This window comes from Paraglaciecola sp. G1-13 (assembly GCF_055809255.1).
Genome location: NZ_CM147903.1, coordinates 1,267,347 through 1,325,017, shown reverse-complemented (window position 1 = coordinate 1,325,017; position 57,671 = coordinate 1,267,347). Strand labels below are relative to the sequence as shown.

49 protein-coding genes and 1 pseudogene (1 of these 50 only partly in view) are annotated in these 57,671 nt (G+C 45.4%); 22 read left to right on the top strand and 28 right to left on the bottom strand.

What is annotated here, in order from left to right:
• The 5 genes from AC0L6N_RS05570 to AC0L6N_RS05550 form a co-directional block, all read left to right on the top strand.
• A protein-coding gene (locus AC0L6N_RS05570) for a FecR family protein (RefSeq protein ID WP_473479675.1) crosses the window boundary here: on the top strand, window positions 1-737 show its 3' portion. The gene continues 268 nt to the left of window position 1, outside the view; 737 of the gene's 1,005 nt are visible here — the last part of the coding sequence; its start codon lies off the left edge, out of view; the stop codon is at window positions 735-737.
• A gap of 86 nt (window positions 738-823) precedes the next feature.
• Window positions 824-4,000 carry a TonB-dependent receptor gene (locus AC0L6N_RS05565; RefSeq protein WP_473479672.1) on the top strand — a complete coding sequence of 1,059 codons (3,177 nt, stop codon included), beginning with the start codon at window positions 824-826 and terminating at the stop codon, window positions 3,998-4,000.
• A gap of 76 nt (window positions 4,001-4,076) precedes the next feature.
• Entirely contained in the window at window positions 4,077-5,243 is a 1,167-nt protein-coding gene (locus AC0L6N_RS05560; RefSeq protein ID WP_473481260.1) for a M14 family metallopeptidase, read from the top strand.
• Window positions 5,227-6,774: an amidohydrolase gene (locus tag AC0L6N_RS05555; protein WP_473479669.1), complete on the top strand. Its 1,548-nt coding sequence runs from the start codon at window positions 5,227-5,229 to the stop codon at window positions 6,772-6,774. The genes AC0L6N_RS05560 and AC0L6N_RS05555 overlap by 17 nt, the downstream gene beginning before the upstream one ends.
• A gap of 174 nt (window positions 6,775-6,948) precedes the next feature.
• On the top strand, window positions 6,949-7,413 hold the full coding sequence (locus AC0L6N_RS05550) for a GNAT family N-acetyltransferase (RefSeq protein WP_473479667.1): 465 nt from the start codon (window positions 6,949-6,951) through the stop codon (window positions 7,411-7,413).
• A gap of 432 nt (window positions 7,414-7,845) precedes the next feature.
• Here the strand turns inward: AC0L6N_RS05550 and AC0L6N_RS05545 are convergent, their stop codons facing one another.
• A complete protein-coding gene (locus AC0L6N_RS05545; protein WP_473479664.1) occupies window positions 7,846-8,742 on the bottom strand; it encodes a LysR family transcriptional regulator in 897 nt (298 codons plus the stop codon).
• 119 nt (window positions 8,743-8,861) lie between these two features.
• Between AC0L6N_RS05545 and AC0L6N_RS05540 the strand changes: the two genes are divergently transcribed.
• Together AC0L6N_RS05540 and AC0L6N_RS05535 are read left to right on the top strand one after the other, a co-directional pair.
• Window positions 8,862-9,176, top strand: coding sequence for a hypothetical protein (locus tag AC0L6N_RS05540; RefSeq protein WP_011574353.1), 315 nt, complete (start codon window positions 8,862-8,864; stop codon window positions 9,174-9,176).
• Window positions 9,173-9,556, top strand: coding sequence for a YybH family protein (locus AC0L6N_RS05535; protein ID WP_473479661.1), 384 nt, complete (start codon window positions 9,173-9,175; stop codon window positions 9,554-9,556). The genes AC0L6N_RS05540 and AC0L6N_RS05535 overlap by 4 nt, the downstream gene beginning before the upstream one ends.
• Before the next feature lie 264 nt (window positions 9,557-9,820).
• Here the strand turns inward: AC0L6N_RS05535 and AC0L6N_RS05530 are convergent, their stop codons facing one another.
• Genes AC0L6N_RS05530 through AC0L6N_RS05515 form a run of 4 tightly spaced genes read right to left on the bottom strand, consistent with a single transcriptional unit; the run spans window position 9,821 to window position 15,418 of the window.
• The gene (locus tag AC0L6N_RS05530; protein WP_473479659.1) at window positions 9,821-11,167 is read right to left on the bottom strand and encodes an amidase; all 1,347 of its coding nucleotides are present in this window, start codon (window positions 11,165-11,167) and stop codon (window positions 9,821-9,823) included.
• Complete coding sequence (locus AC0L6N_RS05525; RefSeq protein WP_473479657.1) at window positions 11,167-12,642, bottom strand: phenylacetate--CoA ligase family protein; 1,476 nt, start codon at window positions 12,640-12,642, stop codon at window positions 11,167-11,169. Before AC0L6N_RS05525 ends, AC0L6N_RS05530 begins: the two co-directional genes overlap by 1 nt.
• 4 nt (window positions 12,643-12,646) lie before the next feature.
• A complete protein-coding gene (locus AC0L6N_RS05520; RefSeq protein ID WP_473479655.1) occupies window positions 12,647-14,065 on the bottom strand; it encodes an MmgE/PrpD family protein in 1,419 nt (472 codons plus the stop codon).
• A gap of 3 nt (window positions 14,066-14,068) precedes the next feature.
• Entirely contained in the window at window positions 14,069-15,418 is a 1,350-nt protein-coding gene (locus tag AC0L6N_RS05515; protein WP_473479654.1) for an MmgE/PrpD family protein, read from the bottom strand.
• 92 nt (window positions 15,419-15,510) lie between these two features.
• On the opposite strand from AC0L6N_RS05515, the gene AC0L6N_RS05510 reads away from it, so the two are divergent.
• The 3 genes from AC0L6N_RS05510 (at window position 15,511) to AC0L6N_RS05500 (ending at window position 17,931) form a co-directional block, all read left to right on the top strand.
• Window positions 15,511-16,266 carry a GntR family transcriptional regulator gene (locus AC0L6N_RS05510; protein ID WP_473479651.1) on the top strand — a complete coding sequence of 252 codons (756 nt, stop codon included), beginning with the start codon at window positions 15,511-15,513 and terminating at the stop codon, window positions 16,264-16,266.
• A gap of 11 nt (window positions 16,267-16,277) precedes the next feature.
• On the top strand, window positions 16,278-16,583 hold the full coding sequence (locus AC0L6N_RS05505; protein ID WP_473479648.1) for a YciI family protein: 306 nt from the start codon (window positions 16,278-16,280) through the stop codon (window positions 16,581-16,583).
• Between the two features lie 82 nt (window positions 16,584-16,665).
• Window positions 16,666-17,931: an MFS transporter gene (locus tag AC0L6N_RS05500; RefSeq protein ID WP_473479645.1), complete on the top strand. Its 1,266-nt coding sequence runs from the start codon at window positions 16,666-16,668 to the stop codon at window positions 17,929-17,931.
• Between the two features lie 337 nt (window positions 17,932-18,268).
• On the opposite strand, the gene AC0L6N_RS05495 is transcribed toward AC0L6N_RS05500, so the two are convergent.
• The 3 genes from AC0L6N_RS05495 to AC0L6N_RS05485 are packed head-to-tail and all read right to left on the bottom strand — an operon-like array spanning window position 18,269 to window position 21,041.
• Complete coding sequence (locus tag AC0L6N_RS05495; protein ID WP_473479643.1) at window positions 18,269-19,687, bottom strand: aldehyde dehydrogenase family protein; 1,419 nt, start codon at window positions 19,685-19,687, stop codon at window positions 18,269-18,271.
• Window positions 19,680-20,735 (bottom strand): nitrilase-related carbon-nitrogen hydrolase, encoded by a 1,056-nt coding sequence (locus AC0L6N_RS05490; protein WP_473479640.1) that lies wholly within the window; start codon window positions 20,733-20,735, stop codon window positions 19,680-19,682. The genes AC0L6N_RS05495 and AC0L6N_RS05490 overlap by 8 nt, the downstream gene beginning before the upstream one ends.
• Window positions 20,736-20,738: 3 nt before the next feature.
• Entirely contained in the window at window positions 20,739-21,041 is a 303-nt protein-coding gene (locus AC0L6N_RS05485) for a DUF1330 domain-containing protein (RefSeq protein WP_473479637.1), read from the bottom strand.
• A 273-nt stretch (window positions 21,042-21,314) separates the two neighbouring features.
• Between AC0L6N_RS05485 and AC0L6N_RS05480 the strand changes: the two genes are divergently transcribed.
• Complete coding sequence (locus AC0L6N_RS05480; protein WP_473479635.1) at window positions 21,315-23,582, top strand: tetratricopeptide repeat protein; 2,268 nt, start codon at window positions 21,315-21,317, stop codon at window positions 23,580-23,582.
• A 77-nt stretch (window positions 23,583-23,659) separates the two neighbouring features.
• Here the strand turns inward: AC0L6N_RS05480 and AC0L6N_RS05475 are convergent, their stop codons facing one another.
• From AC0L6N_RS05475 to AC0L6N_RS05465, 3 genes are all read right to left on the bottom strand, one after another.
• Complete coding sequence (locus tag AC0L6N_RS05475; RefSeq protein ID WP_473479631.1) at window positions 23,660-24,271, bottom strand: PEP-CTERM sorting domain-containing protein; 612 nt, start codon at window positions 24,269-24,271, stop codon at window positions 23,660-23,662.
• Between the two features lie 117 nt (window positions 24,272-24,388).
• A complete protein-coding gene (locus AC0L6N_RS05470) occupies window positions 24,389-28,519 on the bottom strand; it encodes a PKD domain-containing protein (protein ID WP_473479628.1) in 4,131 nt (1,376 codons plus the stop codon).
• A 669-nt stretch (window positions 28,520-29,188) separates the two neighbouring features.
• Window positions 29,189-29,350 (bottom strand): hypothetical protein, encoded by a 162-nt coding sequence (locus tag AC0L6N_RS05465; protein WP_473479626.1) that lies wholly within the window; start codon window positions 29,348-29,350, stop codon window positions 29,189-29,191.
• A gap of 252 nt (window positions 29,351-29,602) precedes the next feature.
• Between AC0L6N_RS05465 and AC0L6N_RS05460 the strand changes: the two genes are divergently transcribed.
• Together AC0L6N_RS05460 and AC0L6N_RS05455 are read left to right on the top strand one after the other, a co-directional pair.
• The gene (locus AC0L6N_RS05460; RefSeq protein WP_011574338.1) at window positions 29,603-30,151 is read left to right on the top strand and encodes a hypothetical protein; all 549 of its coding nucleotides are present in this window, start codon (window positions 29,603-29,605) and stop codon (window positions 30,149-30,151) included.
• Window positions 30,152-30,689: 538 nt separating this feature from the next.
• Window positions 30,690-31,646 carry an IS110 family RNA-guided transposase gene (locus AC0L6N_RS05455; protein ID WP_473479623.1) on the top strand — a complete coding sequence of 319 codons (957 nt, stop codon included), beginning with the start codon at window positions 30,690-30,692 and terminating at the stop codon, window positions 31,644-31,646.
• A gap of 33 nt (window positions 31,647-31,679) precedes the next feature.
• Here the strand turns inward: AC0L6N_RS05455 and AC0L6N_RS05450 are convergent, their stop codons facing one another.
• Both AC0L6N_RS05450 and AC0L6N_RS05445 read right to left on the bottom strand, forming a co-directional pair.
• Window positions 31,680-32,045 (bottom strand): cupin domain-containing protein, encoded by a 366-nt coding sequence (locus tag AC0L6N_RS05450; RefSeq protein ID WP_473479620.1) that lies wholly within the window; start codon window positions 32,043-32,045, stop codon window positions 31,680-31,682.
• A 127-nt stretch (window positions 32,046-32,172) separates the two neighbouring features.
• Window positions 32,173-32,451 carry a hypothetical protein gene (locus AC0L6N_RS05445; RefSeq protein ID WP_473479618.1) on the bottom strand — a complete coding sequence of 93 codons (279 nt, stop codon included), beginning with the start codon at window positions 32,449-32,451 and terminating at the stop codon, window positions 32,173-32,175.
• A gap of 178 nt (window positions 32,452-32,629) precedes the next feature.
• Here AC0L6N_RS05445 and AC0L6N_RS05440 point away from each other — a divergent pair, with 178 nt between their 5' ends.
• Window positions 32,630-33,838, top strand: a complete 1,209-nt coding sequence (locus AC0L6N_RS05440; RefSeq protein ID WP_473479616.1) for an IS4-like element ISPat1 family transposase — start codon at window positions 32,630-32,632, stop codon at window positions 33,836-33,838.
• Window positions 33,839-33,955: 117 nt separating this feature from the next.
• Here the strand turns inward: AC0L6N_RS05440 and AC0L6N_RS05435 are convergent, their stop codons facing one another.
• The 6 genes from AC0L6N_RS05435 to AC0L6N_RS05410 all read right to left on the bottom strand — a co-directional run bounded on the left by AC0L6N_RS05435 (window position 33,956) and on the right by AC0L6N_RS05410 (window position 38,704).
• Window positions 33,956-34,411 (bottom strand): hypothetical protein, encoded by a 456-nt coding sequence (locus AC0L6N_RS05435; protein ID WP_473479613.1) that lies wholly within the window; start codon window positions 34,409-34,411, stop codon window positions 33,956-33,958.
• A 91-nt stretch (window positions 34,412-34,502) separates the two neighbouring features.
• The gene (locus tag AC0L6N_RS05430; RefSeq protein WP_473479611.1) at window positions 34,503-35,120 is read right to left on the bottom strand and encodes a hypothetical protein; all 618 of its coding nucleotides are present in this window, start codon (window positions 35,118-35,120) and stop codon (window positions 34,503-34,505) included.
• A gap of 127 nt (window positions 35,121-35,247) precedes the next feature.
• A complete protein-coding gene (locus AC0L6N_RS05425) occupies window positions 35,248-35,940 on the bottom strand; it encodes a hypothetical protein (protein ID WP_473479609.1) in 693 nt (230 codons plus the stop codon).
• 125 nt (window positions 35,941-36,065) lie between these two features.
• Complete coding sequence (locus tag AC0L6N_RS05420; protein WP_473479606.1) at window positions 36,066-37,130, bottom strand: hypothetical protein; 1,065 nt, start codon at window positions 37,128-37,130, stop codon at window positions 36,066-36,068.
• 105 nt (window positions 37,131-37,235) lie between these two features.
• Window positions 37,236-37,664, bottom strand: coding sequence for a hypothetical protein (locus AC0L6N_RS05415; protein ID WP_473479603.1), 429 nt, complete (start codon window positions 37,662-37,664; stop codon window positions 37,236-37,238).
• A gap of 125 nt (window positions 37,665-37,789) precedes the next feature.
• A complete protein-coding gene (locus AC0L6N_RS05410) occupies window positions 37,790-38,704 on the bottom strand; it encodes a hypothetical protein (protein ID WP_473479600.1) in 915 nt (304 codons plus the stop codon).
• 245 nt (window positions 38,705-38,949) lie between these two features.
• Here AC0L6N_RS05410 and AC0L6N_RS05405 point away from each other — a divergent pair.
• Window positions 38,950-39,921 (top strand): annotated as a pseudogene (locus AC0L6N_RS05405) (integron integrase).
• Between the two features lie 167 nt (window positions 39,922-40,088).
• Here the strand turns inward: AC0L6N_RS05405 and AC0L6N_RS05400 are convergent.
• Entirely contained in the window at window positions 40,089-41,018 is a 930-nt protein-coding gene (locus AC0L6N_RS05400; RefSeq protein WP_473479598.1) for a hypothetical protein, read from the bottom strand.
• A gap of 35 nt (window positions 41,019-41,053) precedes the next feature.
• Window positions 41,054-41,491, bottom strand: coding sequence for a potassium channel family protein (locus AC0L6N_RS05395; protein WP_473479595.1), 438 nt, complete (start codon window positions 41,489-41,491; stop codon window positions 41,054-41,056).
• Between the two features lie 252 nt (window positions 41,492-41,743).
• Here AC0L6N_RS05395 and AC0L6N_RS05390 point away from each other — a divergent pair, with 252 nt between their 5' ends.
• Window positions 41,744-42,304: a lysozyme gene (locus AC0L6N_RS05390; RefSeq protein WP_473479592.1), complete on the top strand. Its 561-nt coding sequence runs from the start codon at window positions 41,744-41,746 to the stop codon at window positions 42,302-42,304.
• A gap of 144 nt (window positions 42,305-42,448) precedes the next feature.
• Here AC0L6N_RS05390 and AC0L6N_RS05385 read toward each other — a convergent pair whose 3' ends face one another.
• The 6 genes from AC0L6N_RS05385 to AC0L6N_RS05360 form a co-directional block, all read right to left on the bottom strand.
• On the bottom strand, window positions 42,449-43,183 hold the full coding sequence (locus tag AC0L6N_RS05385) for a HugZ family pyridoxamine 5'-phosphate oxidase (RefSeq protein WP_473479589.1): 735 nt from the start codon (window positions 43,181-43,183) through the stop codon (window positions 42,449-42,451).
• A gap of 33 nt (window positions 43,184-43,216) precedes the next feature.
• Window positions 43,217-44,053 (bottom strand): ABC transporter ATP-binding protein, encoded by an 837-nt coding sequence (locus tag AC0L6N_RS05380; RefSeq protein WP_473479586.1) that lies wholly within the window; start codon window positions 44,051-44,053, stop codon window positions 43,217-43,219.
• A gap of 5 nt (window positions 44,054-44,058) precedes the next feature.
• On the bottom strand, window positions 44,059-45,087 hold the full coding sequence (locus AC0L6N_RS05375) for a FecCD family ABC transporter permease (RefSeq protein ID WP_081429969.1): 1,029 nt from the start codon (window positions 45,085-45,087) through the stop codon (window positions 44,059-44,061).
• A gap of 89 nt (window positions 45,088-45,176) precedes the next feature.
• Window positions 45,177-46,109 carry a heme/hemin ABC transporter substrate-binding protein gene (locus AC0L6N_RS05370; protein WP_473479583.1) on the bottom strand — a complete coding sequence of 311 codons (933 nt, stop codon included), beginning with the start codon at window positions 46,107-46,109 and terminating at the stop codon, window positions 45,177-45,179.
• A gap of 159 nt (window positions 46,110-46,268) precedes the next feature.
• Entirely contained in the window at window positions 46,269-47,393 is a 1,125-nt protein-coding gene (locus AC0L6N_RS05365) for an HmuY family protein (protein ID WP_473479580.1), read from the bottom strand.
• Between the two features lie 28 nt (window positions 47,394-47,421).
• Window positions 47,422-49,455, bottom strand: a complete 2,034-nt coding sequence (locus AC0L6N_RS05360) for a TonB-dependent receptor plug domain-containing protein (protein WP_473481258.1) — start codon at window positions 49,453-49,455, stop codon at window positions 47,422-47,424.
• A 365-nt stretch (window positions 49,456-49,820) separates the two neighbouring features.
• Here AC0L6N_RS05360 and AC0L6N_RS05355 point away from each other — a divergent pair, with 365 nt between their 5' ends.
• From AC0L6N_RS05355 to yiaY, 5 genes are all read left to right on the top strand, one after another.
• Complete coding sequence (locus tag AC0L6N_RS05355; protein ID WP_473479577.1) at window positions 49,821-50,993, top strand: aminotransferase class I/II-fold pyridoxal phosphate-dependent enzyme; 1,173 nt, start codon at window positions 49,821-49,823, stop codon at window positions 50,991-50,993.
• A gap of 134 nt (window positions 50,994-51,127) precedes the next feature.
• Window positions 51,128-51,634, top strand: coding sequence for a DUF6515 family protein (locus AC0L6N_RS05350; RefSeq protein WP_473479574.1), 507 nt, complete (start codon window positions 51,128-51,130; stop codon window positions 51,632-51,634).
• A gap of 184 nt (window positions 51,635-51,818) precedes the next feature.
• Window positions 51,819-52,466, top strand: coding sequence for a LysE family translocator (locus tag AC0L6N_RS05345; protein WP_473479572.1), 648 nt, complete (start codon window positions 51,819-51,821; stop codon window positions 52,464-52,466).
• 60 nt (window positions 52,467-52,526) lie between these two features.
• Window positions 52,527-53,462, top strand: a complete 936-nt coding sequence (locus tag AC0L6N_RS05340) for a hypothetical protein (protein WP_473479569.1) — start codon at window positions 52,527-52,529, stop codon at window positions 53,460-53,462.
• A gap of 305 nt (window positions 53,463-53,767) precedes the next feature.
• Window positions 53,768-54,916, top strand: coding sequence for an L-threonine dehydrogenase (gene yiaY, locus AC0L6N_RS05335; RefSeq protein ID WP_011574320.1), 1,149 nt, complete (start codon window positions 53,768-53,770; stop codon window positions 54,914-54,916).
• Window positions 54,917-55,301: 385 nt separating this feature from the next.
• Here the strand turns inward: yiaY and AC0L6N_RS05330 are convergent, their stop codons facing one another.
• Window positions 55,302-55,763, bottom strand: a complete 462-nt coding sequence (locus tag AC0L6N_RS05330; protein WP_473479567.1) for an Lrp/AsnC family transcriptional regulator — start codon at window positions 55,761-55,763, stop codon at window positions 55,302-55,304.
• A 156-nt stretch (window positions 55,764-55,919) separates the two neighbouring features.
• Between AC0L6N_RS05330 and leuA the strand changes: the two genes are divergently transcribed.
• The gene (gene leuA / locus AC0L6N_RS05325; protein WP_473479564.1) at window positions 55,920-57,647 is read left to right on the top strand and encodes a 2-isopropylmalate synthase; all 1,728 of its coding nucleotides are present in this window, start codon (window positions 55,920-55,922) and stop codon (window positions 57,645-57,647) included.
• The last annotated feature ends 24 nt before the right edge of the window (window positions 57,648-57,671 follow it).

The window sequence follows — 57,671 nt, the reverse complement described above, 5'->3', positions numbered from 1 at the left end:
GTACTGTGCTAGTGATGTGGTATCTCACGCTCCCCGGCCCCGCCCCTTTGTATCAAGCGGCCACCCCTAAGCCGAACACCTACCACACAGCCATAGGTGAAATAAGCACGGTCGGCTTGCCCGATGGCAGTGCCGTAACACTCAACACCGACAGTGCGATCAGAATAGATTTTACGGGACAGCAGCGCCGAGTATGGTTAGAGCGCGGCGAAGCATTTTTTGATGTAGCGAAAGACGAAAGTCGGATCTTTAGTATTAACACCGGCGAGAAAACCATTCGTGTCATTGGTACAAAATTTAATGTGCGAAAGTCTGATGCAACGCTAAAAGTATCGGTAACAGAAGGTTTAGTCGCAATACAGCCCTCGGCGTTGCCCTCGAGTGAGCATATAGATTTTGAAGAAGCGGAAACCCTACTCCCCGCGGGCTCAGTCGGCGCTTTCAACGGCACCAGTGAAGTGATTACCCATGTGACCTCCAAGGAAGTGCTGGCCAACCAACAATGGCGACAAGGGATATTTCGTTTCAACAATGAGCCGCTGGCGAACGTTATCACTGAATTTAACCGTTATCGCTTGAAGAAAATCACTCTTCAAAATCGAGATCTTGGCAAACTAAAAATAAGTGGGGTATTTAAGTTAAAAGACGGAAACAGTATTTTGTCCGCCCTTGAAGCCGCGCTACCTGTTGAGATTGACCGTTACCCTGACTATATAGAATTGAGCGCAAGAAACTAATTTTCACTTTTTGTGGAGGATTATTTAGTGCCTTGCGTATACCTCTAATAGGAACAGTCATTTCTAATAATAATAGAGGCACACATATGAAATCACATCAGTCGTTTAAACTCAGCTCCCTTGCTTGCAGCATTATGCTCATGCTGCAAACAGGGAACAGTTTTGCAGCTCAAACACCGCAACAGAACATAGACATACCCGCACAAAAACTCGATGCTGCATTGCTCGAACTCGCCGAAGAAAGTGAAACGCAAATTTTGTTTTCTTCTGCCATTACCCCAGATATTACCACTCGTGGCATATCAGCCACGTTATCAGTAGACGACGCCTTACGTATTTTACTTGAAAACACCTCGTTAGAGTTCGTTAAGCGCTCTGCGGATACGTTTATCATTCGCGAAAAAAATAAGAGCACCTCATCAAGCTCCAATACATCAGAGACTATTGAGCCTGTTGAGCCTGTTGAGGCAGTAAAAAGCGCTGCAGGTACACCAGCAAAAAAGGCTGATGGCGAAGCCAGTGTTGAGCGCATCAAAGTTGTGGGCTCAAATATTCGCGTCAACCAAGACTCTGGCGCATTGCCTATTAGCACATTCAGTGCCGAAGACTTCGAAGATTTAGGCATTACTAGCGGTGCAGATTTGCTGGCTGAATTGCCCCAGCAGGGCGAAGTCAGCTTCAACAGTGAGCGCGTGGTGGGCGGTGTAAACGATGCCCGTGGCGATGTGTCCTCGGTCAATCTGCGCGGTATCGGTACAGGGTATAGCTTAACGCTGCTTAACGGACGGCGCTTAGTATTGCACCCTGGTACCCAGGCAGAAGACTTAGTGCCCGTGACCACGGTCAACTCAAATGCCCTACCGGTACGGGGCCTTAAACGCGTCGAAGTATTACGCGACGGTGCCGCTGCAATATACGGTACAGATGCCATAGCGGGCGTTATTAATTATGTTCTTAAAGACAAAAACACCGGTGGCGACTTGCAGTTCCAATACGGTAAAAATGATGGCACTGACAAAGACACCTTCAGTTTATCTGGCTCTGGCGGTTGGTTTTTTAACAATGAACAAACCCACCTGACACTCAGTGCCAGCGTGTATGAGCAAGATATGCTCATGGCATCTGAGCGAGAATATGCAGCCAGTTCAGATACCCGTAATTATCCAGGTTTGAACCCTGAATTTGTCGGCAACACTTCATTAGATGGTCGCACTACCTCAACGCCTTGGGCAGAGTTAAGCTCAGGCAGCTTAGGCACATTTCACATTCAGCCAGATACATTCGATGGTTGTGAGGTTGCCCTTGGCAATGGCATATGCGCAGACGGTGGCAGCTTAGATCGTGAGTTGCGTTACGATTCAAACTCAGAACGTTCATTAAGCTCAGAAGTAAGCCGCGTAAATTTATACGCATTGCTGACCCATGACCTGACTGATGAAATTGAATTATATGGCGAAGCTCTGTATTACCGAGCAGAAGCTGACCGCCTACGCGAACAAAGCGGAAACTTAACCGCTCAGCGTTTTACTGTCGCCAGTGATGCATTTTATAATCCATTCGGCGAAGACGTAACAGTTAGACGCTATCGCCCTATTGATACAGGCCCACGTGCAATTAATGTTGAAGATTACTCCTACCGCTTTTTGACTGGTCTGCGAGGTTACTATCAAGATTGGGACTGGGACACGGCGCTGCTTTATTCAAAAGCGCATACCCTAGACTCTGCAAATCGGGTGAATACTACTTTGTTTCAGCAAGCAGTGAACAGCACAGAACAAAGCACAGCCTATAACTTGTTCAACGGTGGCAGCTTAACTTCGCCAAACAGTGGCGATGACACAGGTAACGACCAAGACGTTATCGACGGCTTTATGTTCAATATCGAGCGCGAATCCCAAACCGAGCTCGCCCTGTATGACTTTAAAATATCCCGCCCTGACATTTTCGAGTTACCCGCCGGGGACGTGGGCATGGCAGTGGGTATTGAATACCGCTATGAAAGTTTCTCTGATGCCCGAAGTGATGCGTTAAATGGCACTGATAGTTTTATTGATGTGGTCACCGGCAATCCATCGGCGCTTGCCAGTACAGTGCTGGGCAGCAGCCCAACGCCAGACTCTTCAGGTAGTCGCAATGTGTTTTCCACTTACGTGGAATTTGCCGTGCCTTTGTTATCTGATTTACCTCTGGTAAAAAACTTAAACATGCAATTGGCTGCTCGCTATGAGCGTTTTTCAGATGTAGGGGATATTACCAAACCCAAAATATCTCTCGCTTGGCAAGTCAACGACATGGTTCAGCTTCGTGCAGCTTATGCCGAAGGCTTTAAAGCACCAGGATTACCGCAAACCACCGCGGTTGATGTGTCACGCTCAAACACCCGCTCTGATCCCATATCAGGCATTCGCCAAGGCACACTTGAAATTCGTAACGGTAGCGATGATTTAAAACCTGAAACTAGCACCAACACCTTTGCAGGCATTGTGTTTACCCCTATGAAAAACCTGACGTTAACCGCTGATTGGTGGCACATAAAGCAAAAAGACGTGGTGGGAATTCTAAGCAGTCAAACGCAGATTTTGTACGATACGTTACTACGTGCCGATGGTGGCAGCAATGCCAACGTTATTCGTGATGAAAACAATGAAATCTTGTATGTGACGAACGACTACACCAACCTTTTGCCTCGTGAAATTAAAGGCGTCGACTACAGCATCTTTTACAAAATGAATACTGAAGTAGGCGATTTCACCTTCACCGCTAATGCGGCGAATTTAACCCAATTTGACCAGGGCTTGGACTCCATCACTCAGCAGGTAGTCACTGCCCAAGAAAGCGGTAATGAAGCGGTACTATTTAATGGTGAAGCTGTTGGTATTCCGGGTGCCGCTGGTGATTTGCTTACTAAAAATGGTCGCCCCGAATGGCGCAGCAACATCGGCATTAAGTGGCAAAAAGACAGCTGGGGTGCTGGGGTTAAATACAAATACATCAGCGAGCTAGAAAACGTCTTTTTATCTTATTTTGATGATGCGGGTGATTTGATTTATCAACAAATCGACGATTGGTCTACGGTTGATGCCTACGCTTCCTACTCCTTCAAAGAGCAAAACAGTTTACTAGAGAACACCAAGCTAACCTTAGGTGCACGTAATATTGGTGATAAAGAACCACCTTTCACCTCTGGCACATTTGGCTACGAAAGCAGTGTTCACTCTTCATCAGGCCGCTACTTGTACATGACTCTGAACAAGAAGTTTTAGCCCTTTAGCAACACAGCCAATCGCGGATACGCTGATTGGCTTTTTTATGACCCATAAAGAATGGAATGCCATCACCATGCTTAGATATTTTTTCCCCTTAGTATTACTCGCCACGTTTTCAGCATTTAGTCAGGCCAAAGACTGCCAATTTGACGATGTCACCTTTCATAGCGACTTTAGCACTGCCCGTTTGAGTACCTGCGAACGGTTGGCTAAACATGAATACCATATTGGGATTTTGCCAGAAAATGAGCCGGTTAATCCTAGCCCTTGGTTTGGTTTTAAAGTTCAGTCAGAACAAAATGCCCAGATAACGCTTAAACTGACGTTCAATGGCAACAACCCCCGCTATTTACCAAAACTCAGTACGGATGGCACTCAGTGGCAAAACATTCCGTTTAACACCAAAGGCAAAGAAATGTGGATCAGCCTGAACACAGGCAAAGAGCCAATTTGGATTTCAGCCCAAGAAGCCATTGATAATCAAGAGTATGACGACTGGCTAGCCAGTCTCAAAAAACAGCAACCCTCCCTTGAGGTTGAAACGTTAGGGCTATCAGAAAAGGGCCGGCCAATCAAAGCGTTGATTAAACAGTCGCCGAAGAATAACGAATGGCTAGTGATCATAGGACGCCAACACCCGCCAGAAGTGACAGGGGCCATGGCGCTATTTGCTTTCAGTGAAGCCCTATTACTGGATGAGGCACTAAGTACCCCGTTCTTTGAACGCTTTAACGTTCTGATGGTGCCAGATTTGAACCCAGACGGCGTTGAAACCGGTAACTGGCGACACAATGCCAATGGCATTGACCTTAACCGGGACTGGAAAAACTTCGCTCAGGCAGAAACGCGGCTGGTACGAGACAAAATGACCAGCATAGTGCAAGGCGGCGGTAAAATTGTATTTGCGGTAGATTTTCACTCAACCTTTCATGATGTTTTTTACACCATGCCAGATGATCATGATTTAGCACCTATCCCTTTGATGGCCGGCTGGTTATCCGATTTAGATGCCGAGACAGGTTGGGTTTTCAAAACCGTGAATAAGTCAGCCTCATCACCGGATCGCGGAATATTCAAGCAGTACATCGCCGATCACTATAAAGTACACGGGGTCACCTACGAAGTGGGTGATAACACCAATCGCCAACTTATTCCTTATGTTGCAAAGCAAGCTGCCAAAGCCTTGGTAGAAAACCTGTTAGACGTTGAACCAGAAGCATTTTATGTTGATAAAAAATAACTGGCTAGCAGCGCTATTACGCGCGTACTCAAAGCGTTTTTATTCAGTAAGCAACGTTTTGCTGCTCGCCACGAGTTATATCTACTCAAGCGCAACCTTGGCCGCAGTTAACCCGTTAGACCCGAACGGCGATGCTGCGACGTTTGTTGAACAGCAGATTAACCAACAGCAAGCAATGAGCAACACACTCGCTGACAATATGTGGCAGTGGGCCGAAACTCGGTTTCACGAGCAAAAAAGCAGTCAAGCCATGCAAGATATCCTCATTGAGCATGGCTTTGAAGTCGATGTTGGCGTAGCAGGTATGCCCACTGCATTTGTCGCTCGTTATCGCTCAGATAGCGCGTCGAAGCATCAACGCTCAGCAAGCCAAGGGCCAGTGATTGCTATTTTAGCAGAAATGGACGCCCTGCCCGGCTTATCTCAAGGAGCGGTTCCTCACCAAGCCCCCATTGCAGGTAAAGCCGCAGGCCACGCGTGTGGTCATCATTTATTCGGCGCAGGCTCGCTGGCCGCTGCAATAGCGGTTAAAAACTGGCTGGTTCTGAACAAGATAAGCGGCGAAATTCGTTTGTACGGCACACCAGCGGAAGAAGGTGGCTCAGGCAAGGTGTATATGGTGCGAGAGGGTTTGTTCAATGATGTCGATAGCGTATTGCATTGGCACCCTGGTGGCCAAAACACGACTCAGCCCATGACAACACTGGCCAACAAAACGGCTAAATTTCGCTTTCATGGCATTGCCTCGCATGCCGCTGCAGCGCCGGAGCGAGGCCGTTCAGCACTCGATGCCGTAGAAGCCATGAATTACATGGTAAATATGATGCGTGAACATGTGCCCTCAAACACGCGCATTCACTATGTCATCACCAGCGGCGGCGAAGCCCCCAACATAGTGCCTGAATTTGCTGAAGTCTATTACTACCTGCGCACCCCATCAGCCGGCGAGCTACCCGAGTTATGGCAACGCTTAGAGCAAACCGCACAAGCGGCCGCGCTGGGTACACAAACGAAGGTCGATTGGGAAATTATGTCAGGCGTGTGGAGTACCTTGCCAAATGCCACGCTCGCGAAAGTGACATTTGATGCTATGCAGCGTTTTGGTGGTATTACATACTCTCCTAAAGAACAAGCATTTGCTGAAGAGTTGCGCCCAACACTCAGTAAACGTGCATTGAACCAAGTCGGCAACGAGCAAATCATTCAACCCTATACAGATGATATCTATCACGCTACCGCATCTACCGATGTGGGGGATATTAGCTGGAACGTGCCCACGGCAGGCTTTGTAGCCGCCACTTGGGTACCAGGTACAGCGCCTCACACCTGGCAAGCGGTTGCTGCTGGCGGCATGAGTATTGGTCATAAAGGCATGCACCTAGCCAGCAAGACGCTCGCGCTAAGTGCAATACGCTTATTTCAACAACCCGCGCTGATAGAAAAAGCAAAAGCAGAGTGGAAAACACGAGTAGGAAATGTGCGGTACCAATCTCAGATTGGCGAGCGCGCACCGGCAATCACGCCGAAATAAAGCAAGCACTGAGTACCCTTTAGCAATATGCTAGCGGCTAGGCTGACCGGGTACCATTTAAGTGTTGCCTAGGCCAGCCAAATCATGAGTGCTATTAGGCGTGGGTCAACAAACACTAAGGAAACAATATAAAGAGAGCATCAAGAATATATAACTAATTTATAAAGAGAATGTATGAAATTAGCCGAAGTGAGTGACGTACACCTAGTTCAATTGATGAGCTGGTTTGACAACGAGGCGCAACTAACGATGTGGTCGGGACCGAACTTCCGTTATCCGTTTACCGAATCCACCTTCAAAAAAGACTTGAAGTTGTCAACGCTCTCATCTTATTCATTGTTATCACCACAAGGAGAGTTGCTGGCATTTGGTCAATATTACTTGCGTGAAAAAAGGTGCCACTTAGGACGATTAGTCGTTAATCCCGTAAAAAGAGGACAAGGCATTGTGGCTACGCTTATTGCGAAATTAACGGTAAAAGGAAAAGAGCATCTACAGGTAAACACCTGCTCACTGTTTGTTTTTGAAGACAATTCCAACGCGATCCATGCTTATCAAAGGTTAGGCTTTAAACAAAGCGAATACCCAACTGATATGCCCCTAATAGACTGCATTTATATGGTTAGCGATTTAAGCTAATGCTGTTCTAATCCCCTCTTTAGAAAAACAGTTCTACTACGCAGCAGGCGCGGAGCAAATGATGAATACCTTCAAGCGCCACACTCATCATCAACGGCTGCGAGGAAGGACCAAAGCGAAAGCGTCGTTAAAGCGCGCCTAAAACAATTTCAAACAGTACATACCATGCATACCCTGTAGCCACTCCCCTGCCTAAAAGTTGACCTTACGCTGCGTATTCTCCGTCAACACTCAATATTCCAGTAATCATTCTCAATCGTTAGGGTTAGCAATAAATCACCTTTAGTTGAGGAAAATTATCCCTATGAGTAAGAGAGTTTTGATACGACCTTTAATGTGGATGTCTTTTTAAGTTTTGTCTTTTTAAGTTTTCACTTGCTTAAAATCAGATTCATTTTTGTCACTACAAATCAATGTTCAAAAAACACACATTCAGGACATGGTTTTAGCAATATCAATAAACGCACGAAGTCTCGCTGGCATATGGCGTTTAGTTAAATAATTGATGGTGTATCGAGGTAGCGGCCGGACATATTCATCAAAAAGTGTCACTAACTCCCCAGAGATGATAAATGGTTCCGCAGGTTTTCTGTAAACATACGCCAAACCAAGTCCCGTTTTTGCAAAGTTAATCATTGAAACCAAGTCATTCACTATCATTCTAGGTTTTGGCTCTACCAAATAAGGAGTGCCCTTCCCATCAACAAACTCCCAAGAAGCAAGCTTATCTGTTGAGCCAAACGCAAAACGGATGCCTTCATGTTTAGTAAGCTCGATTGGCTTATTAGGCAGCCCATGTTTTTCCAAATAAGCAGGAGAAGCGACGAGTGCCATGTCTAGTTTTGGTCCTATTTCTACTGCATGAGTTTCTTTTTCAAGCAGAGTTTGAGAGCGTATCGTAGCGTCAATGCCTGATGTCACTAAATCAACTTTGCTATCATCATACATTATCGCAACAGCCACAGCAGGATACGCTTTTCCGTATTTAGCAATCACCTCATCGAGGAAAAACGGCGAGCTGCTTCGCGGGGCTGACAGGCGTAACGTGCCTGAAATAATATTTTCATCATCGCTTAAATCAACCAAAACACTTTCTAAATTTTTTAATGCTGGCAGTGACCTTTCAAAGAGCTTTTCCCCTGCGCTGGTGAGCGCAATTTTACGTGTGGTTCTATCGATTAAGCGGACGCCAAGTTTTCCTTCAAGTCGTTGTATGATTTCACTCACCGAGCCGGCAGCAAGATTCAGGTTTGCAGCAGCTGCGCGAAAACCATTAGCTTTAGCTACTTCAACGAATATCGAAATGTCATTTAGGTTTGCACCTCTCATTGTTCATTAATCCTAACAGTCTGTTACTTATTTAACGATTTAAATAAACAATAAGGCGCCTTATATTTAAAAGCAAGCGCTATTCAATAGCGCTTTTAACTAATTACAAAGAGGATGTCATGACAGAAGTTACAGAAATATTTGTTTTAAAAATGAAAGACGCAGGCCGTGCAAATGATATTCGAGAAAAAGCTCGGGAAGACTTTTTGAGTGTCGAAGGTGTTGATTCGTGGAAAACCTACGTCACCATCAACCCCGATCGCCCAACACTATTTGCAGAAATTTACACCTTCGCTGATGAAAAAATCGCGAAAAAGGTGACACCACAATTTGCCAAACGTGAGCTAACCAAAGCATTTCTAGGTGAAATTGAAGAAATTCTTGTTGGACAGTATTTCACTGAGCACCAGCCCCTCACAGGAGAAAACAAATGAGTGATATTAATAATATCAAAAAAGTCATAAGCACTTGGAATAATGGCCTAGGCTGCGGCGACATCGAGCGTATGATTGCGACCTGTGATCCAAAGGTCATAACGGTTAATAATCGCCAGTCTGCCACTGTCGGCTCTCAAGCGATAAGAGATAAATATGTGCCGCGTATCGAAATGGCCGATATAACGTCTGGTTACGATATTGAGCAGCTAGAAGTTTTTGGTGATGTAGCCGTTGTTGTTGGCCGTTTTTATGGTGAGGTGAAAAACAAAGTCACAGGAGAAATTGGAAAACCTGAAGGGCGCTTAGTCCTAGTTTATCGTCGCACGGAAGATGGCTCATGGAAAATGATACTCGACATGGATAATAACTACGCCTAGACGTTAGTTGCTGATTAATGGAAAAGGGCTATGCATATAGTTTTACGTGCATCCCCTATTTCCGAAAAGCGTGGCAATCACCACAATAGGTTTGCCGCCTAAATGTCAAAATTTCGCATCAGAAAAAAAAGCATTCAATGCCTTTAAGTAGCGCTTTGCCACTTGTTAGATTTAATCTATTGAAGCATGAAGCATTCGCTTAATCGTTGATTACCCTTTTTTCCTGATGGTCATTTACCTGAGCGTTTTTCACCTATCTTACGGTTAGTCCACGCTAGGCAAGGTATAGCGAAATTGCGTGTGCTCTTGCCAACGCTCTGCTAACTGCAATAGTTGATTATCACTGCCCAAAGGACCGACAATTTGCATTCCAGCGGGTAACGGATTATCACTGAGCATGGGTAAAGACACCGCCGGCAAGCCCGCTTGATTGGCAAAACTGGTTAAGTCGGCTTGATTGGCTGGCACGGGCTCTTCAAACGCAAATGCCCGTTGTAAAACAGTAGGCATCAATATCGCGCAGCCTTGTTTGAACAATTGACGCGCAAATACTTTAGCGTTATCCAGAACCCGTTCAGACTGCATCATATCCATAGGAGATTTTCGTTCGATATACGACAGCATGCCGCGCATATATTCTGAGAACTGTTGCTGGTTGTTGGCCCAATCCTCTTGGTGTTCAATACGCATATCGGCTTCGCACAGCAGCAAACCCGCTCTTCGGGCTGCACCAAAGTCGTATCCTGAAAAATCAAAATACTGAATACTAAACCCTAAGTCTGTGAACGCCGTTAAATTAGTGGCAAAGTCAGCAGTGATGTCTGATGCAACGCCTAATTGTTCTAAGTTCTCAGGTACCAGTAATACTTTATTGTCAGTGTACGACAGGCGATTAAATGCGCTGAAATCAATAGAGGAAGCACAGCCTTCATCGAAGGCTTTCATCACACTGAGCGCTAAGGTTAAATCTTTTGCTGAGCGGGCTAGCGGGCCGATATTGTCCATTACTCGGCTGCACGTCACAGTGCCGTGATTACTCACCGCTCCGCGACTGGGTTTGAAACCAAAAATACCGCAATATGCCGCAGGGATACGCACCGAGCCCATGGTATCAGTACCCAGTGACAATCCCACCATACCAGAGGCCACCGCAGCGGCTGAACCGCCAGATGAACCGCCCGGGGTATAGCCATGCTTATGGGGGTTGTGGCAATCTCCAAAATGCTCGTTTTGATTGGTGGCGCCAAGCGCGCCCTCGTGCATATTAAGCTTGCCCATCACCTGAACGCCGGTTTGCTTTAAACGGCTGACCACAAACGCATCTTGTTTAGCTTGGCGCCCGACTCGCGTCGCCATGCCTGCTGTGGTAGCAAAACCTTGCACATCAATATTGTCTTTCACGCCAATACAAATTCCTTGGAATAAGGACTTATCAAAAGAAGAGTTTTGCTCAACATTCGGCATGGCGTAGCTGATAAAGGCATTTATCGACGGATTGACACGTTCGATGAAGCTATGTTGCTCGGTTGCTAACTCTTGAGCCGAGATTTGTTTATCTTTGATGAGCGCAATATGCGTACTCACGTCTTGGCTGAGCAGTGCGATATCCATTACTTAAACCTGCTGTCGATTAAACGTATAGGTTTCTGCCTTATGTCTACTTGAGTTAATGGGGTCAGCTCGCCTTCCCCTACCAAAGCCACCTTCACTTCAATGCCTATTTTGCGCTTCAGCACATCAGCATAGGCAGGCAACAAGGCATCTCGCTCACCAAGGGGAGTAGACACTTCAGCGGTCACAATCATCTCGTCACGTCCGCTCGCATCGCGAACAGCCTCGCAAATGAACTCCCCCAGAAACTCAACTCGCTCGTCAAGCATTGGTCCAACGCCTTGAGGGTAGATATTAATACCGCGCAGCTTGACCATATTGTCAGAGCGTCCCATAAAACCTTTGATGCGCTTAAACGGCAGATTAAGGCTGTTTTCACCTACCACTTCTTGGGTGATGTCGTGGGTGTTAAAGCGGATAATTGGATACACATCGTCTTTATAAAGGCACGTTACCACCATGTTTCCGGTTTCACCGGGCGCTACCGGCTCGTTGCTATCGGTATCAAGCAATTCTAAATACTGGGCATCTTCCCACACGTACATGCCGCAGTGATCAGGTCCCTCTGCGGCAATAGTGCCGGTATCACCAACTCCATACCAATCGAATAGCTCAGGGTTACCCCAGGTTTTAGCAATACTTTCGCGGCTTTCCATGCCTAAATGGCCAATGATCATATCGATTTTAATGTCTTTACCAGGAATTAAGCCTTCTTCTTTAGCCACATCAGCTAGGCGCTTAATATAATCAACAAACCCAACCAGTACGTTTACGCCAAAGGTTTTCATTAAATTAACTTGTTGTACCGAGCGTGTTTCAACCCCTGTGCCCGCTGATAGAAACATTGAGTTAGTGTATTTAGTGACAGCTTCGCGAATGTAGTGACCGCCGTTGATCATGCCGTGACCGTAGCAAGATTGAATCGTAGCTGCGGGTTTTAACCCCATAAAACGGTACGAGCGCGCCACTAACAAAGACTGTATTTCTCGACTTTTAGGCCCAAATAACAAAGGTTGCGGCGTACCTGTAGTACCGCTCGTGGTATGAAATACCAAAGGTGGGCGCTGCTCAGGCGGTATGCCATCAAGCCCATGAAAATCACCAATCGGGGGGTACTGATCCACACTGTCCATGATGTCTGACTTTGAAATAAGCGGCAGCTTTTCAATATCATCAAGGCTTTGAATATCCTCTGGTTTAACGCCAGCATTGCCCCAAATGCGCTGATAGAAAGGGATCTCCCAGGCGCGTTTCACCACGTGCATAAAACGCTCGTTCTGCAGTGCTTTGAGCGCGCTTTTACTCATCCCTTCAAATTGCTCAAATACGGCATCCCCCAATGGGTAGTCTTGCAGCATTTGGCTGTAATCGAATGATTCGAAATAGGTTGGGTATGTGGCCTTTTTTACGTTCCCTGAAGAACGACTAGGGGCTTTGTTTTCTGTGCTTGGTGCGGTATCAACCATATTATTCATTTCATTACCTATTACTGACGAGTGCTTCAACTAAGTTATTAATATTCGTGATCTGCTCGAGTTGGTCTATGCGTTTTATCAAAAAGCCAATATCAGCATCGTTAAAAGGCACAATGGCGCTGTTGCAAGCGGCGCTAAATTTAATTAATTGCACCTCACGGCCCAGAGGATTTTGCGGGCTGCCCAATACGTGTTGCAATTCAACACTGTGCTTTACCCCTGAATTTAAGGTTACTGACACACTGACAGGCGCTAACGCATTTGGGTCACTAACGGCATTTAAGTGGGTATATACTTTACTGCCTAGCGCTAAACGCTCTGCATCTTGTAAACACTCAGGTTCAAAATCGACTACCCCAATGTCACCGGTGAGTAATGCGCTGGCGGCAATATAGCCGTTACACAATTTGGCGTAGCTTGCGTCCATCCCCTCTTTGATGGGCCGACCGACTAATTTGTTGATCAAAGGGGTACCGTATACATCAACGCGGGCAACATCTTGCGCTGAAAAACCATGCTGCTTTTGCAGTTGTTGCAAGCCATCAATGGTGCCGTGGCCAGCTCTCCCAGTAGGAAAAGGTTTATGACTGACACGCTCTATTTGATACTCGCGGCCAAGTTTTTGCACCAGAGGCTGGATATCAAAACTGTCTTCGAATAAACGAAAGTAACCATAGGGGCCTTGCAAAATATCTTTAGGGCCTGCAAACCCTGCTTGTGCCATATCTACTGCGCGAATAGCGGCTGAAGCATTTATTCCTATTTGCATAGCCAACATAGGCGAGCCTTCCACATGAGATTGCATGGTGCCGCTCATTTGGCTGTACGCTATGCCAAGGGCGTTTTGCAGTGTTTCGCCTTTCATCTCTAGCATGGCACTCATGCCAGCAGCGGCGCCTAAGCAGCCGCAAATCGACGGGCGAAAAAACTTCAAGCTCGAGGTGACACACTCACCGATTAAGGTGGCCACATCGACTGCTATTACCACACCTAAAATCAGTTGTTTACCGGACAAATTGTGTTGCTGGGCATACGCCACCAAAGATGACAAAATCACCGCCATTGGGTGAACCACCGCTGGCTCATGCACGCAGTCCCATTCTTGATTATGAATTTGGTAGCCATTTACGGCTGCAGCTGACACCGCAGGTAGCCATTCGCCTGTAGCCCACACTTGTGCTTGATGCCCCTGCCCCCACTGGCTCACCGCTTGTTTTATCTTCGCGACATTTTCTATTCGCGAGCCACTTAACCCAACTCCAATGGAGTCCAAAATAAAGGTCTTCGCCGCGTTGACAGTTGACGTAGGCAAGTCTTCAAAGCCCGTGCTTTCAATATGTTGCAATAATAATTCAATGGCATCAGGAGCATTTTCTATAGACGCGGTGCTCATAGGAAGAGGATTAACAGGCGTATCGCTCATAGACTAAAGACTCTGTAATGGGCGCAGCAGCGCGGTAAGACTGGAAATTGGCGCAGATTGTGACCAATCGAATGTGCATAACTTAGCAATGTTGTCCTCTGTCATACCAGAATGGCTAAGCAGCATATGCGCTTTTTTATGACGTTGGGTTTGACTCAAAGGCTTTTCGGGGTCACCTAACGTATCTTGCTGACTGCGCACAATCTGCTGGCCATTTTTCAGAGCCACTGTGCACTTAGCGCCAAAATGCTGGGGATACGCCGATTCTATATGCTGATCCACGCGTATGTTGATAAGCCCGCGCAACATACTGCATTGTTTGTCTTCAAAGGCTGTTTGCGTGTAATGCTCAAGTTGAGGTTCCCCCCAGAGTAAAATAGCGGCCAAGGCGTGTTGGATGCTGAATTTTGCTTGCAGGCTGGTTTGTGGGGTTAACCGGTCACAAAACACTTGCGCGTCTTGATAAACCCCCACATCGACGCGCTCGATATCGTTTATATCCATTGTGCCTTCTTTCAGTATTTCCAGCAGTACGTCCATCGCACCATGAGCATGGCGACACGCCGGCCAAGGCTTAAAGCTGCAATCATATATCCGCCAACTTGATTGCTTAGCGAGAAATCGCTTAGGTGACGCATCATCAGACAGCGCGTTAAAAATCCCCTGAGGGCCTTCAAGAATATATTCAGGACCAGATAAATTTTGCTTAGCCATATACGCCGCCATCACACCTGAGTGGCACGCCTGTGCATTATGCCACTGCTTAGTGAGGACCTTTTCATTGCGCATTTGCCACAAGCCGCCCGTAGAACTGCCCGCATTGCCTATCGCCCAAAGCGCTTGTTGCTGAGATAATTTCAGTATCGTAGACGACGCAAGCGCGGCACCAAGCGCACCGCAGGTGGCTGTATTATGAAAATAACGGTAATGGCTACGCCCAATGGCTTCGCCTAGGCGAATGGTCAGCTCATAACCCTTAATGATAGCCGTTAAAAAAGACTCCAGTGTGCAATCCATTTGCTCAGCAACCGCCAACGCCGCCGGGATAATGACCGGCCCAGGATGCAATATTGAGCTGCGATGAATATCGTCCATTTCCAGCACATTACCTAGGGCACCGTTGTGCTGGGCTGCGTTTTGCATAGTCGTTTTTTGCCCACCGACCGCTGAGCACTTGCCGCCTTCATCGAGGGCGAGTAAGCCTTGATAAGCGCGCCCCGCATCAGACAATTTACCTAAGTTGGCACACGCCAACCAATCCAGCACATGTTCCCCTGCTCGGGCAAGGTCTTGCTGGTTGATAGGCATTTGATCAATGTCAATTAATAGCTGTTTGCTGAGTGAAAGTGTCATTGGCAAGTTACTTTAATTCCTATACTCTTCAATTTGTCCGGACATATTTATAACAGGTATTTTTTCGTTATTCGAATAACCATTGAGGATAAATGACTAAAATCAAATCGCTACCCACTAAACATACTTTGCCTAAATATCAAGATATTGGGGAAACGTTGATCAGCCAAATTTTAGCCGGTGAATATGCACTCAACACGCTATTGCCAACTGAAAAACAACTCTGTGAGCAGTTTTCAATTAGCCGCCATACGGCTCGTGAAGCCCTGCGTCATGTAGAAAAGACAGGCCTAGTGGAGCGCAAACAAGGCTCAGGGACCTTGGTAAAACGCAGCACCATGCCCGAGCAAATTAATCAGTTTATTAACTCAGTGAAAGACTTGTTGGCTTTTGGCCAAAATACTCGATTTGAAGTGCAAGTCAGTGACATGATCATCCTTGACGAGCAAATGGCTGAGCTACTCGATAGCGCAGCGGGGCAAGAATGCATACACATAGGCGGTGTGCGGTTTGAGCCCCATGATAAAAAACCCATCTGTTATTCGAATATCTACCGCCGACCACATCAAGATGAAGTGGATGAAAAACTCAAAGATACCAAAACAGCGATCTACGCTGTGATTGAAGCTTTAGATGATAAAAAAATTGGCAAAATCGAACAGCAAATTTCAGCTTGTCTTCTACCTGAGCCCCTTGCATCACAATTGGGAGCCACGGCAGATTCCGCCGCAATGAAAATTACACGCCGCTACTACTCTTTGAGTGACGACGATTTAATTCTGGTTGCCCAAAGTATTTATCCGGCGAAGCGTTTTAGCTTCACGTCGGTTCTTTATCCCAATAAGTGAGCAAAAACGCCATGTTAGTGCAATTTAACTGCATCGATCACCTACCTTCAATGCAAGATATACGGCTTGCGCAGTTGGGCGCACACCTTGCTTGGGTCGAAGAGAATATGGCAAACATTTGTGTCGCAGGCCCATTGAAAGATGACGGTAAAATTATTGGTTCGCTCTATGTACTTGAAACAGAAGATATCGATGAAGCAAAAGCAATTTTATTCAGTGACCCTTATTACGTAGCCAATATTTGGCAGTCAGTAGAAACACATGAATTCAATGCGTATGCAGGTAATTGGGTTGGCGGTAAAAATTGGCCAACATAAGCACTTTCCCTAGAAAGCACCCTAGTTTAATAAAAAGAAACCAAAGCATTTCCAGATAACAACAAGAAAACCAGGAGTTCCCATGCAATCAGTAACAGAATCAAGTGACAGCCCAATATCCAATGAGGGCAAACGAATGGGACATCCTATGCACTGGATAACCGTTTTTATCGCCATGATGTGTTTGTTAATTTCAAACGGCATGGTGATCACCGGCATCACGGCATTCGACAGTGCCATGCTCACTGAATTCAGCGATTGGTCCCGTGGTGATTTAAAACTGCGCGGCTTGATCACATTAGCGCTCACCGGCGTGCTAGCGCCCTTTGTTGGTATTTTAATCGATAAAATTGGGGTGAAATTTTTGGTCATGGTCGGTGCTGTCGTGCTTAGTCTGTGCTTCTATGCTTACGGCAATATCAGAGATATCTCTGATCTGTATTTGATACACGCAGCCTTTTCGATTGTGCTGCTGGCGTGTGGCCTAAACGTGGCCGTTATCTTGGTGTCAAACTGGTTCGTAAAATTACGCGGCACTGCCATTGGCATTGCGGTGGTCGGGACGTCACTTGGCGGTGCCGTACTCGCCCCCTTGTTTGGCTCTTGGTTGGCTGATGGCATGACATGGCGTGAGGGCATGCAGTTGGCCGCGCTGATTCCGTCAGCATTGTTCTTACTGGCGCTGTTCTTGCTGCGTAATCGCCCGACAGACATTGGGCTAAAACCTTTTGGCTTTTCAGGTGAAGCGAGTGCACCTGGGGCTGATTTATCCCAGCACGGGTTAACCTACAAAGAGGCTATCAAAACGCGTTCGTTTTGGTCTATTGCCTTTATTGCCATGTTTACCTTTTATACGATCATGGGGTTTCAGGCGAACTTGGTGCTGCACTTAATGGATTTAGGCTTTACTTTGCAATCTGCCGCAGCGGGTCTGAGCGTATTATTTGTCCCCGCACTGATAGGTAAGTTTTTGTTTGGTTTAGTGGCGGATAAAATTACTGGTAAGCGTGTGCTTTATACAAACCTGCTACTGATGCTAACAGGCTTAATAGGCATGCTATTCGCGGATAAAGATAACGTGCTGATTGCCATAGGATTAATTGGCTTTATGTGGGGTGGTTTTTACACCTTGCTGCAATTAAACGCCGTGAATAACTTCGGTTTGAAAGCCTCAGGCAAGTTGCTGGGAACGATTACCGTGCTCGATGCATTCGGTGGTGGACTGGGCATTTATGCCACAGGCGCAATATACGATGCTTACGGTAGCTATCAAAATGCCTTTATGATCTTCTGCGTATTGGTTGCCTTGTCTGTGGTCCTTATCAGCCAAGTAAAAAAACACGTTTAGCCCCATTGCAACACCCCTAGCGTTTTACTCCATTGCGCTGGGGGATTTTCCACTATTACCTCTGTAATCACTACCTCCACATACTCGCGACCTATACATCCCCCCCAACGTTTATGTGCTTACACCTTTTGAATACGCGTTGACGATTTGTTCATGTTAGCTCTCTTCAACACACCGTTCACACGTCTTGGGTAAAACGTCATAATTTCAGTCATTGACTAAGTATCAAGCATAAAAAAAGCGACCCTAATTTCGAGTATTAGGCTCGCTCGTTGCTTCTATTTTTATTGCTTTCATTTATGGCTTTTCTTTATAGCGTTACTTTACAAATATTGCGCTAAAACCACCAAGGGGATGGCACGCCAGTGTTGCGAATATAGGCCTTTTTACGGGTAAAACGCCTGATTGATTCAGCGCCCATACGCGAGCCACCTAAGCCTGAGTATTTAAACGATTGCTTTTCTGCTTCATGGATCAAAGCTGTTAATGAAGCATCGTTAATGCTCACAGCGCCTGCCTCTAATTGGCTGGCCAGTTGCTTGGCATAGTCCACATTCTGGCTAAATACCGCTGCCGATAAACCAAACTCGGAGTCATTCGCCATCACAATCCCCTGCTCGTCGCTATCCACTATGGTCACAGGTAAAATAGCAGCGAAGGTTTCCTGACTTACGATATCCATGTCCGGTGTGACGTCAGTTAGCACCGTAGGTGCGCAGTAACGCCCCCCGCCTAAATTAAGCACCTCACCACCACATAAAATCGTCGCACCTTTATCTTTTGCGTCTTGCAGCTGAGCCTCAACAATGCCCACCTGCTTAGCTGAAATGATGGGGCCGATTTGCCCTTGCTGAATATCAGGGTAGTTATGCTTAAGAGCGTTGACGTTTTGCACTAGCGTCGTTAAAAACACATCGGCGATCGCTTTGTGCACATAAACCCGCTCAAGTGACATACAAGACTGCCCGGCATTGACCATGCTGCCCCAACACAGTGCTTTAGCGGCGAGCGCAGGATCTGCGTCATGGCATACCACTGCTGGGTCTTTACCGCCCAACTCTAAAAAAGCAGGAATAAATCGCTCAGCACATGCTTTGCCCACATGACGCCCAGTGGCCACGCTGCCGGTGAAACACAGTGAATCCACGGTATTAATAACACCTTGGCCTGTTTCCCCTGCACCGGTAACGAAACTAAGCACCTTATCTAAAGCCGGTACGCTTTCAAGCACGTCATTAAAAGGGGCGACGAACCGCGATGTGACTTCACTGGGTTTAATTAACACAGCACTGCCAGCCAGCAATGCGGGTATGGCATCCACGAGTGATAACAACAACGGGAAGTTCCACGGGCTAATGACCCCTACCAGCGGGTAAGGTAAATAATCTTGTTGTAATTCAATAAAGGGAATTTCTGCCGCCCACGATTCGCCTTTTGCTAAAAGCGTTGGGGCTTGCTTACACCAGCGATGTATCGCGTTTATGGTGACATCTACTTCCAGTTCCGATTCACTGGCACGGCCTGTGTCGTTAATAAGAGCAGCGACTAGTTTGGCTTTATGCTCGGCCATTTTACTCGCCAATTGCTCTAGTGCCGTTATTCGCCCGTTTAGCCCGCTCTCCCACCACGCTGCTTGTTGCTGTTTTAAATGAAGGGCGATGCTCGCGACTTGCTCAGTACTGAACACGGCTAACTCAAAATCTTCTTGGCCCGTGCGCGGATTAATCACGGCCATGGTTTGCATGCGGTTACTCATCTGAATGCTCCGGTAAAATCACCCCTGCTTCTTTCAGGTTTGCAATGCTGCTCATTTGCGTTTGAATAAAATGACTACGCTGCGGCACATTCACCTGCTGCTTTTCATTGAGCATGGTATTGGCCGGATACACCGCTTGGCTATAATGCTGGCTAAACAATTCATTACGTTGACGTGACAGAATGTTGCCCATACCCGGCTTATTGCGATAACGACGCAAGGCGGTGATATCAAGCTCAGCATTCGCCACCATGCTCTCGCCCATTCCCGCCTCAGCCATGACTCTGCCTTTGAAATCGACTAATTTAGACATGCCATCAGTGGACTCAGCGGGGAAATCAATATCGGCAATGCCCGCTGAATTAGCCGACACCACATAGGCTAAGTTTTCCACCGCTCGCGCTCGTTTGGCGATGTCTTTGGGGGTTAACTCAACCGAACCGACTTCTGAGCTACTGTGCAGCAACACCTCGGCACCATTCATCACCAAACAGCGGCTAATTTCCGGATATAGAATTTCTTCAGATGCCACACAAGCTAAATTACCAAGTTCTGTTTTGGCCACCGGAAACAAGGACGATTGGCCGTACACGTCTAAGTATTTATCCAGCACATCGTGGGGCGTGGGCGCAAACATCGACACCAAACGGCGGTAACGTAATATGCAATCACCGTTGGGGCCTAGAATAAAAGAGGTTTGAAAATACAAGTCTTTAAAGTGTTGATCTAACTCGTACACATTGCCCGACAAATACACTTGGTTTTTTTGGGCAATTTCGCTAAGTAGCTCATATTCTTTGCCATCTTGAGCAATTGCGCCTTTCTCCTTCCATTGAGCCAAGGATTCTCCCATAGGGAAGCTCGTGAGAAAATACTCTGGCAGCACAACCATTTTTACGCTGGGGCCAACGAAGCCTTTTGTGCCTTCAACATGCCTACCCACACGCCGAATATTATCGAATATTTTTTGACGAGCATCAGCCACGTTCAATTTGTTAACGGCAAAACAGCGGGTTTGCAAAGCAACAGCGGTATAAGCAATAGACATATTCTACTCCAAGGGGGTTTGTGACAGGCCGTCCATCAGCATGATGTTGAACTCACCAGTGCCTTCTCGATGTTTTTTTGCTTCTGCGTATTCTGGCGAGTCCCAAAATGCGTGCACCGCTTCACGACTGGGCCATTGAGACATCACGATACTTTTCGGCGCGCTCTTACCTTCAATTAATTCCGGTGCCCCCATCGCGATATAATGCCCGCCGAACTTTTTAATCAATGGAGGAACGGCTTGGGTGTAGAGCTTAAATTTATCCCAATCATGAACGGTTGCTTGGATAATCAAATACGCACTCATAGCACAACTCTTTTGTTGAATTTCGCTTACTTTAGCAAATACCACAACATATTGAAGTGAAAGAACTTTTAGTTCGTTCACTGTTTGATATTTGGCAATGGTTATCGCACTTAAGTGAGCACTAACCGCGGCGCTAATGCATGCTTTATTAAGACTGCGGCAGCAGTGACCCTTAAAAATCGATCAAAAAACACTCACAAATCGATTAACTTTCTAGCACTTTAGTTTAATAATGACTGGGCCAAATCCCTTAAAACAACATTAACAAAGTGGATGACAACTGTGACAAAAGGACAACACACAGATAGCCCTTTTAACAAACCACGCTCCCGGGGAATTCGAGCATCCCAGCAAAAATTGCGTACAGCGCAGTTAGCGGCTGGATTTAAGTCTCAGGCGGAGGTGGTTGATAAAATACAGCAAATAGAGGGCTTAAAGAAAGCACCGCGCTCTCTGGTAAGTCGCGTATTTCGTGGCGAATCAGTCGACCCCTTAAGTATTGAGCGGGTAGCAAAAGCGCTCGATGTGCAAGCATGGGCGCTGTATTTAGATTCAGCTGAAGTCGATCATCAGCCCAGTAGCGGTTTGCTGGAGAGTGATGACACATCTGGCATTCAGACCGATGAAGTTCCTCCCTCGCTCAGTGCGCAACACACACAAATGCAAACACCAACAAACAGTAAAATGCAGTCAGCCCCTCAGGCTGAACAAAACCTTAGAAAACCGTTTACTGTCAAAGCGCCCTCAGCGGATGACAGCCGCAGTGATGGGGATAACAGCCCTTCTCAACCATATACTTCTGAGCGAGCGCATCAAGCGCCCCCGAAAGAACAAGAGCAAGAGCAACGAAAAAATAAGCGCCTGCCCTTTTTGGTAATCACCCTGATAGTGCTGTTAGGCGTCTTAGTCATAGACCGATTTTGGCCAATGGATGTTGAAAGTTCTGCGGGTAACACATTGGCGGCTGTTGTTGATATCGACAATAAAGTGGTCGCTGTGATGCCGATTAAAGGCCGCAGAGGAGCAGATATAACCCGTAGCATTGAGCAATTACTGGCGGGCCCTACTCAACTGATTGTGGGTAGCTCAGCCCTTCATGCTGGCGTGCAAAGCCCTCAAGAATTATTACGCAGTAAAAAAGCGGACTTGGTGATTAGCGGTGAGCTAATTGAGATAGGTCGCTACATTGCGGTTCGCTTATTTTTATCTCGAGATGAAGATATGCAGCAAGTGTGGTCTGGGGTTTTCAGCCAGTCTTCTTCGCAACAGTATATTGAACTGCAGCTTAAAAAAGGTTTGAACACCTTGCTCACGAAACGTCCCATTGCAGATATTGCCGACTGGTATAGCCTGCAACGGTTCTTGAATGGCATGCAGCATTTTGAAGGTGAGCGTTCTGAGCAAGTTATTTTGCGGGCAATGGCTGATTTTCAGCGGGTGATTAGCAGCGCCCCAGATTTAGTTCATGGATACGCTGGCATGTGCGCGGCTTTAGTGGAACAAAACCTTGAAACTAGTGATAAAAATAACCTTGAAGAAGCATCCAGATATTGCTCAACTGGCTTAGAAATAGAGCCGGATTCTGTTTTTATTCAAAATGCACTGGGTAACTTGGCCCGTGTTAAGGGCGATTACCTAATTGCTAACGCACACTTTGAACAAGCCTTACATACGGACCCCAATGATATTACCGCTTTGCAAAAGATGGCTGAAAGCCAAATGCGCATCTTCTTAAAAAGCCGCGAGCCTGAACTTTTCTCGCGCATTTCATCTCAGCTAGCGCATGCAGCTGAGCTTGAGCCAGACAACTGGAAAATCCCTTATACCCAAGGGCGTGCTCATTATTTTAAAGGGGATCAATTGGGCGCTATCGAATATTTTTCCCGTGCAGCTGAACTGTCAGTTAATTATCAAACCTTAAACAACTTAGCGGCGTTACAGTTTTGCGTGGGTGATTTACAAAACGCCAAAACGCATTATCAACGAGCGTTAACTCTCAAACCGCAGCATGCAGTGTTGTTATCGAATATTGCAGTACTACACTTTTACCTAGGTGAAAGCCAACAGGCGTTGGATATTTTTGAGCCGCAAATTAAGCGCATCACCGAAGAGGGAGGCCCAGGGTTATATCAACTCTGGTCTAATGTCGCCGATGTTTATCGCACCCAAGGTAACTCGGAAAAAGCACTCCAGGCGTATCACAATGCTATGTCCGAGCTTGACCGTGAAGTAAGTAAAGGGGAAGCCAATGTCATGCAAAAAGCGTCTCGTTTGGCTATGTATATTTTGGTCACTGAACTGTCACCCGAGTTGCAAACCACAGAGCTCTTAGCCTCTTTAAAAAAACAAGCTGAGGCACTCAATGCAGCGGCGGACCCAGTATCGTTACATCAACTTGCTTTAAGTTGGTTGCACTTAGGTAATGAAGAAAAAGCCCGCGACTACCGCGATAAACTAAAGGCCATTTGCCCTGGGTTCGCGGCTTCACCTGACTTTAACATCCTAGAGCAAAAAAAATTAGCCCCCAAAAGAGAGACTTAAAACCGCTGAAACAAGCGTTTTTTCTCTCGATCCCTAGTCGTCGCTCAAAGCGCGCATAACCATGGCCGAACAACGTATCAGCTTGGTTTATGCCCTCTGTATCGACACGCTAGGGCTAATACTCCGATTAGGAATATGCCCCACGATGTCGGGGTTGGCACCGGCATGTTGTTTGTATCATCGACCACCGTAATTTGTGCATCGAACACGCTGATATCCATAGCCAACGCGTTTAAATCTGACACGATGAGATTATTAAAAGTAAGATTGCTGACGCCTGCACCACTGGCCATAAACGATAGCGTCGCAAACATAAACTCATTAGCCTGAGTGGATAAATCGGCCGCAAATGATACCGCGTAGGCATCAATGTGATTTGAATTTCCTGCTAAATCAAAAATATCAAACTCATCTAATGACGCATTTCCCACTGCGGAATTAAGGGAACTGACAGCATCGTTGAACCCAAGCAAAAATTCAAACCCGCCTACATCGACGTTTTCTAATCCTGAAAACCAGAGTTCGAAAATAATCGTATCGCCGATATTAACCGTTTCATTTACGTTACTTTGTGTGTTGTTAAACGATAAAATGGGCAGTGCATTCGCTGTTTTACATACTCCTGATAGCAAAACCGCCCCGAGGATTAGGTGTTTGAGCATGAAAGTGATTTTTGCATTTTTCAACATGAATATTCCTTATTTAACCTATTGAATTCGAGTTATTTTCTACATCTTGTGTGCTAAACGTTAGTTTGCTGACCATATGAGATAAAGCAGCACATCCTTGTGCTTATCTCGCTGGTATTACTCGGGTTTTAAGGCGCAACGTGATAGGTCACACTCAAGTGCACAACCTCTGGCGTCCAGCACGTTAATCACACCGTTTTGATCCCAATCTGCCACATCGCCTTCACTTGCGGTTGCATTGCGAAGTCGTGCTATAGCACGAATATCTAGGCTATCCACAAAATCATTGCCATCGACATCGCACATTCTTGGTTGCACCACGTTGATCACATCAATGAGTACCTCATCCTCGTCCGTTGCTTGCCCGTCACTCACCACTAGCCGCAATGTATACAACCCAGCCAAATCAGGCTCGATAAACGCCAGCACATTATTGTTATTGATAACGGTAGCTACGCTATTTTCGGGGCGAGAAGCCACCTCCCATAAATAGCTGAGCGCTTGAGGACCTGAGTCAGGGTCATAACTTAGTGAGCCATCGAGCGCTACGCGCTCGCCTGCATCAACGGTTTGGTCACTCCCGGCATCAGCAACCGGTATTTGATTTTCACTGACAGTCACCATGACGGAGTCCGAGTCGGTTAGCTCGCTATCGCTAACGGTGACCATGAGCGTATAAGTACCTGCGACGTCTGGCACAAACATCGCTAACCCCGCAGGCGTGCTTTCAATACTCGCGCTAACCAGCAAGCTACCCTGGGGCACTGACACAAACACCCATTCGAACGTCAGTGGCGCGGGGCTTTGGTCTGGGTCAAAGCTTGCTGAGGCATTAACCTCAACGCTGTCGCCAAGTTCCTGTTGCTGGTCAGCACCTGCATCGGCCACTGGCCCTTGGTTGACCACCACCTCGTTTATCACAATACTGGCCTCAACCACATCGGTTAACTCACCATCGAAAACAGCGAGTTGTACACGATAGGTACCCGCTACATCAGCTGTAAAGCTAGTGGTGGCTGTTCCTTGGCTAACAAGACTTGCCGTATTAATAGTGCTACCCGCTGGCGCACTTATCACCTGCCACTCGTATGTGAGGGCTTGAGGGCCGTTGTCATTGTCAACACTGGCGCTGCCATCTAGAGCGACTTGCGTACCGGTTAGCATGTCGCCGCTCACTTGAACATCAGCCTGGGGCGCTACATTCGCCTGGGCCACGCGCACCACAACGGAATCACCAGTGCTACTGTCTTCACCGTCATCAACCACAAGGGTAAATACATAATCCCCTGCGACGTCTGGTGTAAAGCTTGGGTTAACACTTGTGCTATTTTGCAGTGCAGTAACCGCGCTGCCTGAGGGCACAGAAACCACCGTCCAAGCGTAAGTCAGTAAATCACCGTCCGCATCGTTTGATGCACTGCCATCGAGCTGTGTAGGCACATTTAATTCGGCGTTTTGATCTGCACCGGCATGGGCGCTAGGTGCACGGTTGATAACCGTTACAGTAACAATCGCACTGTCACTGAGTAAACCATCACTGACAGTGAGTTCGAAACGGTATTCGCCATATACATCAGGTTGTACGCTGGCATTCGCGCTATTCGGCTCAGCAATATCTGCCTGTGCTACAGCGCTGCTATCTGGTGCAGATACCAATGTCCAACTATACGTGAGCGCCTCTGGTGCTTCATCGGGATCGAAGGAGCCAGAACCGTTAAGTTGAATAACTTGATCTTTAAATAGCGTTGGCGCAGAAGACGCAGACGCTATCGGTTTCTGCGGATCAGGCGCTGCCGTTGGCAGGTTATATTCAAGAACGTAGTCGCCAATCTGGTCTCTGCCTGAAGTACCATCACTGAGCACAATGGTATAGGTTCCATTCATCGGTAAGCTCAAATTATAAACCCCAGCCTCAGAGTAATGGCTCGCGTTAGTGAAATAACTCCCATCTGGATTATGCAAGGTAATAAAGGGGGATAAATTAGTGACTTCCAGCTCTCGCATAACTAATGTCACTTCGTCACCCACCACCCCATCAAAGGTGAATGTATCAATGTCACCTTGCGTGACCGTTTCAAAATAAGAACCAGCGCCGCTTAATTTTCCGTGTTCATTAGCACCGAGAGACTTAGCGAAGTGAATTTCATAATCGCTTATTTGGTCGCGTCGACTTGTGCCATCTTGCACTAGCAGTGTGTAGGTTCCGGTTTGTGTTGCAAGAATATTGCGTAAATTAGCGACAGAATAGTTGCTGGCGCTGCTGACTCGACTACCGTCCGGTGCATAAAGCGTCATTAAGGGAAAGTACACATTACGTAAGATATCAGATAGCTGAATATGCAAACGTTCCCCTGCAATGGCCTCAAACGTCCAGGTATCTAAATCGCCTAAGGTGATATCGCCACTTACTGAGCCGCCGTTAATCAGTGGGCCGTTTTCGTTAGCGCCAACGGATTTAGCAAAGTGCACTTCATAATTACCGACCTGATCACGTCGACTTGTGCCGTCTTGCACCAGCAAGGTAAACGTTCCTGTTTGTGTGGCCGAAACGTTGTATAAGTTAGCCACAGTGTAATTACTAGCAGACCCTACACGAGTTCCATCTGGTGCATAAAGCGTCATGAACGGAAAGAAGCCAGTGTTATCCACATCCGCTATTTGAATATTCAAGTTTTCGCCTGCCGTGGCCTCGAACGTCCAGGTATCTAAATCCCCTAACGTAATGTCACTGCTCACCGCACCGCCATTAATCAGTGGGCCGTTTTCGTTAGCACCAACGGATTTAGCAAAGTGCACTTCATAACTACCTACCTCATCACGTCGACTTGTGCCGTCTTGCACTAGCAAGATGTACGTTCCTGTTTGTGTGGCCGCAATATTGTATAAATTTGCCACCGTATAATTACTAGCAGACCCTACGCGGGTGCCATCAGGCGCATAAAGCGTCATGAACGGAAAGAAGCCAGCGTCATCTACATCCGCTATTTGAATGTTCAGTCTTTCACCTGTTGTAGCCTCGAACGTCCAGGTATCTAAATCCCCTAACGTGATATCACTGCTCACCGCGCCGCCATTATTTAACGTGCCGTTTTCGTTAGCGCCAATGGACTTAGCAAAGTGCACTTCATAATTACCCACCTGCTCACGTCGACTTGTACCGTCTTGCACTAGCAAGATGTACGTTCCTGTCTGTGTGGCCGCAACGTTATATAAGTTAGCCACTGTGTAATTACTAGCAGACCCTACTCGGCTGCCATCTGGTGCGTAAAGGATCATCAACGGGAAAAAACCAGCTTCATCCACGTCCACTAATTGAATATTCAGTCTTTCACCTGCCGTAGCCTCAAATGTCCAAGTGTCTAAATCACCCAACGCAATGTCACTGCTCACTACACCGCCATTATTCAGCGTGCCGTTTTCATTTGCGCCAACGGATTTAGCAAAGTGCACTTCATAACTACCTACCTGTTCACGTCGACTCGTACCGTCTTGCACTAGCAAGATGTACGTTCCTGTCTGTGTGGCCGCAACGTTATATAAGTTAGCCACCGTGTAATTACTAGCAGACCCTACTCGGCTGCCATCTGGTGCGTAAAGGATCATCAACGGGAAAAAACCAGCTTCATCCACGTCCACTAATTGAATATTCAGTCTTTCACCTTCGATGGCGTCAAACGTCCAGCTGTCTAAATCGCCTAAGGTGATATCACCGCTGACTGAGCTACCGTTAATCAACGAGCCGTTTTCATTGGCACCGATAGACTTAGCAAAATGAAGCGCATAAGCGCCTATATTATCCTGCCGTGAGGTGCCGTCTTGAACGACTAGAGAATAGGTACCTGTTTCAGGCGCTTCAGCATTATAAATACTGGCCACTGTATAATTACTCGCCGAAGTTACGCGTGTACCATCTGGCGCATAAAGCGTCATTTGAGGAAATAAATCACCAGCGGCTAAATCTACCAACTGAATATTAATACGCTCACCCGCTGTGGCGTTGAACGTCCAGGTATCCTGTTCACCCGCTGTTGATATGGTGCCAGAGACTGATCCGCCGTTAACCAAATCTGCGGCCTGAACTTGACTCGCCCCCATGCACAGCAGAAGTAAGCTGCACAGCATCAGCCAATAGTGCTGTAGAGAGCGAGGCAAAATGCTGTGCGAAGCTCTGTTAGAAAGGGAGGCTGAAGCATGTTCGATGTGAGCATCAGGTCCTCGCTGATTGTACGTAACGTTTCTAGTATCCATGATCTTTCCTTTACATGTTTGTTAGAGTGGCTCCGCTGTACAACGCGCGTGACCAAGTGTGTTCGTATACGCGATAGACGACTGCTACCCTCTGCTAGCTCCGAGCCTCTGCTAGTTACAAGAATTTACTAAACACGAATTAACACAGTGACACAGAATAAATCGCCTAAGAAACACACCTAATCCTTAAGTGAAGCAAACTGAATCATTCGTCGTTTTAAGTGAATGGAAGTGAACGCAAATGAGAAAAACTGAAAGCATCGTGCATGAGTAAAACAGTGGAAATTTTCATCCCGTATCAGCAAGCGGATTTGCCGATCGCAGCCTGTTCCACTCGTCATTCAGGACCTAGGGATTAGCCGTGCAATGAGAACTGAGTAAAACACATTGACGCTGGTTTGAGTCTAGTCCGCAGCAATAAAAACAGACATCAGAAGATTGTGACGATTGAAATCCATAACCAATCATCAGGGCGCATAATCAGCGTGAAACCAATACCTGCTCTTCCCCTAACTCAGCAGACGAAATAACGCCCTACTCGTTTATGTGAATTATCGTTTATATGAATTAGCGCTTATATGCGTTAATCAGGCTTTCATTTTGCATTTTGTGAATAGCGAGCCAGACCAAGTTAGACAGATAGCTTTGTGCCAAAAGCTGTCGTTGAGTTTAAAAAACGTCAACGACTACTCTGTACGTAAACCAGCCGGTGAACCACATTAATATCAGTATTTGTTGTTTGTCTTTTGCGGCCGCTTCAATAAGAGAGACGTTATCAGCGCAACCGCTCAACAATAACAATTCTGCAAGGAGACAAAGTACATGACGCATAGTGAAGTCCTGTTATTCAGAAAAGATGCTCAAGAGTGTCTAGGACATATCAAACCTCGCCATTTAGTCTGATTAGATTGTGCGAACGTGTTACTTGAATACGTAAAATTAGCTAATAACACTAATATCTGAGCAAACAAACTACGCTCAGAATAAGCCTAAGTTGTAATTCATTGATTTTACTTGTTTTTCATCTGTGGTACGGTGATTGCGAGATACACGCACATTGTGATCGATCTAGGGTAAAATGAAATGGAAGAGAAGCAATTCAATAAAATAAGAAATGGCCTGTTACTGGCAGTAATACTTTTCGAAGTGTGTCACTTAACATGGGAATACTTTAACGGCGGAGTAATTACCCATCACCTTTTCATGCGTGCTGATCTTCCCGGATTGTCGAATTGGTGGGGCCTACTGATTTTGCCGCTTCTGGTGTGGCTATCCGCTGCAGTAATTAAAAAAAGAATATCAACTGGGTCGGATGCAAAAACACTTCCTCCGTCGGTATTACTGGGATTCTTTAGCATGCTGCTGGTAAGCACAGTTCAATCAATTGCCTTTGTAAATGGCTTTCCAAGCGTAACAATGTATTTGGCTCTGGGCGTTTTAGTTTCAGCTTTATTTGTACCGCTATACAGAATGGAATGCATTCTTGGGCATGTTATCGGCTCAACCTTTGTGTTTGGTCCTGCTATCCCATTTGTCGGTGTATTGATGTTCGCCCCTATCTCGTTGTTGTCACACAAGTGTATTAAACCTCTATTTCTGCGCTTCAAGAACGGCAGAACGGCTGTGAGTTAAAATGTTCTGAGAGTGAATGGTGGTTTAGTGTTGATGGATAGAAACCTTCGCGTTTAGAAAATAATAAAACCTAAGCCAAATTAAGTACCTATGAACTTCCGGTATTTGACTATTAATGCCCGTCAGACCTCGCCCATAGGCTCCTCCGTACGTAAAGCGGTCGTACAGATGTGAAATACCAAACGGCAGAATGAGCGAAAAGCAGCCGTTCGAGCTTGATGATTTTAACGCTTAACATATGGGGATTTTAGGAGCGCTTTTTCAGCGAGTAAAATTCCCACCATGATGCACTTGTATGGATAATAACTCAGGTAAATCATCCTGATTTTAATCGGGGTGAGGTAAAGTGAGACCCAAGCTTTAGCAGCAACTAAAGCCTTCTTTTGTGGTAGTTCGATTGATTGATGGCTCCTCAGTTGAGAGACCGATAACAAGAAAGAACACCACAAAGGACTCCAAGCAAAACACTCGAATAGTCTACTGGGTTTTCATTGCACCGGTCACCGGACCGCATTATGCAAGCAAGAGTTAGCTTATTATGAATCTAAAAACAAATCAAAACGTTAACGTCGGTGTCGATACGGGCAAGTTTCAATTGGATATTTATATTCGCCCTCACGATATTTATTTCACTGTTTCTAACGATGAAAAGGGTATCAAAGAAGCCATTAAAAAAATCCAACAGCATTCGCCTGGGCGTATCGTCATTGAAGCAACTGGCCGATTAGAAATGCCTTTTATCATGGCATGTGCAAGCGCTAATTTACCCTTTGTTATCGCGAACCCTATCCACGTAAAACGCTTTGCCGGAGCAATAGGTCAGCGAGCTAAAATAGACAAACTAGATGCTCAATTGATTGCGCATTATGGTGAAGCTATTCAGCCTAAGTTACCTCAGTTAAAACCAGAAACGATGCAGGCTATGAGTGATTTAGTTGCAAGGCGAAATCAATTATTGGTCATGCAAACAATGGAAAAGAACCGCCTGCAAATTCTACCAAAAGAACTCGCCATGACCATCAAACCTATTCTCACTGCCTTTAAAAATCAGATAACCAAAATCGAGGATAAAATTGTCGCGCTCATTGAATCTTGTCCTGATTATCAAGCGAAGAATTGCATCTTACAGAGCATGAAAGGAATAGGAAAAATAGCCTCCGCTTCCATCATCAGTAACCTGCCAGAGTTAGGTTACATGACCAACAAACAAGCCTCTGCGTTAGTCGGTGTGGCTCCCATGAATCGAGAAAGTGGGCGCTATAAAGGGTTGCGGAAAATCCAAGGTGGCAGACATCAAGTCAGAACCGTTTTGTACATGGCGATGATGTCAGCGATACAAAGTAACCCCGTATTTAAGGAAACATATCAACGATTAGTCGCAGCAGGGAAGCCTAAGAAAGTGGCTATTATTGCGTGCATTAGAAAGATGGTTGTTATCTTAAATTCAATGCTCAGAGACGGGGTCATGTGGGAAGCGCCAAAGACTACAAATTAGCTATTGACGCCATAGTCTCTTGTTAGCAATACTTTACACCCACACGTCGTCTTCGGCAGTAAGTTCACTATCAGAATCACCTGTATTAACGACACCTTTAGGCTCAACAATCATGATTTTACATTCATTGATGGCTACAGGCTTGTGTTCCACACCTTTTGGTATTACAAACATTTCACCCGGATTTAGAGTAACAATACCATCACGAAACTCAATATTAAGGGTGCCTTCAATAACAATAAATACTTCATCTGTATCAGGATGGTCGTGCCAAACAAACTCTCCTTCAACTTTTACTAGCTTAAATTGATAATCATTCATTTCAGCGACGACACGCGGAGACCAATGCTCATTAAACTTAGTGAATTTTTCTTTAAAGTTGATCGCATCAAACTTCATTTTTGACTCCATACTTTTATGTACTGCTAACTTCCAAAATATGGGGCGCAGACACGTGTGCAATAATGGCGAAGCCGCGCACGTGTTTGCGTCCCAGTGCGCCCTGGCGCATGCCATAATTTGTTTGTTATGTTTCTTCTCTCGATTTCTCCGGCCCAAGCAAAAAAGTCCAAAACCCAGAGTATAGGCGCGTATATAGTTTAGGATGCTTCTTAACCCATGGTTTTATTGCGATCAAAATAGTATCGATAATGAGATATGTAGAGAAAAAGAAACAAGCAGCTATAACTGCTACAGGGTGACGTCGCGAGCCAAACGTTGTCTCGCCTGCCAAGAGTTCGATGTATGCCCAATAACCAAGCCCTACAAGCGCTGCTAACAAGGCTATGTTTAATAAAAGCTTCAATTACTTATTCCTTTAAGTTTAAAACGCCCAGAAACATAACACCCCACTCTAACGAATCCCCTCATAATTATGAGCAGAAACAATAATATAGACACGCATAGCGCTATTTGATGTCTTTTATCGAGAAAGAGGATTTCGCCAAAAACCAATCAAGCTGCTACCTACAAAGAATAACACCATGCGTGATATTCATATCTTACACGATTTACTTAAAAAACAATGCCCTAATCTACATGCCAAACGTCTTTCCTCTTTGATGGTTGCCACCCAATCTTTGCTAGATGGTCAGCAACTGTCGTTGACCGAATTAGGACGCAATATCTCAGGCTCCGTGGCCCCGAAACACAACATTAAACGCATCGACAGGCTGCTTGGTAATAACAACCTACATAATGAACGGCTCGACATCTACCGCTGGCACGCAAAGCTACTTTGCGGTGCTAACCCCATGCCGGTTGTTCTTGTGGATTGGTCTGATGTGCGTGAGCAGCTCAGGCATTTAACCTTACGTGCATCGGTCAGTGTTCAGGGGCGCTCTGTCACGCTTTATGAGCGCGTATTTTCATTCGGTGAATACAATTCACCTGTTAGTCATAATCCGTTTTTACGGGAGTTGGCGAGTATCCTGCCGTCGGGTTGTTGCCCGTTGATTGTGACCGATGCAGGCTATCGTAACCCTTGGTTTCGTGAAGTCGAAAAGCATGGATGGTTCTGGCTAGGCCGAGTGCGCGGTGATGTGGGATTTAAGCGTGATGGGCAAGCATCATGGCAAAGTAATAAGTCGTTTTATCCCAGTGCAAATTTTCGGGCCAAATACCTTGGGTGTGGGCAATTAGGGCGTAAAAGCCCGCTTCATGCACACCTGCATTTGTACAAAGCAAAGGCCAAACATCGAAAGGACAACCGCTCTTCAAAGGCAGGTCGAAACCACACCGCCCAGCAAAGCTATCGTGCCGGTAGCAAAGAGCCTTGGCTACTCGCCACTAACCTTCCCCAGAACGATAAACTTAACTCAAAACAACTGGTTTCTCTTTACGCAAGACGGATGCAAATAGAAGAAACCTTACGCGATATTAAAAGCCCTCAATACGGAATGGGACTGCGCCACAGCAACAGTCGCTGTACCAAACGATTCGACATATTACTGCTGATAGCGATGCTCGCAGAATGGCTATTACGGTTACTCGGTATCATTGCTCAAAAACAAAATTGGGAAAGAGCATTTCAAGCTAACACCATCCGTCATCGGCGCGTGTTATCTATCATTAGGCTAGGCAGAGAAGTCAGGAAAAGGGCAAAAGATTACAGGATGAACTCAGCCCAAATGACATGGGCTATCGCCCAATATATTACCTGGGTTCACAAAGAAGGAAGACCAATTCTATGAGGGGATCCCCCAGCACCCCACTAAGGGGCGATAATACATGGGCCAAAATTAGGAACGAAGTGACGCAGCCCATGTATTAGCGTCCCAGCGAGCAGCGCGAGCGCTTTGAGTGGATTGCTATGTACCTTGTGCATATCTGTCTATCTGTTGAAACAAATCTTCTGAATCTTCAATGTGAATTGGCACGAATATTTGGCCCTTTTTTCCAGCATCCACAACGACAACAGGCATACCATTACTATTGAAAGGAAAGGCTTTTTCAATTTCGTCCATTTTGAAACGACGCTTGAACAACCAATAATTTCTACCGCTGATTTCATTGTTTTCTATGGTTACGTATGAGCATTTGAGTAAATAACTTATTGCGACACCAAAAACTAAGCTGAATAGAAATATAGCAAGAAACATCAATGGAAGTTGCCTAAGGCTAACGTGTTTAAACGCTTCTTCAATATCAAATGATAATGAAAAGAGTCGAATACACATGATAATTGTAAAGCCAACAGAAATAATGATGAATAGTTGCTTGACCATATGCCTAGCAAGTTCTTTCCATTTTACCTTATAAACCACTGAGCTATCCTAGGTACATAACGTTTCACATAAAAGGCGCGAGCTTGCGAGCGTCCAGCGCAACGAAGTGTAGCGATTTTTGATGTGTTTGTTATGCATTTACTGTAGCAAACATAGTTTTGTGTGCTGCTTCTCGCTTTAAGCGAAGCTGGTCAATTTTTTCTTTCTCATTATGCATATATTCAACTATGTCCCAGCTAGATATGTGATTTTTAGGGATTTTGTATTTCTCTCTGAGTTTTGTAGTTAGCGAAGAAGCGATGATCCCAAGTTTTGAATATTGATATTGCCTTTCCTCAAAACCTTCACTGTAGTCCGGCGGAGAGGCAGCATGTTCAAATGTACTGTCAATATAGCTCTCGGCATCTTTTATAAGATTTGGAAAATAAAGAATTTCGTACATCAATTCGGGAGGGAAAGACTTCCAGTTCACATCTTCTAATTGAACATCAAGTTGCGGCGGAGTTACTTGAATCCTAGAGTACCCCTCAGCATCTGTTTGGCCAAGATATAAACCGTCGTCACCAACGACAGACGCACACCCCTCCATAAAAGAATCAAAGATACAGATCATGCGAATTGCCAAGTACTCCGCTTCCTTTTTCTTCGACCTACTTTCCGCATACAACTCTCTGACAACAGAAAATATTGCACTTAACAAAGAACCAAGAACAATGCCTACCAAGCCGAAAATATATTTTTCATCCATCTTAGACTCCGATGGCCTGCTTACGCATAACGCATTAAACAGCGGAAAACTTGAGCGCAGCGAGTAATTTTCCGATGATTCAACTTGTTAGCAGCGTAGTTCAATAACTCAATGGACAAAAGCATCGTTACTTTGATTCATCAATTATACGTTTCATTGCAACATCTAACTCTTGTAACATATCGTATAGTTCGCCAAACGCTCCCACCATCATTGCCGTATTCGCGGTTAACATTAATATTTCAGACAATGCAAACTCTAAACCGTCTTCTTGAACGACTCCCCCAGCAAAAGCCTGATTTCTACCATTGTGAATATTCGGTTTTGTTCTCGGTGTAACATGAGTAAAGTCCTCACAAAACCTGCTATACCAATCGCGATCTGCGTAGAAAAACTTTGAGTTAGCCCGCTTTAAAAGATTTCTAACTTTAGCCGGACTAAAATCTCTAATTCTTGTCGTTTTATCTGCGTTAATCCATTTGTGTAAAGCATCCTTGTCTTCAACAGACATTGCAATAAGATTTGATATTTCTCCCATACTACGAACTAAATTTAGAGCCTCATCATATAGGCCTCTACAAGTAAGGTAGTATGAGCTGCATGCTAAATTATAGAATCTACCTGCAAGGCTTTCTAAAATATGGGGACCACCAAAACATTTTCTATGACAAATCGAGACTTGATAAAGTATGGAAAGTGATATGCCAATTAATTCAAGTCTATCCCTATGAGCTTCGAGAAGCTTTGAAGTTTCTAGTCGGTTTATATCCCCCATTTGTCCAATGAGTTTTATGTGCTCTAAACCTGTAGGTATGTTCATAATTTCTCTAAGCAGCTAACGCCTTGTTCACGGCGAGTAAGTTGGTCCTGTTTTTGCTGCATTTGTTTTTTGCAAAAACCGCGAAAACTCTATCGAGTCCGCGTGCAGCAACTTGTTATACCTATTTATAGTTGGATGTTATTTCTTTGAATTTCAAACCTTCGAGTGTAGCAGTGCATCATTAGATCTCTATGTGTCTGATATGGCTCTTTAGCGTTAGCCCGCACTATAGCAACTTCATGAAAGGATGTTTTTTTCAAAAAGTCTTCATTTAGTCGAGAAGCAAAGTTTACAAACCGAGAGATGTAGCGATGCTCATAGATATCCTGTATTTCTGCTTTTGCAAGACACTCAAGATATAAGCCACATTCATCTAGAAATACTTCTTTTTCTTTTACTGTAAATTCGGGGAACATATCAAAATCCACTTTCCATTCACCATATAAGCGAATCTGAATCCAAGAATGATGTTCCAAACCATGAGCCATTTGAAAAAATTTAAATGGCTTAGTAAATACCGAAGCTGGTAATATAAAATAGTCTAAATCTTGATCTATCATAATATGAATAAATTCATAATATTCATTGTCGGGCACTGTCATAAACGCAACATCATTGAACTCGAACTCAACATCTTTATTGATCCGCCATTCCTTTTCCCACCGCATATCATAATTTTTACCATAAGCTTCTAAGGCAAATGGGTCATTGAAGACCAAACGACGTATGGACTCATCATCTTCTTCATTAATGTACCTTACTGGTATCATCCCCAACGACTGAAGAAAATCGTGATAAAACACGACTCCATATTCCGACTTTCTTGTTTGAAAGTGTTGAGCTACTTCTTTATGTGCGCAATGAGCAAAGCTAACCGACTTAATCTCTTCAGGAAAATCTTCTCCCGCCTTCACTTTATTTGCGTAAAATCCTTTAGGGTTAGCATTAAGTACTCGATTCTCTAATAAACTTAAAAACCTATCTTTTGCTGAGACTTCTGCAATTTCTTTTAGAATTCGAGTCGAACCTACACCTTTTTCATAACGACAAGATGGGTCACTGACCACATGAATAAATAATTCAACTTGATAATCTTTGTAACGTTCAATTATCCCATCAAATTTTTCTATTGCAGCGTCAAAAAGGTGTGCCTCAATATATGAGATTTTACCGCCTTCAACTTTAATCATATGTCCCTCTTGCTGCTATAGGCATAACGCTTAACATATGGGGATTTTAGGAGCGCTTTATCAGCGAATAAAATTCCCACCATGATGTTTTTGTTATACGAACGTTTACTCATTAGGAAAGCTCTTTTTCCATTCTTTTGCAGCACCTAAGGAAGCACCTAAAGGGAATACCGAAGCTACTATGAAGAAAAAGGTAGAATTTTCAAATTCGCTTGATTCAAAAATTCCAAACGTTAAAAAGTTAATGAACCCAAAGATACCAAAACCCCAAAAGAATATAATGGCATATTGGATGAATTTTGAATTGGCAGAATTAAACGGATTTACTCGTTGAAAGCCAATTATAGCCATAAGCACTGCCATACCAGCAAAATACATAAGAATTGTCATCAAAGGAGCGGCAATAACTAAAGCTAAATCATTTACCGTGCTCAAGCCAATTATCAATGAAGCTGAACACCACACCAATACAATTTGGGTAAGCCATTTTTCCGAAAGGTTGATGTACTTATTTAATCGGGATTTGATATACACAGCTTATTCCGAGTTCGTATAACGTCATGTTAACAGGCAAAAAATAGTTGGTTAAAATTAGCGACGAAGGAGCAAAACCAACTGTTTTTTGTCCTTGTTTAACAGCTTGTTATGCCAATTTTACGCTAACCGCCAAACTTGTTCGTAGGCAAATAAGCTTCACCTGTTTGGGAGGCATGGCGCCTAATTCTAGTGATTATATCTTTAAAACTCATTACACCAGTTAAAAATAAATACAAATGACTTCCATCTAGAATGATTAACGTGCTTTTGCTTCCGGACGCATCATTAATTGCTACGCTACTATAGCCCGACATAGACACCATAATACCCATCGTATTATCAGCCATCTTATCTACTTTCGCCTTTAACGAATCGATATCAGTTGCACCAGATTGATCTTTTGTAAACTTTAATTCAACTAAATAGGTTGTGCCTTCAATTGTAACCGAGCCATCTATTTGCCTTCCGTTGGTTTTGTATGGCCTTTTATTTTGTATTTCACAGAAGTCCAACAATTCATAAAACCAGCTTTCAAATTCGTAGCCACCTTTTTGAGTTCCTATTTTAGTGTGCATAGACTCAAGGTTTGTTTGGAGCTTAGTCTTATCAGTTTTAAAGCGCCTTATTTCTTCTTTTTCTTTTCTTGCTCTTTCTTTAAAATCCCGTCTTTCTCTTTCCGTTTTTATTTCGTCATCTTGGTTTTTTAAGTATCGTTTTAATTCGGTAACTGCTTTATGGGCTTCTTGTATTTTAATATCTGAATCTTCCCAATTCCGTAAATCGGGGAATGTGGTTTGTTCAGATAAATTCCTAGCCATTTGAAAAATCAGAGCCTTTCCTTTGTCGCTAGTTTGTAATTTAGGAAATAACCGATCCAACAACTCCCTTTTAGATTCGTCACTAGCCCAAGATGAAACAAATGATTCACTTACATGAGATGCTCTTAAAAATGAACGAAGTGCATTTTTACGCCAATATGACTTTAGAACGGCTTCATAAGTCAATTGAATTAGTCTAGGTGATATTCTTGCAGCCAAACTCCAATTTCTCCTTATTGGCATAACAATTTAATAAGGCGCAACTTGCGCGTTTTTCTACCGAGCTACCGCTCGTTTTTATCCATACTGCCATGATTATCAAGTTTATAAAAGTCACCGCAGGCGGTTGCTGCAAGTTAATAAAGCTATTTAATTTTAGGACGTAAACGCGCGATTGGGTCGTTTGCTTGAATATGGGGGAAAGGCTGCTATAACTGTATATTTATACATGCCGAGTAAAGGTCATGAAGACAAAGTCCCCTCTATTAAATCACATCACTGAGTACATGTTGCTAAGACAGTATTCTCCAAGGACTGTCTCTACTTATTTGAAGTGGATCTCTACATTTATTCACTTTCATGGGAAACGTCACCCTTCATCAATGGGAGATAATGAAGTGGAACAATACCTTGAACATTTGGCACTGAATGCCAATGTGTCACCGCGCACGCAAGCCACTGCATTAAACTCTATATCGTTTCTTTATAAGCACATTATCAAGAGTGAGTTGTCTCTTAATTTGAATTTTGCTAGAAGCAAGCGTCAACCCAAACTGCCTATTGTTATGACGCAGGATGAGGTGAAGCTGCTTATGTCAAGATTGAACAAACGTTACTATCTTATTGCTGGCTTGATGTATGGCAGTGGCCTAAGAAGCATGGAAGCGGTGCAACTTCGCGTGCAAGATATCGACTTCGATTATAAGTGTTTAAGGGTCTACAATGGTAAAGGCAAAAAACACCGAATCGTTACTTTGGCAACGGAGCTAGTGCCATTACTTAGAAATCAAATAGCGCAGGTTGATGAATACTTGAGACTTGATATTCAGAATGAGTAATACGCCGGTGTTTGGATGCCTCATGCGCTAGCTAAAAAATACCCTTCAGCGAATAAGTCGCTCCCGTGGCAGTTCTTGTTTCCCTCTCATAAACTCAGCGCAGATCCAGAAACTGGTGAGATAAGAAGACATCATTTTCATCCTACTTGCGTTCGCAAAGCAGTCAAGCAAGCTGTATTGGTGTCGGGTTTGACGAAGCCAATCACGCCTCATACTTTAAGGCACTCATTTGCCACCCATTTACTACAATCTGGCGCAGATATCCGAACAGTTCAGGCCCAACTGGGGCATTCTGATGCAAAAACGACTCAAATATATACTCATGTTCTTCAGCAAGGCGCTAATGGCGTAGTAAGTCCTTTGAGTCGTTTATATTGATGGGGTATTAACACTATGACCGCTTTGGCACCGAAAGCGCCTACTCAATATATAGCGAACGTACTTCCGATTTATGGTTATAAAAAGCTGTCTTGGCTGTTCAATCTATCGAGCTGGAAAATCTGATACTGTGTGAGTACTGCAGTTTACCTACACACGCTATTCTCCTAATTCGGTCTGGTTAGCGTTATACCCTTCGCCATATATATATCATCGTACTTAAGGCCGCCGTTTCCATAAGGTTTATCGATTGGGCCGGTATTACAATTCATCAAAAAATACGTGAGCGGCCATTCGCGCTGCATGCGAAAGGTTGCACCTTGATAAACCAACGTCTGCTCCGGGAACTCACTGCCACCTTGTAAGTACACGTCATAAGTTTGCCCGCCATCAACCACTCGAGCGTTATTAACCACATACCAAATTTGATACCAAACGCCGGGCGCTAAAGGCTCGGCTTCGCCGTCACTGTCGCTTTCGACGTCAATCTCGGTGTTGGAGTTAGTGTTGGTATTGGTATTGGTATTGGAGTTGGAGTTGGAGTTGGTAAAAGCACCATGCCATTTATGCTTCACATTGGCGTAGCCACTAGGCACTTTAACCATGAGTGCGCCGGTGTTCTTAAGGCCGCTAGACTCGCTTTTATCCGTTACACGTAGTGTGGCTTCAAAGGCATTGTAATCATGCTTTTTTATATCATCAGGGCCCATGTTACTTAGGCCAAAGGCATGGTTATTGGGGAATGCCTCAACATTGATGCGAGTATAAAAAGTGTAAGTGTCACCCACTTTGACTGTCTGGGGCAGAGCTTTGTATGTCAATGCTTTTCGATTACCTACTACCCCCTCTGGCGCAGGCTTTTTAAGCAAATAAGCATTAGTCCCATTAGACGCCGTTTCGACTTGTCTGAGTGTCACCTGAGGAGAAGCAACTAAGGGCTTGGTTTCGTTTTTGGTATCTGCTTTTGTCCAATTATCAACACTATTACCGTGCTCAAAATCGTCTATCAGTAACCAAGCGCCGGGCTCATTCGCAGCGCTCACTGCGCATATCGCTTGACTCAGTAAACAGATACAAATCATTCTGATCAGTTGCACTTACGACTCCTTGTATTGGCCGTCACGTTAATACGTTAATTTTCGCCATCGATAATTTTCCAATGGCGCTGCATTTCAAAATACAAAAACGATGCTGTCCACGTTATCAGCACCAAACCAGTTAGGGATTCTATACCGGTTAAGTAGCGCAAGGCACCTAGGGGCTCAATGTCGCCGAAACCGACTGTGGTATAGACGGTAAAGGAGAAATACGCGCAATCCATTAGCGAGCCTTCGAAATTACCAATGAGTGTGCCCCACCCGTCAATCCTATGCATGAAATAATAAGCGATAGCGAATATCCAAATTTCACAGATATGTGCGAGAAGTGCGCCGAACACACCGAAGACAATACGGTAACTGTGTTTCACTCGCATATTAGGCAAAAAACGCATAGTACGATGCAAAAACTCGTAGTGCAGCATAACGGCACCCGCCACCAGCAAGGTATTAATTATAAATACGTAGATCATTTACCACTTCCGTTGAATCGGTCTTAACCTGATGATAGATAGGCCATTTGATATTATCATCAGCCAGTCTCATTCGCTTATACAGATCTGAGTTTAACACCAAGTCCTCCCTCTATTTTCATATAAAAAACAACAAACTTGCAAAATACCCGCTAACGGTTTTAATTAAGTGGCACATAAAAAAGACGTTAGCCAACAAAGAATGCAGGGAACACATATTCAGCGCTAACGTGCATATTAAAAAGGACGCTTATGAAAACGAATCCACTGTATACGCTGACCCTCACCGCCTTGCTATTAACATTAAGTGGTTGTGCAAGCCAGAAAAGCCCAGCGACAAAGAAAATCGAGCCCTCGTTAGAAATCCCCTCGGTTACACAACATAAAAGCGAAACCAATCAAGCCTGCATCGATATTATTAAAGATTCCGAAGGTGTAAGACTTAACGCTTATAAAGGCCCGGGTGGACATTGGTTAATAGGTTACGGTCACAAAGCGGGTGTAAAGCAAGGCATGACAATAAATGCCCCGCAAGCCGAGGTATTACTTAAAGCAGACCTGCTCAAAATAGAAGACCAAATGCACAAGTTAGTTAAAGTACCGGTAAACAATAATCAATTTAGTGCATTGGTTTGCTTGGGGTACAACATCGGCATGGGCAACCTATACAAATCAACTTTATTGCGCTTACTGAATAAAGCGGATTACACAGGGGCAAGCGAGCAATTTAGCGTATGGCGCAAAGCAGCCGGTAAAGTCAACGCGCATCTGGTGCAACGCCGTGCAAAAGAGAAAAGTTTGTTTGATAGGTAACATGAAGTATCGACAAGCGCTCAATTAGAAATCAGTGGCAGCGCCAGTTCCAACTGATACCTTTCAGCTCACATCGTGAAAATGGCGCCCATTTGTCGTTAAATAGACGTGGTGCGCCATTTTTCTTTCATGAGTGACTGGCGATTAATTGGCCACAGCTAACGTTAAGTCTGCTCTTGCTGCATGTGTCGCTGCCACTAACTGCTCCCGCACCGCTTGCGCGCTAGTGCATGGTTTATCAAATTCCAAGAACAGTACTTTCCCGTCAGCTTCGATGTGACAGCCTTCATAAAATGCCGATAGCATTGTCACCTGTTTTGCTCGCAGTGCGAATTGATGTTCAACAATGAGGGTCATGGCGTCGTGGTGATCTTCATTCATGTGTTCAATAATCCCTTTACTCACTCGCGGCCAATCCTCAGGCTTTTCGCTTGATTGCCAATCTTCTTTGTTTATCCAAAAGATTTTGCCGAAACCGCCTATGTAACGAATGCGCTCAGGTTTAATTTGATAAAACGAAAAGTCGTGGGTCTGCTTATAGCCCTTAGCGCGAGGGAACAACGCCAGATACTGCTCAGTTAAATAGGCGTCTTCCACCAATTCTGCATCGCCTAGAATAGTCACTCGGCCATTGGCTTGAGAATCATCTTGCAAGGTGTCAAATATAGTCACCGACACTTTAGGGTTACCTTTGATATTGCGCGTGTGCTGGGCAATTTGGCTAATATAAGTGACTAAGTTACCTTCATTAGTCATAAAATACGGCACCACAGAGCCAAAGGGATACCCCTGCACTGATTGTGAGTGTGTGCTAAGTACCCCGCTGTGCTGCTGACGAACGAGGATTTTGGCGTCGAAGATGTATTTGTCTAATTTCATTTTTGCTCCTTATGGCTAATCGGGTAAACACCATCAGTGGGTGATATACGGCACACCATCTGGTTGTGGGATAAGTTTGGGCATTACGCCAAAACACTGTTGTAAGTTTGTTGCGGTGATCACGTCAGCCACTCGCCCCTGCGCTAAGCAGCGCCCATTTGCTAACAAAATCACCTCACTGGCGTAAGGTAAAACCAAGTTAATATCATGGCTGACACACATGACGCTTAAACCTTGTTGGCAGAGTGTTTTAATCACATCCATCATGGCTTTTTGAAAACGAAAATCCAGCGCGGAGGTGGGCTCATCGAGCAACAGCAACTTGCCGTCTAACAGTTTTGCCGCGCTGTCCCCATGTCTGTTTTTGTGCACGTCCATTGAAGCCCCTTCAGTTGTTTCAATGAAGGTTGTGGGTAACAATTGCACCAAAGCTTTGGCAATAAATACGCGCTGGCGTTCCCCGCCCGACAACGTTCTAACATCACGGCCGAATAAGTGCGCAATGCTGAGCTGTTCAGCCACTTGGCAAATGAGCGCGGTACTCTGAGCTAGGGTTTCGGTTTGATTTATGCGTCCTAGCTGCAAAATTTCTTCCGTTAAAAAGGCAAACTGCACTTGGTTATGTTGATTGACAAACGCACGCACTTTGGCGAGCGATTTAATTTGCCAGTCGCCTAACGTGCGTTCATTCAACGTTATTGCACCAGTCAAAGGTGCATGAAGCCCAGCAATGCAGCGCAGTAAAGTCGATTTACCGCAGCCGTTTTCGCCTATTACCGTGCAAAAGCTGCCAGCATCCAAACGGATGTTCACTCCCTCAAGTAAGGTGTTCTCGCCGTGATTTAAGGCGATATTGTGTAAATTAAGCATGGCGTTTAAGCAATTGCCCCTCCCCTTTTTTGTTTAGCTAAAAGGTATAAAAAGAACGGCGCCCCCACAGCTGAGGTCACTATCCCGATAGGAATTTCAAGAGGGGGAAATAACGCCCGAGAAGCGGTATCAGCGCCCAACATTAATATGGCGCCAAGCGCACCGCAGGCAGGCATCAAATACTTGTGATCTGCGCTGAAAATCGTGCGAGCAATATGGGGCACCACCAAACCAACAAAGCCGATAATGCCGCACAGTGCGGTAGCCAGAGCGACCGAAAATGCCACTAGCCAGAGTATCAAACGTTTGTATTTGTTGACTTCAAGGCCCATGCACTGGGCTTCGTTTTCGCCAAGAGCAAACAAGTTCAGTGGTTGGCGCAAATGCATATAAAGCGCGATAATCGGAATACTCAATATTCCGACAAACAGCACTTTAGACCACGTCACCCCGCCTAAGCTGCCCATCGTCCAGTAAGTGATTTGCCGCAACGCGTCATCATTGGCCATATAACTAATTGCACCAATATGTGTACCCGACAATGCATTAACCGCAACACCTGCTAAAATCAGCGACGAAATCGCCATACCTGCTGGCGTACGCGCAACTATCAAAACAATCCAGACGGCTATTAGTGCACCAATAAATGCACTTAAGGCGATTAAATACTGCCCACCTATTTCAAGTTGTGGGTAATGGTTAATCAGCGCGAGTGCTGTGGCGGCGGCTGCAGCCGCTCCCCCTGAAATGCCTATTAAGCCGGGATCCGCCAACGGGTTTCGCACCAAGCCTTGCATCGCACAACCTGACATCGCCAATAATGCCCCAACAAACATGGCCATAAACATGCGTGGTACACGCAGCTCAGAAAAGACATACCACTGTAAGTACTGCTCTTGAGACAAGGCTTGATGGTTAAACTTGTTGACTAGTACATCAAATAAAACGTGGCTAGATTGCTCAAAACTACCTGATTGTAACCCCACTAGCAGCAACACCGTTGCGAGGGCGAGCACAAACGTAAAGCCACGCATATGCTTTTTTCGCCTTGCATGTAGGGCAAATTGAAGGGTGATGGGCGAGGCTTTTAGATTGCTAGACATATTAGAGGTCATATTGGCATTCATCGGCTCTGGTCAGCGTAAAAGCCAGCAGTGCGCGCAATCACCGTTTGCAAGGCCTGTGGATAGCGAGGAGACAACCCTAATGCACTGCTACTTTCCATTACACTGATGGCACAATTTCGCCCTGCATTTGTCGCTTTTAGTGCTGGATGTTGGCATAAACGCTGTAATGCATTCGCCTCTCGTGCACGGTGACTTGCGACAAAAATGATGTCTGGGTTGGCCGCTAAAATCGATTCGTTATCCATCACTTTATAATCTATCAAAGCGTGTGCTGCGTTTCTCACACCCGCATCATCAAACAAGGCTTGAGGCACAGTATTCCCCCCTGCGACGGTTAGCCCACGATCGCTGTCAGACATCACAAACAGCGCCGTGACCTTGTCATGCCCGCCTGCAAGGGCACTTGAATCATTCGCCAAACGGCGTTGACTTGCTTTGGCTTTTAGCTGTGCTACTTGTTGGGTAATCTGTTGATTCAATGCTAACGCTTTTTCTGAAGCGTTTAATAACTGGCCTATCTCACTGATAAGCTGATGCAAACCCGCTACGTCTCGTTGCTCATCAAATATTTGAACCTGAATACCCGCAGCTGTTAACTGCTCAGCTAAACTTTCAGGCCCAGTAGCCTGGGCACCCAATAAATGGGTGGGCTGAAACCCTAAAATGCCCTCTGTACTGAGCTGACGAAAATACCCCAGTTTAGGCAGTGAAGCAGCGGCAGCAGGAAATAAACTGGTGCTGTCGGTAGCAACAATAAGCTGCTCTTTACCTAGGGCATAAATTACTTCTGTTATGCTGCCGCCCGAGGCGATAATGCGCATTTTTTTGGGACTTTGCTGGGCATCCGATTCAAGCGAGGTGCCTGCGTATGCTGATGGCTGTAAACTGATTAACGCAAGAAAAAAAACTAAACTAACGAACTTGTACATGGTGCATCCAATTAACGTTTAAACGGTTTGCCGAATTTGTGTGCGGCTGAAGTGCGGTTTACGCCAATACCGCCGCAAACCGCACTTGTTGAAAATAAACCTTCACCTAGATACTCAGCCAACGCTTCGGCGCGAGTACCTGCATGCAGGACTAATGAATTACTCGCTGGTTAATTCATCAAACCGGAAGCTGTAATTACCTGATGTACCCGCATCGTCGTAGTAGCTGGTAATTTGCATTTTAAACGTGCCTTCATTGGTGTTGATCAAGTACACACCGTATTGTGACCACAGCAAATGCCCGCCATTTAAGTTGTACTGATACCAAGGGTTGTTATCGAAGGCCAATTCTTGCGTTACGTCTGACGCAAAGCCGTAAAACTGTGCGGCTTCGCTGTCTATTGCAGCATAAGCATTGTCGTCATCCACTATCGCAGTGGCATCTTCAGCGATGTGAATATCAAATTCAGCCCCTGTGATGTCATCCACTGTGGTGCACGCCAAGGTAATATCCCACGCATCTGTGGCAGATATAGCCGCACCTAAATCAAAGTCTATGTATATGTCATCTGTGCAGTCTGCAGTGTTAATGGTCAATGCTGATTCAGCACCAAATTCGGTGTCCCCGGCTAAGGTATTTTGCGTGGCAACGCCAAACGTAATGGATGACATTGTGCGCCCCTCAGTGGTTAAGTCCGTGACGCGAAACTTGGTATAAGCGTCATCGGAGTCGACAATGAAATAGCGGTCATCGTTGGCAGTCACTATGTGCGTTGTTGTATCGTAATCGTAAAATTTTGCGCCGATGACACTCTCTTCGCTGTCACCCACAAAGCTGTCATCCGCTGGAATATCCGTGCCACTAATAGCGAGATAGTCCTCTAATTCTGTGTCTGCATCAGCGTTTAAGAAGCTATTAGCAACCGCGGCGCCAGTATCATCATAAAAGTCACTGTTAACATCGGTGAAAAATGCCCCAACGCCGTTGTCACTGTGGGTATTCAAATAGACCTTGGTGCGCTGAAACGCGATATCCCATGCACTGCTTTCAGCCGCTTCTTCAGCAGTTAGCGTAAGGGCAATACCCGCATCTAAATCGAAATACACGCGAGTTGGCTCAGCAGTTGTTCCTGTGCTAAACGGCCCCACTATTGTGCCCTCTTCTACCACCGGTGCCGTCGGCTCAGTGGGTGAAGTATCAACGCTATCGCTGCTCGAACTTGACCCTCCGCAGGCTGTTAGTAGTATGGCGGTGCTCAAGCTGGCGAGGTAACTGATTTTCATGTGTGTATTTCCTTGTTGTAAGAGTGTTTTAATAGAATTGATAGCTAACGCCGACAAATACCCGCTGGCTTGAAAGGGGCCTTACATCGAGTAAGCCTTGGGCGATAGCATCGCTGTTTTGATGTTCATCAAAGAGGTTGTCGATACCGGCATTCCACTGCCAGTGGTCGTTAATGTGCTGATTTACGCTGAGATTAACGCTGAGCCAATCGTCTTTTTCGATACCCAATTGTGTGCTGCTTGGATGCTCGCCCGTTTCATACACCACGTAGGCTAACGCATTGATATCGTAAGGGAGTCGCCAAGTGAGGTTGGTCTTAATCTGATGCGTGGGCCGTTCACCCAAGTAAACACCATCGCCATCGGTGGCATGTAGATAGCTGTAGCTCAGTTGATAATCCACTTTTTGCCAACCCAGCTTAAGCGACAGATCTGCCCCTTTCATATAGGTTTGGTCGACATTGGCGTAGCGGGAAATCAATAAACCAGTTTGCGCTGAAGCCTCAACGTCGATCACTGTATTAATAAAATCTTGCGCTTTGGCGTAATGAATATTGGCTCTTAGCGACAAGCGCGGGTAGGCGCTGTGAGCGTTTTTGTTTGAGTCACTGCGAGAGTTATTGCCAGCGGCATCGCGCGATCGATTAGCACCAAACAAGCGCTGAACACTGCCGTGGTAACTCAGCTCAAGGTTGCCACTTAGGGCGGTTTCCGGGTCAAGGTCTTCATTGCCCAGCACCATGTAACCTAAGTTGCTGTGATCAAATACATAAAAGCGTTCTTTTAACGTAGGAACGCGATAGCTTTGCCCTGCCCCAACTCGCAATTGCCATAAGTCATTTTTATCATCGCTTAGGGTAAACAAACCATTTACCCGCGCCGCAGAATGTACCCCAAAGTCACTGTCATTTTGTGCTCGAAGGCCCGCAACCAATTCATGATCGCCATATTGCCAACTGGCTTGCGTGTAAGCCTCAACACTGTCACGACTTTGGTCATCAATTTCAACAGTGCCAGCGTCACCGGCCGTGCTGGCTTGCTTAACTTGATAAAGTTCATCACGATGCAATACCAAGCCTGATACAAGGGCGACATCGCTTAGTTGCCACTGATATTGACTGTCTATTTCTGCCAACGTGATTTGGGCATCACGCAGACCGTTTGAATCTCCGCTGGTTTCATCATGTTGTAGATAGCGCCCTTGTACCTTCCATACTTGGCTTTGACTCACACTGATATCGTGCTGCCACTGCTCGACGTCGGATATATAACTAATGTCTCCAACTTGTCCAGGAATGGCATAGCGCAATTTGCTTTTTTCATCGCTGAAATAGCGGGTCTTTAACGCCAAGTGAACTTCACCAAAGTCCCTAGCCAACCCCAGATTAACAAACGACTTATCCGTACTGGGTGCACTTTGTGAGAGTGTATTTTGGTCGTAATCAAAGCCTGGATCATCAATTTTTTGTGCGCTAACACTTCCCTGCCAGCCCAAAATCATTTGATTAACGTTTAATTGGTATAACCCAGCCACATCACCAGAATCGATGGCATTTTGCATATAACTGCTTGCTTGGTATCGGAACTTGGCACTATTTCGATTCTGTTTACGGGTGATAACGTTGATCACTCCGCCCATGGCAGAGCTACCATAAAGCACAGACGCCGCACCGCGTAACACTTCTATACGCTCAATGTTTAGCACACTGATTTGGTCTAAATCTACCGACGAGCCAGTGGGTGAAATTAGCGGTTGGCTGTCAAGCAAGACCAATACGTGATCTCCGTCAAAACCTTGCATTTGCACTGTGTAGCCGTCTTTTTCGTTACGCTTAGTGACCACTCCAGGAATGAAGTTGAGCGCACTGGCTAACGTGCCATGACTCACTTGTTGTAATTGTGCTCCTGTAATCACCTCAATAGAAATTGGGCTTTGTGATTGGGCAAGCTCGGTGCGCGTGCCCGTTACCACCATTGTCTCTAACGGTGTATTTTCAATATGTTTTACATTGGGCTTGTTGTCATTGAATAACTGCGCCTGAGCACTGATATTGAACAACATTAGGCAAGGTATGAGGGGTTTTAAGTTCACGTGAATACCTACTGCAAATAGTAATCGTTATCATTTGCATTTTAATTTGTCACAATTTCATCCTCTTGGTCAAGGGATTTGTGAATATTTTGATCGCAGACAAGGCGTGTTCGCCCAGAAAATATACCCATAAAAAGTGAGTTGTATCATCACGTTTGAAGCCACGACAAGCGGTGACGCGACAAACAAGTATTCGCGTGAGCTTCAACCAAACCGTGCCTGCATTTAATGGGAAAAGCCGCTGCTTTATGTCGATAAAAATGGCAGAATAGCGCGCTTTCGTTGCGCCCCTTGCAATCTTGTACCCTTTGCAGTCATAAGTTGAGACGTATCATTTGAAATATTCACAGCGCGCCCAAGCTATTTCACCCTTCTTTGCCATGGCATTTGGGGCTAAAGCAGCCGAATTAGAGGCACAAGGCCATTATGTTATTAAGCTTAATATCGGTGAGCCCGATTTTGGCGCGCCACCTGATGTGTTACTTGCTATGCAGAACCTGGCCACGACTTCCCCTCTACCCTATACGTCAGCGCTGGGGTTACCCGAGCTCCGTGCTGCTATCGCAGGCTTTTATAAAATGGCGCATAACGTCGATATAAGCCCGGATCGTGTGGTCGTGACGGCGGGCGCTTCTGCTGCGTTGTTGCTGTTATCGGCGGCGTTTGTAGACGCTGGGGATAATGTGATCATGGGCGATCCTTCTTATCCCTGTAACCGGCAATTCATAAAGAGCTTCGGAGGCAATGTTCAATTAGTGCCGACGACAGCAGATTCACGCTTTCAGTTGAATATGGACTTGCTTGAAAATCACTGGCACAGCGGTACGCGAGGTTTAATGTTAGCCACACCGTCAAACCCAACAGGCACCGCCGTTGCACCAGATGAATTGCAGGCAATGTGCGCCTTCGCTAAAAGCCGCGGTGCGTGGCGTATCATTGATGAGATTTACCTTAATTTGCATCACGGTGACGCAGGTTTTCAGCCGATTACCGCGTTATCATTCGATGATGAAGCACTTGTTATCAATAGCTTTTCTAAATATTTCGGCATGACTGGCTGGCGCTTAGGTTGGTGTGTGGTACCTGAGCGCGCGGTACCTGTTATGGAGCGCATGGCGCAAAACTATTACATTTGTCCATCAACCCTCGCCCAAAAAGCCGCCCTCGAATGTTTTACACCGGCTTCTATTGCCGTGTGTGAGTCCCGCAGAGCGATGCTTAAGTCTCGAAAAGAATTGATTTTAGCCGGGTTGAAAGAGTGTGGTTTGCACGTGCCTGTCCAGCCAGATGGCGCATTTTACGTCTATATTGATGTTCGCCCTACCGGCCTTTCAGCCATGGACTTTTGTGAGCGTGCACTGCAAGAAGCCCACGTAGCACTCACTCCAGGCAATGATTTTGGCGAATTTCAAGGGGATGATTACGTACGTTTGTCGTTCGCCTCCGCTGAGAGTGAATTAACCGAAGGCATACGCAGGCTTTGGCGCTTTATGCAAAATTTAACATAGTCGTTGTTAAGCCTGTGTGAGTGCTTATTTTGAAGATAATCACTCACCAAGTTCTTTACACAACCTTTACTCTTTTCCCTCTAACAATCTTCTGTCTTGCGTATCCAATATATATCATCTTTGGAGGCGCTAGTATGACCCACTCTTTGAAGCGACATATAAAACGATCTGTAAAACTAGCTGTGAAACGCTCAAAGCAAGGTATGAAGTGCCGATTCGCTTTTATTGCGTTAAGTAGCTGTTTGCTTTTAACGTCTTGTGGCTTATTTCATGGTCGGCATTCAGGTGGTCATGGTCATAGCCGAAGTAACGTGAGTGTGCATGCTAGCGGGCACTCTGGTGCAGTCGCAGCTATTGCTATAGGCGTAGGTGTTGCGATTGGCACCATCATATCCGCCATACCCGACAAACATACCCCTATCGGCTCAGGCCGCTATTATGCTGATGGCATATTTTACCGCGATACGTCACAGGGTTACGAGGTGATTTCTGCACCGATGGGCGTCTGGGTAAATGACATCCCTGCCCAGCACAGACTGTCACGCTTTCAAAATAGAGATTACATTGAATGCAAAGGGGTTTGGTATCGTTACAGTCAAAATACTCAACAATATCAGGTGATTAGAAATCCTTATAAATAGAATACAAGCTAAGCAGTGCGTCTCAGTAGCATCGCAATTATTAGCTCCTAAGCGATTAGTCGCCAGCCGTTTTGCCAGTTCACTCGTTAAACAGCAATAGGGATTTGGATACCGCGCCTAATATGATATAAAAATACGCTAGGCGTTTATCGCGTGATCTTTTTCCGGCAGTGAATCCCAATCGATGCATATTTTAAATTTCGAAGCTTTTTTGTTGGCTATCACCTTATTAACCCTCACCCCAGGGATTGATACCGTGCTGGTGATCAAAAACTCGAGTCGTTCTGGAGGGCGTGACGGCATGGTGACTAGCCTTGGCATCTGTCTTGGTTTGTTCGTACATGCGACCTTTTCAGCAGTGGGCATATCAGCGATTTTATTACAATCCGCTGAGCTTTTTATGGTAATAAAATGGATAGGCGCTGCATATTTAATTTGGTTAGGCATTGGAGCATTAAAAGCCGCGCTTAAAGGTGAGGCAAGTGTTGCCATTGATGCTAGCGGCGTGAGAATTTCAAGCCTGAATCGCTCGTTAAAAGAGGGCTTTTTATCGAATGTGCTTAACCCTAAAACCGCCGTGTTTTATCTTGCCTTTTTACCGCAATTTATTGACCCTCAGTACTCGCCGTTTCTGCAAGCAATGACTATGGCAGCAATACACTTTGTGATTGCCATGGTGTGGCAGTGTGGTCTTGCTGGCGCTGTTAGCTCAGCTAAACGCTTCTTTGCTAGCAGTACAGCTATGCGCTGGATGGAAGGTATTTCTGGTAGCGTATTAGTCTTTCTGGGCTCGAAACTTATTTTCGATGATGCTCCGGTAAAATCCAATTAACTCCTCGCCCGTGTCGGTTTTCACTTTCTAAGTAACGGTCCAATAATCATAGGATTTTTGATGTTTCGGTTTGTATTTTCTAGTGCCTTGTTGTCAATATTGCTGCTAAGTGTGTCTGTAAAAAGAGTATATGCGCAAGCCCCTTCTGAGATGGAGCAACTGGCCATGCAGTATGCGCGCGTTATTGGTCAAATTGAGCTGATTAATGTGGCATTCACGCAAATGAATGCGCGCTGTGAAACTGACTTCATCACAAGTGCTAAATTCTTGCCTGAGGTTGATTATTTGCTGCGTAAAAACATGGATTACCGCTTTGATGAATTCGTTCATTGGATGGAAGGCGCAGCAGAAACGCGTTTGCTGGCAACACAAATGGTTGACGAAGTGATAGCGGAACATGGCGGCTGCGACAGTAGTGCACTCACCCATTGGTTTCGTTATTTAACTGAGTTAAATGAACAAGAAAACCTCGCTTTTTTACGTCAAAACAAGCTGTTGTTTGGTCTGCCTAAGGTTGCTCGCAGCGAGCATAAAATACAGTTGGCGTTTAACGCTAAGATAAATGATTACCAGAATTTACCTTATCAAGAGATCCACGATTTAGCGTCCGCGTTAGATCAGGGTAGCTACCGATATTCGCTTCTTAGCTTTTCTCAATCGATTATAAAAGATAGCACCGAAGCACAAACGTTATGGCAATTCGCAGTCGATGAATTTGATAAACCCGGCGCTTACTATGCCCTTGGTAAATCTCTGCAAGAACACGCAAAAGATAAAGCCCTAGGGGCTTTCAAGCAGTCTGCACAAAAAGGTTACCGCTTCGCTGAAACGTGGTTGGGCACCTATTACGCTTGTCATAACAATATGCCCCAGGCTTCATTTTGGCTCGAAAAAGCCAAACAAGACGGCGCGGAACCTGAATATATCGACGATATTTATGCAGAAATCGACGAGCTCGGCACACCCACCAACTGCGTGGATGGTTGGGTATACTAACAACCATGTCGGTAATTTATTTCTGTTGCAGCTTCGCTCCAAGTCGCGAGCACCAGAGCTGCTTTTAATTAATTCCACGATCGCAAAACGCCAACCCTCTCCGTTTTGATTACCTATAAAAACAGCGAGCTTAATCGATTCTATGAGCCCAGATCAGCAACTGACATTTTCTGTAACATTATTCAAGCTTCTGAGAAGGTGGTTCGCTATTCAAACTTGTTTTGTGTCAATTTTATCAGGCCCTAACAGTGGGAAAATCATTAGCCTAGATCAACGTGAACATACGTAACATTGAGGACAACCTAATGAGCAACACATTCTATATTCCTGCCGTTAATATCATGGGCGAGAATGCCCTCGAGGATGCTATTCAACAAATTGAGTCCCTTGGGTTCAAAAATGCTTTGATTGTAACCGACCCGGGCATGACACAATTAGGTGTGGTCGCTGAAGTACAAAACTTGCTCCAAGAGAAAGATGTTAATAGCTTTGTGTTTGACGGCGTTCAACCTAACCCGACCGTGAACAATGTAAACGCGGGGCTTGATGTACTGCACACCCATGAATGTGATTGCGTAATCTCTCTCGGCGGAGGCTCAGCCCATGATTGTGCTAAAGGTATCGCGCTGGTGGCGACAAATGGAGGCCACATCAGTGATTATGAAGGTGTTGATGTATCTAAAAAGGCGCAGCTACCGTTAATCAGCATTAATACAACAGCGGGCACTGCGTCAGAAATGACGCGCTTCTGCATCATTACTGATCAAGAAAGACATATAAAAATGGCGATTGTGGATAAAAACGTTACGCCTATATTGTCCGTTAATGATCCAAGACTGATGGCGGGTATGCCTGCATCTTTAACCGCCGCGACCGGTATGGACGCACTGACTCATGCGATTGAAGCTTACGTATCGACTGCCGCCGATCCGATCACAGATGCATGTGCTATCAAAGCCATCGAGCTTATCCGCGATAACTTGCATGAGGCAGTGCATAACGGCACCAACATGGCTGCCCGTGAGCAAATGGCCTATGCACAGTTTCTAGCTGGTATGGCGTTCAATAATGCATCTTTAGGCTATGTTCATGCTATGGCACACCAATTAGGCGGTTTTTACAATTTACCTCATGGTGTGTGCAACGCGGTATTGCTGCCACATGTGCAAAAATACAATGCGCAAGAAGCAGCTCCTCGCCTAAAACATATTGCCAAAGCACTAGGAGTAGCGGTAGATAGTTTAACGGATGAAGCGGGTGCAGAGGCGGCCATTAGTGCCATAGTGTCATTGTCACGCAGTGTGAATATTCCAGCCGGTCTTGCCGAGCTTGGTGCAAAAGAAGCTGATTTCGACATTCTCGCCACCAATGCAATGAACGATGCCTGCGGCTTAACGAATCCAATTCAACCAACCCATGAGCATGTGGTCGCTATTTTCAAAGTCGCCATGTGATTTACGCTTGTTAACGCATCTCAGGTTTTAAGAACGTTGCGATGAATAAATATGTGCGCGTGAAATAAGTGAAGTGTAAAGGCCTGAAAGTGAACTTTCAGGCCTTTTATTTTGGGAGATTTTACCATTCCACGTTATTAAGTGATCACTCAGCGAGAGTTTAAAAGGGCTTAAACAAGGCGCATGACTGAATGAATAGTCGCTCTCTTTCGAAGTTATGCAACGCAGTGTAAGCCCTTTTAAAACTCGCCTGAAAGGAATGCCCCAGCGGCTTTTGCTCTGCGTTATCACTATTTGGAAGAGAAAAACCATTACTACATAGCGACGCCTTAATAAAAAAGTGCTGGACGCATTCTGAGGGGGCACTTAATAATGCGGATTGGTATTAAACTGGCAATGAGGTTTTCTTCACGGGGGATTTAAGCACAAACGAGGAGTGAACGCCGCTGACGCCTTCAATGCGAGTGAGTTTATCGAGCAAAAATTGCTGAAAATCGTCCATGTCTTTTACAATGACTTTAAGCACGTAATCGGCGGCTTGTCCGGTGATCAAGTGGCACTCCAACACTTCGCTAAACCCCGTTACGCTCTCCTCAAACTTAGCGAAACGCTCTGGGGTATGTTTGTCCATAATAATTTGAATAAAAGACAACAGGTTTAAACCAAGCTTACGCGCATTTACCAGCGCCACATAACCATCTATTAAGCCGCTTTCTTCTAGTTGCCGTACCCGGCGCAAACAAGGCGATGGGGACAAGTTAATCGCATCGGCTAGTTCTTGGTTTGAGATCCTGCCCTTGTGCTGAATTATTTCAAGAATATGGCGATCGTATTTATCAAGTTCCACGTTAACTTCCCTTCAAAGCAAAAATAATCAATAAAGTTAAATATTGAGCAATATTATTGCGCAATAAAACAAAATAAACCAGTTTTAGCAATTATCTGCCCGCGGGTCTGCGTTACGCTTGTACACCTTGTTTATCTTAAAAGCCGGAGCGCAAAAATGATCAGCCAACCACATACCAAATATCAACGCTTTGAAGGGGTTAGCTTACCTGATCGCCAATGGCCGAATAAACAGATTACTCATGCTCCTATCTGGATGAGCACCGACTTGCGCGACGGTAATCAAGCGCTGATCGATCCCATGTCGATTGATACGAAATTGCGCTTTTTTAAAGAATTAGTCGCTATTGGCTTTAAACAAATTGAAGTGGGCTTTCCGTCAGCGTCAGACATTGATTTTAATTTTGTGCGCTTGCTGATCGAAAAAAATCACATTCCAGATGACGTCACTATTGAAGTGCTAGTTCAAGCACGCTTTGACCTCATCGAGCGCACAGTAGAAAGCTTACGCGGTGCGAAGCAAGCCATATTGCATATGTACAATCCTGTCGCCCCTGCCTTTCGCGATATTGTGTATAAAACCGATAAAGCCGGTGTAAAGCATATTGCCACCCAAGGCACAGCGTGGGTGAAGGAATTGACTGCCCAAGCAACAGAGGTAAATTGGACGTATCAATACTCACCCGAGGTGTTTTCTAGCACCGAAATTGAGTTTGCCAAAGACGTATGTGATGCAGTAGTAGAGGTGTGGCAACCAAGTGCCGACAACAAAATTATCATTAATTTGCCAGCCACCGTTGAGATGAACACCCCGAATACCTACGCAGACCAAATAGAATGGATGCATCGTCATCTTAACCGCCGAGAGCATATTGTATTGAGTGTGCACCCACATAATGATCGCGGCACAGCCGTGGCAGCAGCAGAGCTAGCCGTGATGGCAGGTGCCGACCGAGTTGAAGGCTGCTTGTTTGGCAATGGTGAGCGTACGGGCAACGTGGATTTAGTCACCCTTGCAATCAACCTATACACCCAAGGTGTTAACCCGGAGTTGGATTTTTCGAATATCGATAGAGTGCGCAACTTAGTGGAAGAATGTAACCAGTTGCCTGTGCACCCTCGCCACCCTTATGCCGGGGAGTTAGTCTTTACCGCCTTTTCAGGCTCGCACCAGGACGCGATTAAAAAAGGCTTGGCGGTACAAAAAGAAGATACCCTATGGCAAGTGCCTTATTTACCAATTGATCCCGCTGATTTAGGCCGCAGCTACGATGCTGTTGTGAGAGTAAACAGCCAGTCAGGAAAAGGGGGCGTGAGCTTCTTACTCGAACGCGAAGGGGGTTTGCAGTTACCGCGTAAATTACAGATTGAATTCAGTAAAATCGTACAGCAACACAATGACACCAGCGGTAAGGAAATGAGCGCTTCGGGTATTGTGTCGCTTTTTGAATCAACATATTTGATTCAACCCGATTGGATTGAGTTTAAACAGTGCCAAATTAAAACCGTTGAACAAAACCAACAGCAAATCGACATTCAGCTGAATATTAATAACGCTGAGGTGAATATTAGCGGTGTGGGCAATGGGCCAATCGATGCGGCGTCCCGCGCGATGAGTCAATTGATAAAAACGCCACTTGAGATTGTTGATTACCATGAGCACGCAATTGGCGAGGGCTCTGGGGTCACCGCTGTATGTTACTTAGAATTAAGAACGGGTGACACCACAACTCGTTTCGGCGTCGCCAAAGACAGCAATATTATGACCGCGGCTGTCAAAGCAATGCTAAGCGGTATTAATAGAAGCGAGCAACAAGAAAGCATCCAAACCGCGGTTGCCAAGGCTTACACATTTGACCTAAAGCAAACCGCTTGCTCAGCTTAGTGTGTCGTTAATTTAGTAACGAGC

What these genes read in the sequence shown, in the direction of transcription:
- AC0L6N_RS05540 (WP_011574353.1), top strand. Translation starts at nt 8,862, where the DNA reads ATGACAGAAGTTACAGAAATATTTGTTTTAAAAATGAAAGACGCAGGC.
- AC0L6N_RS05345 (WP_473479572.1), top strand. Translation starts at nt 51,819, where the DNA reads ATGCATATTTTAAATTTCGAAGCTTTTTTGTTGGCTATCACCTTATTA.
- AC0L6N_RS05530 (WP_473479659.1), bottom strand. Translation starts at nt 11,167, where the DNA reads ATGGATATCGCACTGCTCAGCCAAGACGTGAGTACGCATATTGCGCTC.
- AC0L6N_RS05525 (WP_473479657.1), bottom strand. Translation starts at nt 12,642, where the DNA reads ATGAATAATATGGTTGATACCGCACCAAGCACAGAAAACAAAGCCCCT.
- AC0L6N_RS05495 (WP_473479643.1), bottom strand. Translation starts at nt 19,687, where the DNA reads ATGAGTAACCGCATGCAAACCATGGCCGTGATTAATCCGCGCACGGGC.
- AC0L6N_RS05455 (WP_473479623.1), top strand. Translation starts at nt 30,690, where the DNA reads ATGAATCTAAAAACAAATCAAAACGTTAACGTCGGTGTCGATACGGGC.
- AC0L6N_RS05340 (WP_473479569.1), top strand. Translation starts at nt 52,527, where the DNA reads ATGTTTCGGTTTGTATTTTCTAGTGCCTTGTTGTCAATATTGCTGCTA.
- AC0L6N_RS05475 (WP_473479631.1), bottom strand. Translation starts at nt 24,271, where the DNA reads ATGTTGAAAAATGCAAAAATCACTTTCATGCTCAAACACCTAATCCTC.
- leuA (WP_473479564.1), top strand. Translation starts at nt 55,920, where the DNA reads ATGATCAGCCAACCACATACCAAATATCAACGCTTTGAAGGGGTTAGC.
- AC0L6N_RS05425 (WP_473479609.1), bottom strand. Translation starts at nt 35,940, where the DNA reads ATGAACATACCTACAGGTTTAGAGCACATAAAACTCATTGGACAAATG.
- AC0L6N_RS05350 (WP_473479574.1), top strand. Translation starts at nt 51,128, where the DNA reads ATGACCCACTCTTTGAAGCGACATATAAAACGATCTGTAAAACTAGCT.
- yiaY (WP_011574320.1), top strand. Translation starts at nt 53,768, where the DNA reads ATGAGCAACACATTCTATATTCCTGCCGTTAATATCATGGGCGAGAAT.
- AC0L6N_RS05465 (WP_473479626.1), bottom strand. Translation starts at nt 29,350, where the DNA reads ATGCGTCATGTACTTTGTCTCCTTGCAGAATTGTTATTGTTGAGCGGT.
- AC0L6N_RS05365 (WP_473479580.1), bottom strand. Translation starts at nt 47,393, where the DNA reads ATGAAAATCAGTTACCTCGCCAGCTTGAGCACCGCCATACTACTAACA.
- AC0L6N_RS05545 (WP_473479664.1), bottom strand. Translation starts at nt 8,742, where the DNA reads ATGAGAGGTGCAAACCTAAATGACATTTCGATATTCGTTGAAGTAGCT.
- AC0L6N_RS05510 (WP_473479651.1), top strand. Translation starts at nt 15,511, where the DNA reads ATGACTAAAATCAAATCGCTACCCACTAAACATACTTTGCCTAAATAT.
- AC0L6N_RS05500 (WP_473479645.1), top strand. Translation starts at nt 16,666, where the DNA reads ATGCAATCAGTAACAGAATCAAGTGACAGCCCAATATCCAATGAGGGC.
- AC0L6N_RS05505 (WP_473479648.1), top strand. Translation starts at nt 16,278, where the DNA reads ATGTTAGTGCAATTTAACTGCATCGATCACCTACCTTCAATGCAAGAT.
- AC0L6N_RS05480 (WP_473479635.1), top strand. Translation starts at nt 21,315, where the DNA reads ATGACAACTGTGACAAAAGGACAACACACAGATAGCCCTTTTAACAAA.
- AC0L6N_RS05360 (WP_473481258.1), bottom strand. Translation starts at nt 49,455, where the DNA reads ATGTTGTTCAATATCAGTGCTCAGGCGCAGTTATTCAATGACAACAAG.
- AC0L6N_RS05420 (WP_473479606.1), bottom strand. Translation starts at nt 37,130, where the DNA reads ATGATTAAAGTTGAAGGCGGTAAAATCTCATATATTGAGGCACACCTT.
- AC0L6N_RS05460 (WP_011574338.1), top strand. Translation starts at nt 29,603, where the DNA reads ATGGAAGAGAAGCAATTCAATAAAATAAGAAATGGCCTGTTACTGGCA.
- AC0L6N_RS05565 (WP_473479672.1), top strand. Translation starts at nt 824, where the DNA reads ATGAAATCACATCAGTCGTTTAAACTCAGCTCCCTTGCTTGCAGCATT.
- AC0L6N_RS05385 (WP_473479589.1), bottom strand. Translation starts at nt 43,183, where the DNA reads ATGAAATTAGACAAATACATCTTCGACGCCAAAATCCTCGTTCGTCAG.
- AC0L6N_RS05370 (WP_473479583.1), bottom strand. Translation starts at nt 46,109, where the DNA reads ATGTACAAGTTCGTTAGTTTAGTTTTTTTTCTTGCGTTAATCAGTTTA.
- AC0L6N_RS05515 (WP_473479654.1), bottom strand. Translation starts at nt 15,418, where the DNA reads ATGACACTTTCACTCAGCAAACAGCTATTAATTGACATTGATCAAATG.
- AC0L6N_RS05375 (WP_081429969.1), bottom strand. Translation starts at nt 45,087, where the DNA reads ATGCGTGGCTTTACGTTTGTGCTCGCCCTCGCAACGGTGTTGCTGCTA.
- AC0L6N_RS05440 (WP_473479616.1), top strand. Translation starts at nt 32,630, where the DNA reads ATGCGTGATATTCATATCTTACACGATTTACTTAAAAAACAATGCCCT.
- AC0L6N_RS05560 (WP_473481260.1), top strand. Translation starts at nt 4,077, where the DNA reads ATGCTTAGATATTTTTTCCCCTTAGTATTACTCGCCACGTTTTCAGCA.
- AC0L6N_RS05555 (WP_473479669.1), top strand. Translation starts at nt 5,227, where the DNA reads ATGTTGATAAAAAATAACTGGCTAGCAGCGCTATTACGCGCGTACTCA.
- AC0L6N_RS05490 (WP_473479640.1), bottom strand. Translation starts at nt 20,735, where the DNA reads ATGTCTATTGCTTATACCGCTGTTGCTTTGCAAACCCGCTGTTTTGCC.
- AC0L6N_RS05395 (WP_473479595.1), bottom strand. Translation starts at nt 41,491, where the DNA reads ATGATCTACGTATTTATAATTAATACCTTGCTGGTGGCGGGTGCCGTT.
- AC0L6N_RS05485 (WP_473479637.1), bottom strand. Translation starts at nt 21,041, where the DNA reads ATGAGTGCGTATTTGATTATCCAAGCAACCGTTCATGATTGGGATAAA.
- AC0L6N_RS05450 (WP_473479620.1), bottom strand. Translation starts at nt 32,045, where the DNA reads ATGAAGTTTGATGCGATCAACTTTAAAGAAAAATTCACTAAGTTTAAT.
- AC0L6N_RS05430 (WP_473479611.1), bottom strand. Translation starts at nt 35,120, where the DNA reads ATGGATGAAAAATATATTTTCGGCTTGGTAGGCATTGTTCTTGGTTCT.
- AC0L6N_RS05535 (WP_473479661.1), top strand. Translation starts at nt 9,173, where the DNA reads ATGAGTGATATTAATAATATCAAAAAAGTCATAAGCACTTGGAATAAT.
- AC0L6N_RS05550 (WP_473479667.1), top strand. Translation starts at nt 6,949, where the DNA reads ATGAAATTAGCCGAAGTGAGTGACGTACACCTAGTTCAATTGATGAGC.
- AC0L6N_RS05520 (WP_473479655.1), bottom strand. Translation starts at nt 14,065, where the DNA reads ATGAGCGATACGCCTGTTAATCCTCTTCCTATGAGCACCGCGTCTATA.
- AC0L6N_RS05380 (WP_473479586.1), bottom strand. Translation starts at nt 44,053, where the DNA reads ATGCTTAATTTACACAATATCGCCTTAAATCACGGCGAGAACACCTTA.
- AC0L6N_RS05390 (WP_473479592.1), top strand. Translation starts at nt 41,744, where the DNA reads ATGAAAACGAATCCACTGTATACGCTGACCCTCACCGCCTTGCTATTA.
- AC0L6N_RS05470 (WP_473479628.1), bottom strand. Translation starts at nt 28,519, where the DNA reads ATGGATACTAGAAACGTTACGTACAATCAGCGAGGACCTGATGCTCAC.